38 protein-coding genes, 1 tRNA gene and 3 riboswitches are annotated in these 49,257 nt (G+C 68.3%); of the genes, 19 read left to right on the plus strand and 20 right to left on the minus strand.

All coding sequences use genetic code 11. From position 1 onward, the window contains the following. Positions 1-704 (minus strand): c-type cytochrome (locus CON77_RS03965; RefSeq protein WP_198552259.1); only part of this gene is annotated, 704 nt, incomplete at its 3' end. A gap of 149 nt (positions 705-853) precedes the next feature. On the opposite strand from CON77_RS03965, the gene katG reads away from it, so the two are divergent. Beyond that, positions 854-3,019, plus strand: a complete 2,166-nt coding sequence (gene katG, locus CON77_RS03970; RefSeq protein ID WP_101047847.1) for a catalase/peroxidase HPI — start codon at positions 854-856, stop codon at positions 3,017-3,019. Positions 3,020-3,079: 60 nt separating this feature from the next. Here the strand turns inward: katG and CON77_RS03975 are convergent, their stop codons facing one another. From CON77_RS03975 to CON77_RS03990, 4 genes are all read right to left on the minus strand, one after another. Continuing rightward, positions 3,080-3,850 carry an SDR family oxidoreductase gene (locus tag CON77_RS03975; protein WP_101047848.1) on the minus strand — a complete coding sequence of 257 codons (771 nt, stop codon included), beginning with the start codon at positions 3,848-3,850 and terminating at the stop codon, positions 3,080-3,082. Positions 3,851-4,067: 217 nt separating this feature from the next. Further along, a complete protein-coding gene (locus CON77_RS03980; RefSeq protein WP_101047849.1) occupies positions 4,068-4,472 on the minus strand; it encodes a hypothetical protein in 405 nt (134 codons plus the stop codon). A gap of 60 nt (positions 4,473-4,532) precedes the next feature. Continuing rightward, positions 4,533-4,609: transfer RNA gene (locus tag CON77_RS03985), tRNA-Met, on the minus strand. Between the two features lie 37 nt (positions 4,610-4,646). After that, a complete protein-coding gene (locus CON77_RS03990) occupies positions 4,647-5,429 on the minus strand; it encodes an enoyl-CoA hydratase (protein ID WP_101047850.1) in 783 nt (260 codons plus the stop codon). 182 nt (positions 5,430-5,611) lie between these two features. Here CON77_RS03990 and CON77_RS03995 point away from each other — a divergent pair, with 182 nt between their 5' ends. Further along, a complete protein-coding gene (locus CON77_RS03995) occupies positions 5,612-6,418 on the plus strand; it encodes an enoyl-CoA hydratase-related protein (RefSeq protein ID WP_101047851.1) in 807 nt (268 codons plus the stop codon). 18 nt (positions 6,419-6,436) lie between these two features. Here the strand turns inward: CON77_RS03995 and CON77_RS04000 are convergent, their stop codons facing one another. The 3 genes from CON77_RS04000 to CON77_RS04010 all read right to left on the minus strand — a co-directional run bounded on the left by CON77_RS04000 (position 6,437) and on the right by CON77_RS04010 (position 10,213). Then, complete coding sequence (locus tag CON77_RS04000) at positions 6,437-8,266, minus strand: M61 family metallopeptidase (RefSeq protein ID WP_101047852.1); 1,830 nt, start codon at positions 8,264-8,266, stop codon at positions 6,437-6,439. Then, a complete protein-coding gene (locus CON77_RS04005; protein WP_101047853.1) occupies positions 8,263-8,985 on the minus strand; it encodes a DsbC family protein in 723 nt (240 codons plus the stop codon). The genes CON77_RS04000 and CON77_RS04005 overlap by 4 nt, the downstream gene beginning before the upstream one ends. Before the next feature lie 82 nt (positions 8,986-9,067). Next, positions 9,068-10,213 (minus strand): FAD-dependent monooxygenase, encoded by a 1,146-nt coding sequence (locus tag CON77_RS04010; RefSeq protein WP_101047854.1) that lies wholly within the window; start codon positions 10,211-10,213, stop codon positions 9,068-9,070. Between the two features lie 66 nt (positions 10,214-10,279). Between CON77_RS04010 and CON77_RS04015 the strand changes: the two genes are divergently transcribed. Next, positions 10,280-11,191 carry an MOSC domain-containing protein gene (locus tag CON77_RS04015; protein WP_101047855.1) on the plus strand — a complete coding sequence of 304 codons (912 nt, stop codon included), beginning with the start codon at positions 10,280-10,282 and terminating at the stop codon, positions 11,189-11,191. Positions 11,192-11,215: 24 nt separating this feature from the next. Here the strand turns inward: CON77_RS04015 and CON77_RS04020 are convergent, their stop codons facing one another. Further along, complete coding sequence (locus CON77_RS04020; protein ID WP_101047856.1) at positions 11,216-12,208, minus strand: HD-GYP domain-containing protein; 993 nt, start codon at positions 12,206-12,208, stop codon at positions 11,216-11,218. Positions 12,209-12,440: 232 nt separating this feature from the next. Between CON77_RS04020 and lipP1 the strand changes: the two genes are divergently transcribed. The 3 genes from lipP1 (at position 12,441) to metH (ending at position 17,559) form a co-directional block, all read left to right on the plus strand. After that, positions 12,441-13,373, plus strand: coding sequence for a LipP1 family hormone-sensitive lipase (lipP1, locus tag CON77_RS04025; RefSeq protein ID WP_101047857.1), 933 nt, complete (start codon positions 12,441-12,443; stop codon positions 13,371-13,373). Positions 13,374-13,486: 113 nt separating this feature from the next. After that, positions 13,487-14,581 (plus strand): redox-regulated ATPase YchF, encoded by a 1,095-nt coding sequence (gene ychF / locus CON77_RS04030; protein ID WP_101047858.1) that lies wholly within the window; start codon positions 13,487-13,489, stop codon positions 14,579-14,581. 67 nt (positions 14,582-14,648) lie between these two features. Continuing rightward, a riboswitch (S-adenosyl-L-homocysteine riboswitch) is annotated at positions 14,649-14,744 on the plus strand. Between the two features lie 115 nt (positions 14,745-14,859). After that, on the plus strand, positions 14,860-17,559 hold the full coding sequence (gene metH / locus CON77_RS04035) for a methionine synthase (RefSeq protein ID WP_101047878.1): 2,700 nt from the start codon (positions 14,860-14,862) through the stop codon (positions 17,557-17,559). 43 nt (positions 17,560-17,602) lie between these two features. Here metH and CON77_RS04040 read toward each other — a convergent pair whose 3' ends face one another. Both CON77_RS04040 and upp read right to left on the minus strand, forming a co-directional pair. Further along, positions 17,603-20,401 (minus strand): GspE/PulE family protein, encoded by a 2,799-nt coding sequence (locus CON77_RS04040; protein WP_232788395.1) that lies wholly within the window; start codon positions 20,399-20,401, stop codon positions 17,603-17,605. A 75-nt stretch (positions 20,402-20,476) separates the two neighbouring features. Next, complete coding sequence (upp, locus tag CON77_RS04045) at positions 20,477-21,109, minus strand: uracil phosphoribosyltransferase (protein WP_101047859.1); 633 nt, start codon at positions 21,107-21,109, stop codon at positions 20,477-20,479. Positions 21,110-21,232: 123 nt separating this feature from the next. On the opposite strand from upp, the gene CON77_RS04050 reads away from it, so the two are divergent. Beyond that, positions 21,233-22,573 carry a glutamine synthetase family protein gene (locus CON77_RS04050; RefSeq protein WP_157826833.1) on the plus strand — a complete coding sequence of 447 codons (1,341 nt, stop codon included), beginning with the start codon at positions 21,233-21,235 and terminating at the stop codon, positions 22,571-22,573. Here the strand turns inward: CON77_RS04050 and CON77_RS04055 are convergent. The 5 genes from CON77_RS04055 to CON77_RS04075 form a co-directional block, all read right to left on the minus strand. Further along, on the minus strand, positions 22,555-23,454 hold the full coding sequence (locus tag CON77_RS04055; protein ID WP_439650518.1) for a formate dehydrogenase accessory sulfurtransferase FdhD: 900 nt from the start codon (positions 23,452-23,454) through the stop codon (positions 22,555-22,557). The genes CON77_RS04050 and CON77_RS04055 overlap by 19 nt on opposite strands. 15 nt (positions 23,455-23,469) lie before the next feature. After that, positions 23,470-24,747, minus strand: coding sequence for a benzoyl-CoA 2,3-epoxidase subunit BoxA (gene boxA, locus CON77_RS04060; RefSeq protein ID WP_101047861.1), 1,278 nt, complete (start codon positions 24,745-24,747; stop codon positions 23,470-23,472). Between the two features lie 140 nt (positions 24,748-24,887). After that, positions 24,888-26,315: a benzoyl-CoA 2,3-epoxidase subunit BoxB gene (gene boxB, locus CON77_RS04065; protein WP_101047862.1), complete on the minus strand. Its 1,428-nt coding sequence runs from the start codon at positions 26,313-26,315 to the stop codon at positions 24,888-24,890. Between the two features lie 90 nt (positions 26,316-26,405). Further along, positions 26,406-28,067 (minus strand): 2,3-epoxybenzoyl-CoA dihydrolase, encoded by a 1,662-nt coding sequence (gene boxC, locus CON77_RS04070; protein WP_101047863.1) that lies wholly within the window; start codon positions 28,065-28,067, stop codon positions 26,406-26,408. A gap of 127 nt (positions 28,068-28,194) precedes the next feature. After that, the gene (locus CON77_RS04075) at positions 28,195-29,166 is read right to left on the minus strand and encodes a helix-turn-helix transcriptional regulator (RefSeq protein ID WP_439650517.1); all 972 of its coding nucleotides are present in this window, start codon (positions 29,164-29,166) and stop codon (positions 28,195-28,197) included. Between the two features lie 166 nt (positions 29,167-29,332). Between CON77_RS04075 and CON77_RS04080 the strand changes: the two genes are divergently transcribed. Together CON77_RS04080 and CON77_RS04085 are read left to right on the plus strand one after the other, a co-directional pair. Then, positions 29,333-30,907, plus strand: coding sequence for a 3,4-dehydroadipyl-CoA semialdehyde dehydrogenase (locus tag CON77_RS04080; RefSeq protein WP_101047864.1), 1,575 nt, complete (start codon positions 29,333-29,335; stop codon positions 30,905-30,907). A 43-nt stretch (positions 30,908-30,950) separates the two neighbouring features. After that, positions 30,951-32,576, plus strand: coding sequence for a benzoate-CoA ligase family protein (locus tag CON77_RS04085; RefSeq protein WP_101047865.1), 1,626 nt, complete (start codon positions 30,951-30,953; stop codon positions 32,574-32,576). A gap of 59 nt (positions 32,577-32,635) precedes the next feature. On the opposite strand, the gene CON77_RS04090 is transcribed toward CON77_RS04085, so the two are convergent. Then, complete coding sequence (locus CON77_RS04090; RefSeq protein ID WP_157826834.1) at positions 32,636-33,118, minus strand: PACE efflux transporter; 483 nt, start codon at positions 33,116-33,118, stop codon at positions 32,636-32,638. Then, positions 33,118-34,209, minus strand: coding sequence for an iron-sulfur cluster carrier protein ApbC (gene apbC, locus CON77_RS04095; RefSeq protein WP_101047866.1), 1,092 nt, complete (start codon positions 34,207-34,209; stop codon positions 33,118-33,120). The genes CON77_RS04090 and apbC overlap by 1 nt, the downstream gene beginning before the upstream one ends. 109 nt (positions 34,210-34,318) lie before the next feature. Between apbC and metG the strand changes: the two genes are divergently transcribed. From metG to nadB, 8 genes are all read left to right on the plus strand, one after another. Beyond that, positions 34,319-36,412, plus strand: a complete 2,094-nt coding sequence (metG, locus tag CON77_RS04100; RefSeq protein ID WP_101047867.1) for a methionine--tRNA ligase — start codon at positions 34,319-34,321, stop codon at positions 36,410-36,412. A gap of 25 nt (positions 36,413-36,437) precedes the next feature. After that, positions 36,438-37,175 carry a YoaK family protein gene (locus tag CON77_RS04105; RefSeq protein ID WP_101047868.1) on the plus strand — a complete coding sequence of 246 codons (738 nt, stop codon included), beginning with the start codon at positions 36,438-36,440 and terminating at the stop codon, positions 37,173-37,175. A gap of 103 nt (positions 37,176-37,278) precedes the next feature. Continuing rightward, positions 37,279-38,922, plus strand: a complete 1,644-nt coding sequence (locus CON77_RS04110; protein WP_101047869.1) for a SulP family inorganic anion transporter — start codon at positions 37,279-37,281, stop codon at positions 38,920-38,922. Positions 38,923-39,068: 146 nt separating this feature from the next. Beyond that, positions 39,069-39,163, plus strand: a riboswitch (glycine riboswitch). A 161-nt stretch (positions 39,164-39,324) separates the two neighbouring features. After that, positions 39,325-40,593, plus strand: coding sequence for a D-amino acid dehydrogenase (locus tag CON77_RS04115; protein WP_101047870.1), 1,269 nt, complete (start codon positions 39,325-39,327; stop codon positions 40,591-40,593). Between the two features lie 112 nt (positions 40,594-40,705). Continuing rightward, the gene (locus CON77_RS04120) at positions 40,706-42,085 is read left to right on the plus strand and encodes an alanine/glycine:cation symporter family protein (protein WP_101047883.1); all 1,380 of its coding nucleotides are present in this window, start codon (positions 40,706-40,708) and stop codon (positions 42,083-42,085) included. 44 nt (positions 42,086-42,129) lie between these two features. Next, on the plus strand, positions 42,130-42,342 hold the full coding sequence (locus CON77_RS04125) for a DUF3460 family protein (protein ID WP_101047871.1): 213 nt from the start codon (positions 42,130-42,132) through the stop codon (positions 42,340-42,342). Positions 42,343-42,371: 29 nt separating this feature from the next. Then, positions 42,372-43,232 carry a segregation and condensation protein A gene (locus CON77_RS04130; RefSeq protein ID WP_101047872.1) on the plus strand — a complete coding sequence of 287 codons (861 nt, stop codon included), beginning with the start codon at positions 42,372-42,374 and terminating at the stop codon, positions 43,230-43,232. Between the two features lie 41 nt (positions 43,233-43,273). Beyond that, the gene (nadB, locus tag CON77_RS04135) at positions 43,274-44,905 is read left to right on the plus strand and encodes an L-aspartate oxidase (protein ID WP_101047873.1); all 1,632 of its coding nucleotides are present in this window, start codon (positions 43,274-43,276) and stop codon (positions 44,903-44,905) included. Between the two features lie 86 nt (positions 44,906-44,991). On the opposite strand, the gene CON77_RS04140 is transcribed toward nadB, so the two are convergent. Next, positions 44,992-45,606, minus strand: coding sequence for a YitT family protein (locus CON77_RS04140; protein ID WP_101047874.1), 615 nt, complete (start codon positions 45,604-45,606; stop codon positions 44,992-44,994). Between the two features lie 623 nt (positions 45,607-46,229). Further along, a riboswitch (TPP riboswitch) is annotated at positions 46,230-46,333 on the plus strand. Positions 46,334-46,431: 98 nt separating this feature from the next. Here CON77_RS04140 and thiC point away from each other — a divergent pair. Both thiC and panD read left to right on the plus strand, forming a co-directional pair. After that, positions 46,432-48,360, plus strand: coding sequence for a phosphomethylpyrimidine synthase ThiC (gene thiC / locus CON77_RS04145; RefSeq protein WP_101047875.1), 1,929 nt, complete (start codon positions 46,432-46,434; stop codon positions 48,358-48,360). A gap of 151 nt (positions 48,361-48,511) precedes the next feature. Continuing rightward, the gene (panD, locus tag CON77_RS04150) at positions 48,512-48,892 is read left to right on the plus strand and encodes an aspartate 1-decarboxylase (RefSeq protein ID WP_101047876.1); all 381 of its coding nucleotides are present in this window, start codon (positions 48,512-48,514) and stop codon (positions 48,890-48,892) included. Positions 48,893-48,901: 9 nt separating this feature from the next. Here the strand turns inward: panD and CON77_RS04155 are convergent. Beyond that, positions 48,902-49,257 (minus strand): aminotransferase class IV (locus tag CON77_RS04155; RefSeq protein WP_198552260.1); only part of this gene is annotated, 356 nt, incomplete at its 5' end.

Consider the following 49,257-nt stretch of genomic DNA (forward strand, 5'->3'; position numbering starts at 1 on the left):
GGCGTGGGCGCGGTGCTGGCCTGGGCCGGGCGGGTGTCGCTGGGCAAGGGCTGGCTGGCCAGCCAGCTGGCCACGGCGGACACGTCGTCGGCGTCCAACCGTTGGGCAATGGTGGCCATGCAATCGGGGGCGTGGGCGCGGCGCAGACCGGTCCGCCAGGCGCCCATCTGGGCGTTCAGGTAGTCGCGCGGCAGCCCGAGCAGGCCGGGGGTGGCCGGTTGCACGCCGGTCAGGCGTTCGCCGTGGCATTGCACGCAGGCGGGCACTTGGCGGCGGGCGTCGCCGTGCAGGGCCAGGGTTTCACCGCGTTGCAGGGCTTCGGGGCTGGTGCGCACCTGGCTGGGCGTGGGGTAGGGCAGGTCCAGGCCGGCAAAGTGCTCGGCCATGGTGCGCAGGTAGGCGTCGCTCAGGGGGCTCAGCATCTGGCCCATGGGGCGGTAGTGCCGCCGGCCGTCACGAAAGTTCAGCAGTTGGTGGTAAAGGTAACCGGCCGGCTTGCCGGCGATGCGCGGGTAGTAGCCGTCGGGGGCGGCGCGGCCCTGGGCGCCGTGGCAGGCGGTGCAGGCCAGCATGCGTTGGGCCATCGAGTCTTCGAAGGGGCTGGCGCTGTGCGCCAGGCCGGCGGCCCAGCACGCCATGGCCAGCGCCGCGGCGGTGCTCCAGCGCCGGGGGTGCGACGGGCGCGAAAAAAGCGGTGTGTGCATGTGGCGATGTTATGCCGAAGCAGATTTGGCTATCGCGGTGATTGGTAAAGATGACCCCGCCAGCGCCCGCCGCTCCGTACACTTGATTTCGGTCGCGGCGTTGAGCGCCGCAAGGTACAGCCACCCACCACCCAGGAATGGAGAGACACATGAACACCCCCCACACCACCGGCCAGTGCCCCGTGATGCACGGCGCCAATTCCAGCACCGGCCAGACGCCCATGGCCTGGTGGCCCAATGCGCTGAACCTGGACATCCTGCACCAGCACGACAGCAAGACCAATCCGCTGCCCGGCGTCAACTACCGCGAGGAAGTCAAAAAACTGGACGTGGCCGCCCTGAAGCAAGACCTGACCGCGTTGATGACGAGCAGCCAGCCCTGGTGGCCGGCCGACTGGGGCCACTACGGCGGCCTGATGATCCGCATGGCCTGGCACGCCGCCGGCTCTTACCGCGTGGCCGACGGCCGGGGCGGTGCCGGCACGGGCAACCAGCGCTTCGCGCCGCTCAACTCCTGGCCCGACAACGGCAACCTCGACAAAGCCCGCCGCCTGCTGTGGCCGATTAAGAAGAAGTACGGCAACCGCATCAGCTGGGCCGACCTGATCATCCTGGCCGGCAACGTGGCCTACGAATCGATGGGCTTCAAGACCTTCGGCTTCGCGTTCGGCCGCGAAGACATCTGGGCCCCCGAGAAAGACACCTACTGGGGCAGCGAGAAAGAATGGCTGGCCAAGAGCGGTGGCGAAGGCAGCCGCTACAGCGGTGAGCGCGACCTGGAAAACCCCCTGGCCGCGGTGATGATGGGCCTGATTTACGTCAACCCCGAAGGCGTGGACGGCCAGCCCGACCCGTTGAAAACTGCCCGCGACATGCGTGTGACCTTCGCCCGCATGGCCATGAACGACGAGGAAACCGTGGCCCTGACCGCCGGCGGCCACACCGTGGGCAAGGCCCACGGCAATGGCAGTGCCGCCCATCTGGGCCCCGCCCCGGAAGGCGCGGATGTGGAGGAACAGGGCCTGGGCTGGCAAAACCACACCAGCCGTGGCATGGGCCGCGACACCGTGACCAGCGGCATCGAAGGCGCCTGGACCACGAACCCCACGCGGTGGGACAACGGCTACTTCGCCATGCTGCTCCAGCACGACTGGGAGCTGACCCAGAGCCCGGCCGGCGCCCACCAGTACCGGCCCGTCAACATCAAGCCTGAAGACATGCCGGTGGACGTGGAAGACCCGTCCATCCGCTGCATGCCGGTGATGACCGACGCCGACATGGCGCTCAAGGTGGACCCGGAATACCGCAAGATTTCCGAGCGTTTCGCCGCCGACCAGGCCTATTTCGACGACGTGTTCGCCCGCGCCTGGTTCAAGCTGACGCACCGCGACATGGGGCCCAAGAGCCGCTACATCGGCCCCGAAGTGCCGGCCGAAGACTTGATCTGGCAAGACCCGATTCCCGCCGGCAGCACCGCCTACGACGTGGCGGCCGTGAAGGCCAAAATCGCGGCCGCCAGCCTGTCGGTCAGCGACATGGTGGCCACCGCCTGGGACAGCGCCCGCACCTACCGCGGCTCCGACCACAGGGGCGGTGCCAACGGCGCGCGCATCCGCCTGGCGCCGCAGAAAGACTGGGCCGGCAACGAGCCCGCCCGCCTGGCCCGAGTGTTGGCGGTGTACGAGAAGATCGCGGCCGAGACCGGCGCCAGCGTGGCCGACGTGATCGTGCTGGGCGGCAACCTGGGCATCGAGCAGGCCGCGCAAGCCGCTGGCGTGAACGTGACCGTGCCGTTTGCGCCGGGCCGTGGCGACGCCACCCAGGCGCAGACAGACGCCGAATCGTTCGAGGTGCTCGAGCCCGTGGCCGACGGCTTCCGCAACTGGCAAAAACAGCATTACACGGTCAAGCCCGAAGAGCTGTTGCTGGACCGTGCCCAGCTCATGGGCCTGACCGCTGCCGAAATGACAGTGCTGGTCGGTGGCCTGCGCGTGCTGGGCACCAACCACGGCGGCACGAAGCACGGCGTGTTCACCGACCGCCCCGGCGCGCTGACCAACGACTTCTTCGTGAACCTGACCGACATGGCCTACCGCTGGAAGCCCACCGGGCGCAACGGCTACGACATCGTGGACCGGGCGACCGGTGCCACGAATTGGACCGCGACCCGGGTGGACCTGGTGTTCGGCTCCAACTCGGTGCTGCGTGCCTACGCCGAGGTCTACGCCCAGGACGACAACCGCGAGAAGTTCGTGCGCGACTTCGTGGCCGCCTGGACCAAGGTCATGAACGCCGACCGCTACGACCTGGTCTGAGTCCGACCGCCCCGCCACCGCCTGCGGCGGTGCGGGGCTTGTGCGTGGGGACGGCAGGCCTCAGCGCGCCCAGGCGCAGCCGCCGTCCACCACCAGGGTGGAGCCCACCACGTAGTCGCCGGCGCGCGAGGCCAGGTAGATGGCCGCACCCGCGATGTCCTCGGGCGTGCCGATGCGGCCCAGGGGCACGCGGTTGGCCACGTCGTCGGCGTGGTCCCGGGCGTCCTTGTTCATCTCGGAGGCGAAGGGGCCGGGGGCGATGGCGCTGACCGCAATCCGCTGCGGCGCCAGGGTCAGCGCCATGCGTTTGGTCAGGTGGATCAGGCCGGCCTTGCTGGCCGCGTAGGAATAGGTTTCCCAGGGGTTCACCGTCACGCCGTCGATGGAGGCGATGTGGATGACCTTGGCCAGGTGCTCGGTGGCGGCGCGCTTGAGCATCGGCGTGAGGGCCTGCGTCAGAAAGAACGGCGACTTCATGTTCAGGTCCACCACCTTGTCCCAACCGCTTTCCGGGAAGGTGTCGTACGGGGCGCCCCAGGCCGCCCCGGCGTTGTTCACCAGGATGTCCAGCCGGTCTTCGTGCTGGGCGTAGGCCGCGACCAGGCCCTGGATGCCTTCCAGCGTGGACACGTCGGCCGGCAGCGACACGCAGTGCCCCAGCGCCGACAGTTCTTGTGCCGCCTGGTCGCAGGCGGCGGCCTTGCGCGCCGAAATGTAGACGCGCGCGCCCTGTGCGAGGAAGCCTTCGGCGATCATGCGGCCGATGCCGCGCGAGCCGCCGGTGATGAGGGCGCTGCGCCCTTGGAGGGAAAACAGGTTTTGGGTGTCCATGCGGTGTCTCCGGTGTGGCCTGTGCGGGCCGTTGCCGGAGGGAGCTTAGACAGTCTTGGGCGACGGGGCCGTCGCCAAGGCGCCAAGGCCGGGCGCCTTGCTGGCCACATGGCGGATGCCGCGCATGGCCGAACACCCCCGCGCCTGCCGCTGGAGATTTCGCGCGGCAACACCACTGTGCGGGTCGATGTGCTGCGCGACCAACGGCTGTCCAGGCTCACGGGACGCCGAACAGACCGTCCTCGTTGAGCAGTTCGTAGGCGATCTCGGGGCGCCGCTCCATGCTTTTCCTGATGGCGGTCGGGATGCTCTGACGCGTCTTGCGGCACAGACCGCGCTGTTCATGCACGAGGATGACGATGCCGCGCAAGGTGCGCACTTCGTGGGGACCGGGGGCAATGCTCAGACGCATGCCCAGTTGTTCTTGCATGCGCCCTTGCATGTGGCGCAGGTCAGACAGGCTGCTCAGGTTTTCCAGCCGTTCCAGCAGGCGCTTTTCCTCTTCCCGGGTCAGGCGCATCACTCGCAGGTCGGCATCGGGTTCGGCCAGCAGGGCATCCCGGTCGCACACGCAGGCGCCGGGCGGGCATTCGGTGCGGATCGGGTGGGGCAATGGTTTCATGTCCTGCGCCACGGGGCCGAAAAAAAACCCAACATCGGGGATGCTGGGTTTTTTCTTGTTTGGTGGCTCCTCCCTGATTCGAACAGGGGACCTGCGGATTATGATTCCGTCGCTCTAACCGGCTGAGCTAAGGAGCCTGAAGCCTTGAATTATAGCCACAAAAATGGGCTCGTATCAAGCGTGCTGGAAGACGGCCGGGCGTTTTTCCACAAAAGCGGCCATGCCTTCCTTTTGGTCGGCGGTGGCGAACAGGGCGTGGAACATGCGGCGCTCGAACATCATGCCGTCGGCCAGCGGGCCTTCGAAGGCGCGGTTCACGGTTTCCTTGGCGGCCATCACCGCCATTTGCGAGAAACCGGCGATCGTCAGCGCCGCGCCCAGGGCCTCGTCCATCAGCTTGTCCAGCGGCACCACGCGGCTGACCAGACCGGCGCGTTCGGCTTCGGTCGCGTCCATCATGCGGCCGGTCAGGCACAGGTCCATGGCCTTGGCCTTGCCCACGGCACGCGGCAGGCGCTGGGTGCCGCCGGCGCCGGGGATCACGCCCAGCTTGATTTCGGGCTGGCCGAACTTGGCGTTGTCGGCGGCGATGATGAAGTCGCACATCATGGCCAGTTCGCAGCCGCCGCCCAGAGCGAAGCCGCTGACGGCGGCGATGACCGGCTTGCGGATGCTGCGCAGCGTTTCCCAGTTGCGGGTGATGTAGTCGCCCTTGTACACGTCGGCAAAGGTGTACTGGGCCATGGCCCCGATGTCGGCGCCGGCGGCAAAGGCTTTTTCACTGCCGGTCACGATCATGCAGCCGATGTCGGCGTCGGCATCAAACGCCTTGAGCGCGGCGCCGAGTTCGTCCATCAACTGGTCGTTCAAGGCGTTGAGCTGCTTGGGGCGGTGCAGCGTGACGATGCCAACGCGGCCTTCGGTGCGGACCTGGATCATTTCGGGCGTGGTGCTCATGCGTGTCTCTCGGGGTGGTGGTTGCAGCCGCAAACTATAGCGGTTTGAGGGGAACGGCGGCTGTCGTCCAGGGAACAAATGCTGCCGCCTGCCGTGCGCCGGCCGTTTGGGCGACACCGCGGCCCGCACAATGCGTTAGATTGCTTGCTGACGCAACCACCACCCGCCGAGGAGACCACCCCATGACCCCGTCCACCGCAGACGACAGCATCCTGTACACCGAACACGGCGCCGTGGCCGTGGTCACGCTCAACCGGCCGCAGGCGCTCAACAGCTTCACCCGCGCCATGCACGTGGCCTTGCAGGCGGCTTTGCAGCGCGCCAGCGACAACCCCCAGGTGCGGGCCCTGGTGCTGACCGGTGCCGGCCGCGGGTTCTGCGCCGGCCTCGATCTGTCGGAGCTGGACTTCACCCCCGGCGAGGGCCTGCTGGAGCGCGCCAGCCCCGGGCCGGTGATCAACGACTATTTCAACCCCACCGCACGCGCCTTCATGAACCTGCGCATGCCCACGGTGGCGGCGGTCAACGGCGTGGCCGCGGGGGCCGGAGCTTCCCTGGCCATGGCCTGCGACATCGCCATTGCCGCACCCGGGGCCAGTTTTGTGCAGGCCTTCAGCAAGATCGGGCTGATTCCGGACGCCGGCGGCAGCTGGCTGCTGGTGGAGCGACTCGGGCTGGCCCGGGCCATGGCCCTGGCCATGACCGGCGACAAGCTGCCGGCCGCACAGGCCAAGGAATGGGGCCTGGTCTGGGACGTGGCCGAAGACCCCTTGGCCGCAGCACTGGCGCTGGCGGGAAAGCTGGCGGCCATGCCGACCCGCGCCCTGGTGGGCACCCGGGCCCTGCTGCGCGAGGCCGGCACCCGCAGCTTTGACCAGCACCTGGACGTGGAGCGCGACCTGCAAACCGCGCTCGGCCGCACCCACGACTACTTTGAAGGCGTCAACGCTTTTCTGGAGAAGCGCGCGCCCGTGTTCAAGGGCGAATGAGCGGTCGAGCGGCGCGGCTCACTCCTGCAGCCAGCGGCGGGCCGCGGGGCTGTCGGCCTCGATCGTGGATGCGGGGCGCGACAGGCGCACCACCGTTTCGGGGGCGGGCCAGTGCAGCGGGCAGCGCAGCAGGCGCCCGTCGCGGGCCACCAGGGCCACGCTGTCCGGGCTGCCGTGGGCGTACAGGGCCACGTCGTCGAGCCGGCGCACGCGCCAGGCCTGGGGCGGCGTGTCGGGCGTGGTGGCGGGGGTTTCCAGCCCCAGCCATTCGTCGCCCGCGGCCAGGCCGGCGGCTTCGGCGGCGGAGCCTCGCAACACGTTCTTCAGCACCAGGCCGCTGGTTTCACTGACGCGCACGCCCAGGCGCTGGGCCAGCGGGGCCGGGTCGGTGTGCCACTGCACGCCGTGCCGGGGCAGCAGGGTGGCCAGTGGCAGGTCGTCGGTGCCGTGCACCCAGGCGTCCAGTTCGGTGTCGAACGCGCGCTGGCCCAGGCGTTTCAGCACTTTGCGCAGGTCGCTTTCGCGCATCGGGCCGCCGTCGCAGCGCTCGTACAGGGCGCGCATCACGGCGTCGAGCGTGGTGTGGCCCTCGGCGCGCAGGGTCAGGTCCAGGCACAGGGCCACCAGCGCGCCTTTGGTGTAGTAGCTCACCGTGGCGTTGGGGGTGTTCTCCTGCACGCGGTAGTACTTGGTCCAGGCATCGAAGCTGGCCTGGGCCACGCTCTGCACTCGCCGGCCCGGGGTCTGCTGCACCTGGTTGATGGTTTTGGCCAGCAGCTGCAGGTAGGTGGCTTCGTCGATCAGGCCGGCGCGGTGCACCAGCAGGTCGTCGTAGTAGCTGGTGAAGCCTTCGAAAAACCATAGCAGTTCGGTGTGGTTTTCGCGGTCGTAGTCGTAGCGGGTGAACTCGCGCGGGCGCAGCCGTTTGACGTTCCAGGTGTGAAAGTACTCGTGGCTGATGAGGCCGAGCAGGGTGGTGTAGCCGTCGCCGGCCTTGAGCCGGGGGACGGTGGCGTCGGCGTGCTCGGGGCGCCGCGGCAGGTCGCTGCGCTGGCAGATGAGCGCGGTGGAGTTGCGGTGCTCCAGGCCGCCGTAGCCGTCGGCGGTGGCGTGCAGCATGAACAGGTAGCTGTCGAACGGGGGGCGGCCCTGGCCCTGCGGGCCGGCTGGGCCGTGCCACAGGGCCATTTCGGCTTCGCAGATGCGCTGGGTGTCGCGCAGCAGGCGCGCGCCGTCAAAGCCGGCCGGCGCGCCGCTGACGACGAAGCGGTGGGGCACGCCGCGCACCTCGAAGTCGCCGCGCCAGAAGGTGCCCATTTCCACGGGGCAGTCGGCCAACTCGTCGTAATCGGCGGCGCGGTAGTGGCCGAAGCCGTTGGCCTGCACCCGGTGGGGGCGCAGGCCGGTGGCCAGTTGCCAGCCGGCGGTGTGGGCGTTGTCGGCCACCTCCAGGGCCTGGGGCTCGTCGGTGCGGCCCTCGGCGCGCAGGCACAGGCTGGTGGGGTTGAAGAAGCCCCGGGTCTGGTCGAGGAAGGCGGTGCGGACCGAGGCGTCGAAGGCGTAGACCTGGTAGCCGAGCGTCAGGGTCCGGGTTTTGGCGGGGGGGCGCACCTCCCAGGTGTTCTTGCCGGTTTGTGTCAATGCCAGCGGCACGCCGTCGGCATGGGCCTGCAGGCCTTGCAGGTGTTGCGAGAATTCACGAACCAGGTAACTGCCGGGAATCCAGACCGGCAGGCTCAACCGCTGGCGCGGGGCCGGGCGGTCCACTTCCAGGCGGATGTCGAAAAGGTGGGTGTGCGGGTCGAGCACGCCGACCCGGTGGCGAACGGCGGCCGAGCGGGCGGTCATTTGACGTTGGACAGGGCTTGCTCGATCTTGTCGGCGCCGGCCGCCCCGGGGATGCGGGTGCCGTCCACCAGGAAGGTGGTCGGCGTGCCCGTGATGCGGGCTTTCTGACCGAAGGCCACGTTGCGGTCCAGGGCGGTGGTGTCGCAGCTGGCGCTGGGCGGGGTCACGTTGCGCAGCATCCAGTCTTCCCAGGCCTTGCCCTTGTCTTTGGCGCACCAGATGTTCTGCGATTTGGTGACCGAGTCCTGCCCCAGGATGGGGTAGAGGAAGACGTGGATGGTGACGTCGTTGATCTTGCCGATGTCTTTTTCGAAGCGTTTGCAGAAGCCGCAGTTCGGGTCTTCAAAAATCGCCAGCTTGCGCTTGCCGTTGCCGCGCACCAGGGTGAAGGAGTCCTTGAGGGGCAGGTCCTTGAAGGCGACGGCGGTGAGCTTGTCGACGCGCGCTTCGGTCAGGTTGAGGCGGGCCTTGGTGTCGATCAGGGCGCCCTGGATGAGGTAGTTGCCTTCGGCGTCGGTGTAGAGGATGTCGCTCTGGTTGACGCGGACCTCGAACAGGCCCTTCATGGGGGTGGGACGGACCTCGTCGATGGTGGGCAGGGTGGGCAGGCGTTCGGCCAGGTTTTTGCGGATGACGGCTTCATTGGCCGCGGCGCTCAGGGCGCAGGCGGTCAGGCACAGGGTGCCCAGGGGGCGGGCCAGGCGGGTCAGGAGGTTCATGCGTGTTCGGGTGTAAGAGAGGACCTCCGCGGCGCGGTGGTCTGGCCTGTTAGGGCGGGCAACTGGGGGTTTGGTTCCTGCGTCAGTGCGGGGCGGTGCCGGTCGGGCCCATGGCCTGTTGCACGGTCCAGTGCTTGAGGGCTTCGAGCCGGTCGAAGCCGCGCAGGCCCCAGCGGCGCAGGGCCTGGATGCGGCTGTCGCGGTGGCCGAACAGGCCGAGCAGGCCGTCTGTCACCCAGGACATGGCTGTGACATCGGCCTGGCGCGCGCGTTCGTAGCGGCGCAGCAGTTTCAGGTCGCCCAGGTCGCGCCAGTATTCGCGTTCGCGCAGCACGCGGGCCAGTTCGGCCACGTCGCCCAGGCCCACGTTCAGGCCTTGGCCGGCCAGGGGGTGCATGGCGTGGGCGGCGTCGCCGGCCAGGGCCAGGCCGGGCTGCACCCAGCGGCGTGCGCGCGACAGCTCCAGGGGCCAGCCGGCGGCCTGTCCCTGGGGCTGCATCGCGCCCAGGGCCTGGTCACAGGCGGCGGTGACTTCGGCGGCCAGGGCCTCGGGGGGCAGCGCCAGCAAATGGGCCGCGCGCTCGTGTGCCACCGACCAGACCAGGGCCACCGCCTGGCCGTGTTCGCCTTCCAGCGGCAGCAGGGCCAGCACCTCGCCCTGGTGGAACCACTGCCGCGCCACGCCGCCGTGCGGGCGTTCGGTGCGCAGGCGCGCGGCCACAGCGGTCTGCGGGTAGGGCTTGGCGTCGAATTCAAAACCGAAGGCGTCGCGGCTGGCGCTGCGCTTGCCTTCGCACACCACGGTCAGCGCGGCGGCGGGGCGCTCGGCCAGCACGTCGATGCCCGACTGGAAACCGACCGCCTGGGCCAGGGTGACCTCCAGGGCCGGCACGTCCACGATCCAGGACAGGGGGTGGCTGGGCGTGCCCTCGAAGCGCACCGAGGCCGGGGTGGCGGGGGCGTCTTCGGCCACCCACATGTGCTGCACCGGGGTGGCCATTTCGGTGCCGTCCGCTGCCACGCCGGGCCAGACCCGCAGGCCGTCCAGCAGCGCCTTGGAGCTGGCGTTCAGCGCGTACGCGCGGATGTCGGGCGGGGCGGTGGGGGCGGTCGGGGCCGGCTCCCGCCGCACCAGTGCCACCCGCAAGCGGTCGCGGGCCAGCAGCAAGGCCAGGGCCTGCCCCACCACGCCTGCCCCCAGGATGGCCACGTCGTACTTTTTGCTCATGCCGAAATTGTAGGAGCAAGGCCCAGAGGCGGGCACAATGGGCGCTCTGTTTGGAAGAGCCCCGCCATGCCCCACGCCGATGACGCCTTGCCCCTGACCCTGGAGCAGCTGTGGATTTACCCCGTGAAGAGCTGCGCCGGGCTGCGCCTGAGCAGCGCGGCCTTGCTCGACACCGGGCTGGAGTGGGACCGCACCTGGATGCTGGTGGACGCCTCGGGCGAGTTCGTCTCGCAACGCGAACTGCCGCGCATGGCCCTGATCCGGCCCCGCTTCCGCCAGGGCCACCTGGAGTTGCTGGCGCCGGGCATGCTGTCCCTGCGCCTGCCCTTGGACGCCGCCGAATCGCCGCGCCGCGTGCGCGTCTGGGACGACGAGGTCGACGCCTGGGACATGGGCGACCTGGCTGCCCAGTGGTTCACTGATTTTCTCGCGCCCGGCGCGCCGCAGGGGCTGGCGGCCGGCTTGCGCCTGGTGCGTTTCGACCCGGACGTGCGCCGCCTGTCGGCGGTGCACTGGACCCAGGGTGTGGAGGCGCCCAACCAATTCAGCGATGGCTTTCCGCTGCTGGTCTTGTCCAGCGCGTCCCTGGCCGAGCTGAACGGACGGCTCGCCCTGCTGGGCCAGACCCCGGTGGGGCCCGAGCGTTTTCGGCCCAACCTCGTGTTGGGCGGGATGGAGGCGCACGACGAGGACCGCCTGGCCGACATCCACCTGCGGGCCTTAGCGCCCGATGCCGCCGCGCCCGGGCCAGCGGTGTGGCTGCAGCCGGTCAAGCCCTGCGCGCGCTGCAGCATCCCGGATGTGGACCCGCAGACCGCCGAGCGTGGCACGGCCTTGAGCCCGGTGCTGCACAGCTACCGCCAGGACCGGCGGTTGATGGGAGCGGTGACTTTCGGCATGAACGCCATCGTCCGCCAGGGCGACGGGCAGATGCTGTACGAAGGCATGCTGGGCGCCGGCACCTGGGGTGTGTGGTGACGCGGCCCGGGGGGCACCGGCCGCTCAGAGGCGCTTGAGCACCCGGGCCTTGTCCAGCCGGATTTTCACGTCGTCCGAAGACAGGGGCGATTTCACGCTGTAGCCCGGCATTTGCGTGTCCCGTTTGCGCGGGGTCGACAGCGGCATGCCGTCCGGGTCGGCAATCGCCAGGGTCAGGGGGGTGTTGACCCGTTCGCCGCGGCGCACCACCACCGCGGTTTCCTCGCTTTTGAGGCGCACATAGCTGCCGGGCGGGTACATGCCCAGCTGTTTGGCAAAAATCGCTCCCAGCGGGCTCGATTGCGTCTTGGATTCGAGGTACAGGTTGCCCACCGCCACGTTGGGCATGAGGCCGCGCCGGCTCACCCGCGGGCTGATGCGGGCGATGAAGACGTCGGCCATGCGCAGCAGTTGCTGCACCGTGTCCGGTTGGCTGGACTTGCCTTGGGGGTAGCCGCTACCGTCTTGGGTTTCGTGGTGGTCCTGCACCAGGTCCAGCCAGAGCGGGTCGTCCACCCCCAGCCCGCGCAAGATGTCCACGCCCTGGCTCGGGTGCTGCCGGATGCGGTTTTTTTGCTCCTGGGTCGCGGGTTGCAATTGGATGGCCAGTTGGTCCTGCATGGCGGCCATGGCGATGTTCATGGTCAGCGCGGCCCGCACCAGGGCGTCCACGGCCGGCGGCTGGATCTGGGCCAATGGTCCGATCATCAGGCAGGTGACCGCGGCCGTCAGGGCGTGGGTGGCGCAATAGCCGTAGGAGCGGTCGGACAGCATCTGCACCAGCACGAACAGGCTGTCGTCTTCCTGGCCCTCCAGGGTCAGCTTCACCCCGGTTTCAATGAAGGCCAGGCGCTTGTGGAAGTCTTTGGCGTCAGCGCCCTCTTGCAGCAGCACCGCCAGGCGCCGACGCAGGGCCGGCCAGGCCTCGGCGGGCGCCGGATCGAGTTGGGCGCGCACCTCTTTGAGCACGGCGTCCGCCGAGGCGTCGGTCGGTGTCAGGGTGTCGGCGGTGCTCATGACCACACAGTTTAAGGGGCTGTTTGGCCGGTTTGTCACGCATTTAAAGATAAATATGAAAACTTGGGAAAGATTTTTTCAGGGCAGCCAAAAATCTGAGAATCAAAATAAGAAATATAAAAATCATTTTTTAAATATGAATTTTTGATCATTTTTGGGTGGCGTTCTGCGCGAGCGGGTCGGGCTTGCGCTATAAATCCTGTCACCCCTCTCTTCCGTGAAAGGCCGAACGATGTTGCACCCACAGGCGCGGGCATTGCTGGATGGAATCGAGGCGCGTGGGACCGTGCCCATGCACCGTTTGACCCCGACCGAGGCGCGGGCGGCCTACCGCGAGCGCTGCGCCGCGGCCCGGCCGGTGGCGCCCGAGATGGGGGCCACCCTCGACCTGCAGGCCCCAGGGCCGGCGGGTCCGATTCCTCTGCGGCTCTACCGTCCCCATCACGCGCCGGCCATGTCGCCGGTGCTGGTGTTTTTCCATGGCGGAGGCTTTGTCGTCGGTGGGCTGGACACCCACGACACCCTGTGCCGCGAACTGGCCCACCGGTCGGGGTGTGCCGTGGTGTCGGTGGACTACCGGCTCGCGCCCGAGCACCCTTGCCCCGCCGCCGTGGACGATGCATTGGCCGCGACCCGGTGGGTGGCGCAGCACGCTGTGGCCCTGGGGGTGGATGCCGCCTGTGTGGCCGTCGGCGGCGACAGCGCCGGCGCCAACTTGGCCACGCTGGTGGCCTGGCGGTCGCGCCAAGCCGGTGATCTGCCGCTGGTCTTCCAGCTCCTGATCTACCCTTGCCTCGACGCGCGCCGGGCCCTGGCCTCCCACGCCCGCAACGGCCAGGGCTATCTGTTGACCCGCGACACCCTGGCCTATTACTACGGCCATTACCTGCCCGACCCGGCCCAGGTGCACGACCCCATGGCCTCGCCCCTGCTCCTGCCAGATCTGAGTGGCCTGCCGCCCGCCCTGGTGCTGACCGCGGGCCACGACCCCTTGCGCGACGAAGGCTTGGCCTATGCCCAGCGCCTGTCCGAGGCGGGGGTGCCGACCTCGGTGGTCTGTTTCGAGCGCCAGATCCACGGCTTCATCCTCATGGGGCGGGTGCTGGACGAAGCGCACACGGCGGTGGACCTGTGCGCCGCGGCCCTGGCCCGGGCCTTGGCCTGAGGGGGCGGGTCTTACAATCGGCCCCCAGCATGGGGTGCGCGCGGCTGCGTGCCCCACCCCGGCGTCCCGAGGCCCCGAGCCCCGCCCGGCGACCGGTTTAACAAGGAAATTCCATGTCTCTCAAGTGCGGCATCGTCGGCCTGCCCAACGTCGGCAAATCCACCCTGTTCAACGCCCTGACCAAGGCGGGCATCGCGGCGGAGAACTACCCCTTCTGCACCATCGAGCCCAATGTGGGCGTGGTCGAGGTGCCCGATCCGCGTCTGGACGAGCTGGCCAAGATCATCAACCCCGAGCGCATCGTGCCGGCCATCGTCGAGTTTGTGGACATCGCCGGTCTGGTGGCCGGTGCCAGCCAGGGCGAAGGCCTGGGCAACCAGTTCCTGGCCCACATCCGCGAAACCGACGCCATCGTCAACGTGGTGCGCTGCTTTGAAGACGACAACGTCATCCACGTGGCCAACAAGGTGGACCCGATCGCGGACATCGAGGTGATCCAGACCGAACTCTGCCTGGCCGACCTAGGCACGGTGGAAAAGACCCTGCAGCGCAGCATCAAAGCCGCCAAAAGCGGCAACGACAAGGAAGCCGCTGCCCTGGTGGCGCTGCTGACCAAGGTGCAGGCGGTGCTGAACGAAGGCAAACCGGCGCGCACGCTGGAGCTGAGCGACCAGGAAAAAGTGCTGCTCAAACCCCTGTGCCTGATCACCGCCAAGCCGGCCATGTTCGTGGGCAACGTCAGCGAAGACGGGTTCGAGAACAACCCTTTCCTGGACCGCCTGCGCGAATACGCCGACCAACAAAATGCGCCGGTGGTGGCCATTTGCGCCAAGATCGAGGCCGAGCTGAGCGAAATGGACGACGCCGACCGCCTGGAGTTCCTGAAGGAGCTGGGCCAGGACGAGCCCGGTCTGAACCGCCTGATCCGCGCCGGCTTCAAGCTGCTGGGCCTGCAAACCTACTTCACCGCCGGCGTGAAGGAAGTGCGCGCCTGGACCATCCACATCGGCGACACCGCGCCCCAGGCGGCGGGCGTGATCCACGGCGATTTCGAGCGCGGCTTCATCCGCGCCCAGACCATCGCTTTCGACGACTTCATCGCCTACCAAGGCGAGCAGGGTGCCAAGGACGCCGGCAAGATGCGCGCCGAGGGCAAGGAATACATCGTCAAAGACGGCGATGTGATGAACTTCCTGTTCAACGTCTGAACCCGCGGAGGCGGTCGGCGCCGAGGCGGCAGGGCCTTGGGCGGGCCGCCGCGCCTTAAAATGCGGGACTTCCAAGGAGCGCTGCAGCGGCGTGCTCGGGGCCCAGGGCCCGGCGAGCGGTGCCGTCAGGCTTGGACCCTTTTGCCAACCGCGCTCGCCTGACAACGCCTTTGCAGGTGAGTGCCGTGCCCCCTACCGCCCCCAAGACCGTGAACCCTGACCACCCGGACCGCGCCGCCGTGCGCCCTGTCGTTGCGCCCGCCACCGCCGTGCCGCCCATGTTGCTCTCGGGCCTGGAACTGCTGGCCATCGACGACAACAGCCTGTTCGTCAACATCGGCGAGCGCACCAACGTCACCGGCTCCAAGGCGTTCGCGCGCATGATTTTGAACGGCCAGTACGAAGAGGCCCTGGCCGTGGCGCGCCAGCAGGTGGAGAACGGCGCGCAGATCGTGGACGTGAACATGGACGAGGCCATGCTCGACAGCCAGGCCGCCATGGTGCGCTTCCTCAACCTCATGGCGTCCGAGCCCGACATCGCGCGCGTGCCGGTGATGATCGATTCCTCCAAATGGAGCGTGATCGAGGCCGGGCTGAAGTGCGTGCAGGGCAAGAGCGTCGTCAACTCGATCAGCATGAAAGAGGGCGTGGACGAGTTCAAGCGCCAGGCCACATTGATCCGCCGCTACGGCGCGGCCACGGTGGTGATGGCCTTCGACGAGCAGGGCCAGGCCGACACCTACGAGCGCAAGATCGAGATTTGCCAGCGCGCTTACCGCATCCTGGTGGACGAGGTGGGCTTCCCGTGCGAAGACATCATCTTCGACCCCAACATCTTCGCCATCGCCACCGGCATCGAGGAACACAACAACTACGCGGTCGATTTCATCAACGCCACGCGCTGGATCAAGGCCAACCTGCCGGGCGCCAAGGTGAGCGGCGGCGTGTCCAACGTGTCGTTCAGCTTCCGCGGCAACGAGCCGGTGCGCGAGGCGATCCACACCGTGTTCCTGTACCACGCCATCCAGGCGGGCATGGACATGGGCATCGTCAACGCCGGCATGGTCGGTGTGTACGACGAACTGGACGCCGAACTGCGCGAGCGCGTGGAAGACGTGGTGCTGAACCGCCGCCCCGACGCCACCGAGCGCCTGCTGGACATTGCCGAGAGCGTGAAGGGCGCGGCCAAGGACGATTCGGCCAAGTACGCCTGGCGCGCGCTGCCGGTGCGCGAACGTCTGGTGCACGCGCTGGTGCACGGGCAAAACGAGTTCATCACCGAAGACACGGAAGAAATGTGGCAGGCTTTGCGCGCCGACGGTGGTCGCCCGCTGCACGTGATAGAAGGCCCGCTGATGGACGGCATGAACGTGGTCGGCGACCTGTTCGGCCAGGGCAAGATGTTCCTGCCCCAGGTGGTGAAATCGGCCCGGGTGATGAAGCAGGCCGTGGCGCACCTGGTGCCCTACATCGAAGAAGAAAAGCGCCAGTTGGAAGCCGCGGGCGGCGACGTGAAGAGCAAGGGCAAGATCGTCATCGCCACCGTCAAGGGCGACGTGCACGACATCGGCAAGAACATCGTCACCGTGGTCTTGCAGTGCAACAACTTCGAAGTCGTCAACATGGGCGTGATGGTGCCTTGCCACGAAATCCTGGCCAAAGCCAAGGAAGTGGGTGCCGACATCGTGGGCCTGAGCGGCCTGATCACGCCCAGCCTGGAAGAGATGCAGTACGTGGCCGCCGAGATGGAGAAGGACCCGCACTTCCGCGAACGGGGCATTCCGCTGCTGATCGGCGGCGCCACCTGCAGCCGCGTGCACACCGCGGTGAAGATCGCGCCGAACTACAGCGGCCCGGTGATCTACGTGCCCGACGCCTCGCGCAGCGTGGGCGTGGCACAAAGCCTGTTGGGCGAGGGCCGTGAAGGCTACCTGAGCGAGTTGCGCGCCGACTACGACCAGGTGCGCACCCAGCACGCCAACAAGAAGCAGACCCCGCTGTGGCCGCTGGCCAAGGCGCGCGCCAACAAGACCCCGCTGGACTGGGACGCCCACACCCCGGTGGCGCCCAAGTTCCTGGGCCGGCGCGTGTTCAAGAACTTCGACCTGGGCGAACTGGCCGCTTACATCGATTGGGGCCCCTTCTTCCAGACCTGGGACCTGGCCGGGGCTTACCCCGCCATCCTGAACGACGAGGTGGTGGGCGAGCAGGCCCGCAAGGTCTTCGCCGACGCGCAGGCCCTGCTGAAGAAGATCGTGGACGGCCGCTGGCTGACCGCCAACGCCGTGGTCGGCCTGTACCCCGCCAACGCGGTGAACGAGGACGACATCGCGCTCTACGCCGACGAGTCGCGCACCCAGCCGGTGCTGACCTGGCACGGCCTGCGCCAGCAGACCGAGAAGCAGGAGATCGACGGCGCGATGCGCCCCAGCCGCTGCTTGGCCGACTTCGTGGCGCCGCGCGCCAGCGACGTGGCCGACTACGTGGGCGCCTTTGCCGTGACCGCGGGCATCGGCGCCGAGCAGCGCGCCGCCGCCTTCGAGGCCGCACACGACGACTACAACGCCATCATGCTCAAGGCCCTGGCCGACCGCTTGGCCGAGGCCTTCGCCGAATGCCTGCACCAGCGCGTGCGCACCGACCTGTGGGGCTATGCCCCGCACGAGGCCCTGGACAACGACGAGCTGGTTGCCGAGCAGTACCAGGGCATCCGCCCCGCGCCCGGCTACCCGGCCTGCCCGGACCATTCGGTCAAACGCGCGCTGTTCGATTTGTTGCGCTGCGACGAGATCGGCATGGGCCTGACCGACAGCCTGGCCATGACGCCGGCCGCCAGCGTCAGCGGCTTCTACCTGGCCCACCCGGAGAGCACCTACTTCAACGTCGGCAAGATCGGTCGCGACCAGTTGGCCGACATGGCGCAGCGCCGCGGCGTGCCCGAAGCGGCGCTGGAGCGCGCCCTGGCGCCCAACCTCTGAGGCCGGGGGCTCTCACGGGCCCCGCGGACCAGGGGGCCTGCCTTCAGTGGCTGCAGTGGGCGCGCACTTCCTCGATGGTGGTCAGGCCCTGCAGCACCTTGAGGATGCCGTCCTGGCGCAGGGTGCGGAAGTGCCCGGTGGCCATGGCCGAATGCTGCAGCGCTTCGGACGTGGCGCGAGTCTGGATCAGGCGGCGCAGCGGGGCGTCCACCTGCAGCCATTCGTGCACCCCGGCGCGGCCCTTGAAGCCGGTCTGGTCGCAGGCCGGGCAGCCGGGGGCGTGGCGGTGCAGCAGGTGGCCGTCCTGGCCGTACTCGTTGCGCCAGCGCATGCGCAGGGCGTCCAGCGCGGGGCGCTGCTCGGCCGGGAAGCCGTGCAGGTAGTCCAGCAGCAGCTCCTCTTCCTGGGCGGCGTCTGCCGGCGCGGTCTGCACACAGGCGGGGCACAGCCGCCGCACCAGGCGTTGGGCCAGCACGCCGAGCAGCGAATCGGCGAAGTTGAAGGGGTCCATGCCCATGTCCAGCAGGCGCACCACGGTTTCGGCGGCGCTGTTGGTGTGCAGGGTGGACAGCATCAGGTGGCCGGTGAGCGAGGCCTCGATCGCCACCTGGGCGGTGTCCTGGTCGCGGATCTCGCCGACCATGATCACGTCCGGGTCGGCGCGCAGGAAGGCGCGCAGGGCCTTGTCGAAGGTCCAGTCGATCTTGGGGTTGACCTGCACCTGGCGCAGGTCGGGGTTGCTGATCTCGATCGGGTCTTCGGCCGTCCAGATCTTGCGGTCGGGCGTGTTGATGTGCTCCAGCACGGAGTGCAGCGTGGTCGTCTTGCCCGAACCGGTGGGGCCGACGCACAGCACCATGCCGTGGGGCCGCTCCACCGTGGCGCGCAGCTGGGCCAGGTTGTCCGGCGTCAGGCCCAGCTGTTCCAGCGGCAGCGGTTTGGCCGAGGACAGCAGGCGCATCACCACGTCTTCGGCGCCGTTGTGGGTGGGGACGGTGGCCACCCGCAGTTCCAGCCGGTGGTGGGGCGAGAACTTGGCGAAGTCGATCTTGCCGTCCTGCGGCTTGCGGCGCTCGGAGATGTCGAGCTCGCACATGATCTTGATGCGCCCGACCAGCGCCGCGCGGTAGGTGTGCGGCAGCTCCATGTAGGGCACCAGCCGGCCGTCCTTGCGCAGGCGGATGCGCACCTTGCGCTTGCTCGGGTGGGTTTCGATGTGGATGTCGGACGCGCCCTGGCTGTGCGCCTCGATGATGATGGTGTTGATCAGCCGCACCAGCGAGTTGTCGGACTGTTCGATCTGGCCGAGCGTGTCGTGGGCGTCGTCCGCGACCTCCAGCTCCAGCGATTCGAGCAGCTTGTCCGAGGACGTCGCGGGCGGCTCCTGCCCGGCTGGGGGGGCGCTGGCGAAGGCACCACTGTCCATGCCGAAGCGGGCGTAGGCTTCGGCGATGGTCTTGTGGTTCAGCGTGCCGCTGGCCAAGGCGGCCACCACCTTGGTTTGCAGGGTGAATTCCAGTTCGTCCACCATGCCGCGGCGCGACGGGTCTTCGGCCGCCACCACCAGCAGTCCGCTGCGCCACAGCAGCGGCACGATCTGGTGGCGCCGCGCCAGGTGTTGCGGCACGCGCCGCAGGGCTTCGGCGTCCAGCGGGAACTTGCCCAGGTCCACCACGGGGTAACCCATCTTGCGCGCCAGGGCCACGCGCAGGTCGGCGCGCGACAGCTGGCCGCTTTGCACCAGCAACTCGCCCAAGGGCACGCTGCGCTCGGTCTTTTGCTTGTCCAACGCTTCCTGCAGCTGCGCCTTGCTGACCAGGCCCAGGGCCGTCAGGGCCTCGCCGATGCGGACCATGGGCATGCGCGACTGTTCTTCCAGCGCCACCAGCAACTGCTCGGGTTTGACGATCTCCTGAATCACCAGGTAGTCGCCCAGCTTGCGGCTGCGCAGGTGCTCCTGTTCGCGCGCGGCCTGCTCCACCTGTTCGGGCGTGACCACCTGCTGCTCCACCAGCACCTGGCCGATCGCCTCGCCCACGTGCAGGTGGGTGTAGGCCTCGGTCGGGAAAAACACACGTTGCACCGCGTCTGCGTCGTTCAGGGGGGGGAACAGGAACAGGCCGTGCTCATTTTCGAGGTGGCCCATGGTGTCGCCGTGCAGGGTCTGGCCGTCCTTCAGGGTCAGGGCGTAGGGCAGACGGGTGCGGTAATCCAGCAGTTGGGAGTGGGCAAAATCGACTGGCTCGGTGGGCGTGGCCTCTGGCCGCAGCGCTTCGTCCAGGGTGATGCGGCGAAACATGTCGAAGCGCAGCGGCATCACCGCCCGCGACGGAGGCACCTGGATGTACGCGGTGTGCTCGGCCAGGTCCAGGGCCACGAGCAGGGGTTCGTCCACCCAGGCGCTGCCGGGCGCGGGCACGTCGGTGGTGGCCCGGTCGGGCTGGCCCGGGGCATCGGCCACGCGCAACTGGCCCCGCAGCGGGTAGCCGTCGGCCACGGCCTTCAAGGCCACCAGCCGGGCGTTACCGCCGTGGGCATCGTCGGCCCGACCCATGGTGGGAAAGCTCACGTGGGCGGTGGTCTGCAGGCCAAGCGCCCGGGCCTGTTCGGCGAACACCGGGGGCGTGGGCTGGTCGCTGCGCAGCACCGCGTCGCCACCGATGAGCTGGCGCGCGTCGCGGGCCAGGCCGGTCTGCAGGCGGTCGGCAAAAAAGCCCACGGCGGTGAGCGCGGCCACCGCCAGGGCGATGGCCAGCACCAGCACGCGCAGTTCGCCGGCGCGGGCGTCGCGCAACAGGGCGCGCCAGCCGATGGTCCAAAAGTGGGCGGTCACAGCGTTCATGGGCCCGAGGTTAGCGCAAACCCTGATCCGACGCCGGGGGCGGGGCATCCGGGCGTCGTGGCCCGGCAAGTGGCCTTACTTGGTGCCGAAAATGCGGTCGCCGGCGTCGCCCAGGCCGGGCACGATGTAGCCGTGCTCGTTCAGGCCCCGGTCCACCGCCGGGGTGTAGATCGGCACGTCCGGGTGGTGGCGGTGGAAGGTGGCGATGCCTTCGGGGCAGGTGACCAGGCAGACGAAGCGCAGCGAGCGCGGCCGGCAGGCCTTGAGCCGGTCCACCGCGGCCACCGCCGAATTGCCGGTGGCCAGCATGGGGTCGAGCACGATGACGTCGCGCTCGGCCATGTCCGACGGCATCTTGAAGTAGTACTCCACCGCCTGCAGCGTGTCGGGGTCGCGGAACAGGCCGATGTGGCCGACGCGGGCGCTGGGCACCACTTCGAGCATGCCGTCGAGGAAGCCGTTGCCGGCGCGCAGGATGGACGCCAGCACGATCTTCTTGCCGTCAATGACGCGGCCGGTGGTGCGCTCCAGCGGCGTTTCGATCTCGATCTCCTGCATCGGCATGTCGCGCGTGACCTCGTAGGCCAGCAGGGCGCTGAGTTCGTGCACCAGCTGGCGGAAGCCGCGGGTGCTGGTGTCCTTGCGGCGCATCAGTGTGAGTTTGTGCTGCACCAGGGGGTGGTCGATGAGGTGGACTTGGGGTGTCATGGCAAGCGGGGGCCGGCGGCCCCGAAGAAATGGAACGATGGCCGTATGCTACCGCCAGCCGGCCCCGGCGCGGGCACCGCCAGTGGCACCTGGGGCCGCCCGAGCGCGGGGCACAATGGCCGCATGACGCCCACGCCACACTCCCACCTGGAACAGCAGCTGCGCGGCAGCACCCACGCCCGCTTCTTCATCACCGACCTCGACGGCCTGTGCCGCGGTAAGACGCTGTCGGGCGAGCGCATGGCCGACATGCTGGTCGGTGGCGGCACCATCGCCAGCGCGGTGTTCGGCTGGGACGTGGCCGACGACCTCTACCTGCACGGTGTGGACTTCGCCGGCATGGGCACCGCGCTCGGTGAAATCGGCCTGCGCCTGGACCCGGCCACCGCGCGCCAGCTGCCCTGGGACGGCATGCGCTGGGTGCTGATCGGCGAACACCTGCAGCCCGACGGCACGCCGCTGCCGATCTGCCCGCGCCAGGTGCTCAAACGCGTGCTGGCCGAGGCCCAGGCCCTGGACCTGAGCGCCCAGGTGGGGGTGGAATTCGAGTGGTTCGTGCTGAGTGAAACCGAGCGCAGCGTGCGCGACAAGGGCTTTCGGCAACTGCGCACCGCCACCGAGGCGGTGAGCAACTACTCGCCCTTCCGGGTGGACGCGGTCAAACCCTTCGTCAACGAGCTGTTCGAATGGCTGCCGCAGGCCGACATCCACCTCGAAGCGCTGCACACCGAAGCCGGCCCCGGCAACCTGGAGGTGGCCCTGCGCCACGGCGAAGCCCTGGCTACGGCCGACCGGGCCGCGCTGTTCAAGCAGGCGGTGCGCGAGATCGGCCGCCCGCACGGGCTGCTCAGCACCTTCATGGCCAAGTGGTCCACCGCCTACGGCGGCTGCGGCCAGCACCTGCACCAGAGCCTGTGGCGCGACGGCCGCAACCTGTTCCACGACCCGGCCGCGCCCCAGGGCATGAGCGCCACGCTGCGCCAGTACATCGCCGGCCAGCTGCAGGCCCTGCCCGAGCTGTGCGCGCTCTACGCCCCCTTCGTCAACAGCTACAAGCGGCTGGTGCCGGGCATGCTGGCGCCGGTGCAGCCCAGCTGGGGCGTGGACGACCGCCACGCCGCCCTGCGGGTGGTGCCGGGCGGGCCGCGCTCGCTGCGGCTGGAAACCCGCACCCCTGGGGCCGACGCCAACCCCTACCTGGCCATGGCGGCGGCCATCGCCTCGGGGCTGCACGGCATCCGCCAGGGACTGGATCTGGACGAGGTGGTGCGGCAGAGCGCCCACGCCAGCCTGCCGCGCAGCCTGGAACAGGCCACCGAGCGGCTGGACCGCTCCACCCTGGCGCGCGAACTGCTGGGCGGGGCTTTTGTGCAGCACTTCGTGCAGACGCGGCGCTGGGAATGCGACCGCCACCAGCGCGCCGTGACCGACTGGGAACTGGCGCGTTACCTCGAAGTGGTCTGATCCACCGCGGGCGGCGGGACCACGTCGCGCAGCAGGCGCTGCGGGTGGGTGAAGCAGAGGAAATGCTGGTGGGTGGCCCGGCCCACGGCGCACAGGCCCACGCGCTCGGCCACGGCCCGTCCCATCTGGGTGGTGCCGCTGCGCGAGACCACCACCGGCACCCCCATCTGGGCCGACTTGATGACCATTTCACTGGTCAGACGACCGGTGGTGTAGAAAGCTTTGTCGGCGCCGTCCATCTCCTCCGGGTCTTGCAGCCACATCCAGCCGGCGATGGTATCGACCGCGTTGTGGCGGCCCACGTCTTCCACGAACAGCAGCGGCTCGGCACCGCGGAACAGGGCGCAGCCGTGCACAGAGCCGGCCGACTTGTAGACCGAATCGCGCTCGCGAATGGCCTTGAGCATGGCGTACAGGTCGGACTGGCGCAGCCGGGCCTTGGGCGGCAGGGCGATCTGATCGATCTCGTCCATCAGGCCGCCGAACACACTGCCCTGTCCGCAGCCGGTGGTGACCACGCGCCGGGCGGTGCGTTCCTCGATGGCTTCCACCCCGCCCCGGGTCTTGACCGAGGCGGCCCCCACCTCCCAGTCCACCGTGATCGATTCGATGTCGTGCACCGACGGCAGCAGCCGCTGGTTGCGCAGGTAGCCCAGCACCAGCCATTCGGGGTGCTGGCCCAGCGTCATCAGCGTGACCAGCTCGCGCTTGTCCACGTAGATGGTGAGGTCGCGTTCGGCCGGCAGGTTCACGCTGCGCGACCGGCCGGTTTCATCCACCACGGACACCGCACAGGTCAGCGGTGCCCGCGCCTGGGTGAGCCGGGGCAGGGCCGCCACCGGCGCCCGCTGCGGCACGGTGGCGGGGGACGAAGCCAACACCGTGGGCACGGTGCCTCAGTAGGTTTCGAGGTGCAGGCGGCCCTGCTGTTTCAGCTCGGCGCCCAGCGTGTCCCAGTCCAGGCCGGCGGCCTGGGCCGCGTCGCGCAGGGCCATCACCACGCCCTCTTCCATGCTCTTCAGGCCGCAAACGTAGAAGTAGGCGTTCGGGTCCTTCAGCAGCGCCACCAGGTCGGCGGCGCGCTCGCGCATCGCGTCCTGCACGTAGCGTTTGGGCTGCCCCGGCACGCGGCTGAAGGCGAAAGTGGTGTCGATGAAGTCCTTGGGCAGCTTCTGCAGCGGGCCGAAGTACGGCAACTCCTGCGGGGTGCGGGCGCCGAAGAACAGCATCAGCTTGCCGCCCTCGAACTTGCCGCTGGCGCGCAGGCGGCGCCGCCACTCGGTCATGGCGCGCATGGGGGCGCTGCCGGTGCCGGTGCAGATCATGACGATGCTGGACTTGGGGTGGTTCGGCATCAGGAAGCTGGCCCCGAACGGGCCGATCACCTGCACCGTGTCGCCCACCTGCAGGTCGCACATGTAGTTGGAGCCGACGCCGCGCACCGGCTTGCCGTCGTGGTCTTCCAGCACCCGCTTGATGGTCAGCGACAGGTTGTTGTAGCCCGGCCGTTCGCCGTTGCGCGGGCTGGCGATGGAGTACTGGCGCGCGTGGTGCGGCTTGCCGCGCTCGTCCAGGCCCGGCGGCACGATGCCGATGGACTGGCCTTCGAGCACCGGGAAGGGCATGGCGCCGAAGTCCAGCACGATGTGGTGGGTGTCGTAGTCGGTGCCGACTTCGGTCACGCGCACGTTGCCGGTGACGGTGGCCGTGACGGTTTTCTGCGCAGCCTTGGGGCCGTACAGGTTGGTGTAGGCGTGCGCGGCCGACCAGGGCGGCACCACCGCGCCGTAGGCGGCACTGTTGAAGGCCGGCGCACTGGCGCTGCCGACCGACGCCGCCTGGGCTTCCTGGGCCGCTGCTTCAACCTCGGCCGCGCTGCCACCCAAAGCGGCCAATTCCGCGTCGCTCAAGGCCGCGGGCAGCTCCATCCAGCCCAGCTGTTCTTCGATGGTGTAGGCCTTGACGCGCGGCATGGTGCGCCAGTTGTCGATGGAGCCCGTGGGACACGGCGGCACGCAGGCCATGCACAGGTTGCACTTCTCGGCGTCCACCACGTAGTTGTTCGAGTCGTGGGTGATGGCGTCCACCGGGCAGGTGGCCTCGCAGGTGTTGCAGCGGATGCAGATTTCCGGGTCGATCAGGTGCTGCTGGATCAGGGGGGATTCGGTGCTCATGGTCGGTCGGGTGGGGTGGGTGACAAACGGCGGCGTGGCCCAGCAGGGTAACGCATCTTCGGGACCAAAGAAAAGGGCCGGCCCTGCGCAATTTCAGGGCCGGCCCTCGGCCTGGGTGTCGGGCACCCAGTTCAGGCGCGTCAGTTGAAGCGCACGTAGTCGAAGTTCACCGGCTGGCGGTTGATGCCCATGACCGGCGGCGCGATCCAGTTGGCGAACTTGCCCGGCTCGACCACACGGCCCATCAGGCTGGCCACGTAGGCACGGTCCTGGTCGCTCGGCAGCCACTCGGCCTGCTTGGCATTCCACTCGGCGTCGCTCACCACACGGCCGTCCGGGTTGGCCTTGACGCCGGCCAGGGTGCCGATGTTGCGGTGGAAGGCCTTGTGCGGCACCTTCAGGCGGAAGTCGATGCCGGCCTTCTCGATGATGCGGTTCCAGCGCTCCACGCCGCCGACCGAGTCCTTGATGTAGTCGTCGCGCAGCACCTCGTTGAGGGCGTTGAGCATCGGCACTTCCTTCTCGACCAGGGCGCCGTTCTCGACCGCCAGGATCTTGTAGGTGTTGCCCTTGAGCACGTGGTCGTCGGTGCGCTTGCCTTCTTCGTAGCGGCCCTTGAGGCCCGAGCTGTAGAAGATGGCGGCGTTGGACGATTGGTCGGCGCCGAACAGGTCGATGGTGACGCTGAAGTGGAAGTTGATGTAGCGCTGGATGGTCGGCAGGTCGATCACGCCGGCTGCGCGCAGCTTGGCCACGTCGTCGGTCTTCAGCTCGTTCATCGCGTTGACGGTGCGCTGGATCACGCGGCCCACGCCAGACTCGCCCACGAACATGTGGTGCGCTTCTTCGGTCAGCATGAACTTGGTGGTGCGGGCCAGCGGGTCGAACGCGGACTCGGCCAGCGCGCAGAGCTGGAACTTGCCATCGCGGTCGGTGAAGTAGGTGAACATGAAGAAGCTCAGCCAGTCGGGCGTCTTCTCGTTGAAGGCCTCCAGGATGCGCGGGTTGTCGGCGTTGCCGCTGTTGCGCTCCAGCAGGGCTTCGGCTTCTTCGCGGCCGTCGCGGCCAAAGTACTTGTGCAGCAGGTAGACCATGGCCCAGAGGTGGCGGCCCTCTTCCACGTTCACCTGGAACAGGTTGCGCAGGTCGTACTGGCTGGGCGCGGTCAGGCCCAGGTGGCGCTGCTGCTCGACGGATGCCGGCTCGGTGTCGCCTTGCGTGACGATGATGCGGCGCAGGTTGGCGCGGTGCTCGCCAGGCACGTCCTGCCAGGCGGCTTCGCCCATGTGGTCACCGAAGTGGATCTTGCGGTCCTGCTCGGCCGGGTTCAGGAAGATGCCCCAGCGGTAGTCGGGCATTTTCACGTGGCCGAACTGGGCCCAGCCCTGCGGGTCCACGCTCACGGCGGTGCGCAGGTAGACGTCGAAGTTCTGCGAGCCGTCCGGGCCCATGTCCTGCCACCACTGCAGGTAGTTGGGCTGCCAGTGCTCCAGCGCGCGCTGCAGGGTGCGGTCTTCGCTCAGGTTGACGTTGTTGGGGATTTTTTCGCTGTAGTTGATGCCGGACATGAAAGTCTCCGAGGAACAAACGCGGTGGAAGTGGCATTCGGTTGCGGCGGGCTCCACCGGGAAACCCGCCGCACAACGATCCAAACAGGGTCAGACGCGGTTCATGTCGAACTGGGCCTTGTCGCCCTTGCCGTACACCTTCAGGGCGCCCTTGTCGCCGACGGCGTTGGGGCGCTGGAAGATCCAGTTCTGCCAGGCGGTCAGGCGGCCGAAGATGCGGGTCAGCATGTTTTCCTGCTGGGCAAAGCGCAGGTTGGCCTCCAGGCCGGTCAGGGCGTCGGGCGACATGGCGGCGCGCTGCTCCAGCTCCAGGCGGATCTCGTCGGCCCAGTCGATGTCGTCCAGCGCGGCGGTGACCAGGCCCAACTCGGCCGCGGTGTCGCCGTCCAGGGCGCGGCCGGCGGCGGCACGCACCGCTTCCATCGGGCCGGCTTCCTCGTAGAAGCGGCGCGCCAGGCGCGACTGGCCGTTGACCATCGGGTAGAAGCCGAAGTTGAAGTCGTTGAGCTGCAGCGCGGGCTGCTGCTCCGGGGTGTCGGGCAGCACCTGGATGTAGGTGCGGTCGGCGCAGAACGCCAGCTCGGCCAGGGTGCCGGCGAAGCAGGAACCGGCTTCGATCAGGGTGAACAGGCTGCGGCTGGACACGTCCAGGCGGGCCAGGGTGCGGCGCAGCATGCCGATGGTTTCGTTGACGAACCAGTGGTCTTTGTTGGCCAGCAGGATGGCGTCGCTGGCCAGCACGGCGGCGGCGTCGCCGGCGGTCTTGAGCACCCAGGTGCCGATGTCCAGCTCGTTGGTGCGCATGTGCAGGATGGCGTCGTCCAGGTCGCGGGCCATGGCCAGCGGGTACCACTGGGCGCCGGCGGCCACGATGGCGGCGGTGTCGGTCGGCTGGGCACCGGTGGGGGCCTTGACGGTGAAGGTGGCCAGGCGCTTGGCGCGGTCGATCTCGACCGTGACGTGGGTGTAGGTGAGCTTGTCGGCCTCGACGGTGCGCTGCAGCGGGGTCAGGGCCACGCCCTGGGCACCGGTGCCGGGGCGGGTGCTGCCGGCGGCCAGCTTCTCGGCGCGTTCGCGCACCACTTGCGGGAACTGTGCCGGCTTGGCGATCGCGTCCACCAGGCGCCAGTCCACGGCTTTCTGGCCGCGTGCGCCCTCCACGCTGGTGCAGAAGATGTCGGCCAGGTCGTGGCGCACGTGGCGCTTGTCGGTCACGCGGGTCAGGCCACCGGTGCCGGGCAGCACACCCAGCAGCGGCACCTCGGGCAGGCTGACGCTGGAGGAACGGTCGTCCACCAGCACGATGTCGTCACAGGCCAGGGCCAGCTCGTAACCGCCGCCGGCGCAGGCGCCGTTCAGGGCCGCCACGAACTTCAGACCGCTGTGCTGGGACGAGTCCTCGATGCCGTTGCGGGTTTCGTTGGTGAACTTGCAGAAGTTCACCTTCCAGCCGTGGCTGGACAGGCCCAGCATGAAGATGTTGGCGCCCGAGCAGAAGATGCGGTCGCGCAGGCTGGTGACGACCACCGACTTGACTTCCGGGTGCTCGAAGCGGATGCGCTGCAGCGCGTCGTGCAGTTCGATGTCCACACCCAGGTCGTAGCTGTTGAGCTTGAGCTTGTAGCCGGGGCGCAGGCCCGCGTCTTCGTTGATGTTCAGCGCCAGCGTGGCCACTTCACCGTCGAACGACAGGGTGATGTGGTGGTACTCGGCGGGGGTGGTCCGGTAATCGACGATCGGGTTCTGGCTCATGGGGACTCCTCAGGGGGTGGCGGGAAAGGCCACATGAAGGATGCTGCGGCCACGCATGAATAATACTGCATGCTCCGCGAAAAATCCAATGCATTTTAATGCATGCGATCGGTGTTTACCCTAGGTTTTACGCCGGCAGGTGCAGCAGCTGGCGCACCGCCTGGCGCAGCTGGGCAAAGGTCGGCTCCAGCGGCGCGGCGCTGGTGTCGAAGGTCAGGTCGGCCTTGGAATAGAAGGCCGAACGCCCTTCCAGGATGCGTTTGAGGTCTTCCATCGCCTCGCGGCTGGCGGCCATGGGGCGCATGTCGCCCTGGGCGGCCACGCGCTGCAGGTGGTCGGCCGGCTCGGCCTTGAGCCAGACGGTGGTGCAGTGCTGCAGCAGCAGGTTGAAATTGGCCGAGTCCGACACCAGCCCGCCGGGCGTGGCGATCACCACCTCGGGGTAGATCTGGATGGCTTCCTCGAGCGCGCGGCGTTCGTAGCGGCGGTAGGCGTTGGTGCCGTACAGGTTGTGGATTTCGCTGATGCTGCAGCCGGCGAACTGCTCGATCTCGCGGCTCAGTTCAATGAAGGGGTAGCCCAGGTCGGCCGCCAGCCGCTGCCCCAGGGTGGACTTGCCGGCTCCGCGCAACCCGATGAGCGCGACGCGGGCGCGGCTGCCCTGCACGTCCACGCCGCTGCCGCCGAACAGCTCCACCAGCTGCACCCGTGCGCGGCGCAACTCGGCCTCGTCACGGCCCTGCAGCAGTTCGCGGATCAGCAACCATTCCGGGGACGAAGTGGTCACGTCGCCCAGCAGTTCGGCCAGGGAACACTGCAGCGCCCGGGCCACCTGCAGCAGCACCAGAATGGAAGCGTTGCCGGCACCGTATTCCAGGTTGGCCAGGTGGCGTTCGGACACCTCGGCCGCCAGGGCCACGGCCTTGCGCGTCATGCCGCGGCGCGAGCGCAGGGTGCGCACCCGCTCGCCCAAAGCGACCAGGAACGGCGGGCGCTGCTCATCCACCCCGCCCACGGCATCGACCAGGCCCAGCGGGGCCGGCCCCACAGGCTCGGCCACGCCCGCCGGCCCTGTTTTGTCAGCCCACATCTGCGTCATATCATCACCATTGCCTGGGTGCAGCGCACACACAGGGGAAAACCCTTAAGAGCGCGCCACCGCAAAACATGCACTTTACTGCATACTACCGGGGACGCAAGATAGTGCATTTATAACGCCTTTGCCCCGCACTGACCAGTTCCTACCTGCATCTTTTTTCCACCCCATGACCACTCCCCTGCTCCCCAATTTCCTCGCTGGCCGCTGGCAAACCGGCACCGGCGCCGGCCTGCCGCTGTTCGACCCGGTATTGGGCACCGAACTGGTCCGCGTCTCCAGCGCCGGCCTGGATCTGGCCGAAGGCTTTGCCTTTGCCCGCGAACAGGGCGGCGCCGCGCTGCGCGCCCTGAGCTACGGCCAACGCGCCGCGCTGCTGGGCCAGATCGTTGAGGTGCTGCAGAAAAACCGCGACGCCTATTACGAGATCGCCACCGCCAACTGCGGCACCGTGACCAAGGACTCGGCGGTGGACATCGACGGCGGTATCTTCACCCTGGGCTACTACGCCAAACAGGGCGCGGCCCTGGGCGATGCGCAGTTTCTGCTGGACAGCGCACGCATCCGCATGGCCAAGGACCCGCTGTTCCAGACCCAGCACATCCTCACCCCCACGCGCGGCGTGGCGCTGTTCATCAACGCCTTCAACTTCCCGAGCTGGGGCCTGTGGGAAAAAGCCGCGCCGGCCCTGCTGTCGGGCGTGCCCGTCATCGTCAAGCCCGCCACCAGCACCGCCTGGCTCACCCAGCGCATGGTCCAGGACGTGGTCGACGCGGGCATCCTGCCCGCCGGCGCCCTGTCCATCGTCTGCGGCTCGTCGGCCGGGCTGATGGACCAGCTACAGCCCTTCGATGTGGTGTCCTTCACCGGCTCGGCCGACACCGGGCGCATCATCCGCTCCCACCCTGCGGTGGCCCAGCGCTCGGTGCGCTGCAACATCGAGGCCGACAGCGTCAACTCCGCCCTGCTGGACCCCGCCGCCACCGCCGACAGCGAAGCGTTCAATCTGCTGGTGAGCGAGGTGGTGCGGGAAATGACCGTCAAAAGCGGCCAGAAGTGCACCGCCATCCGCCGCGTGTTCGTGCCGCGCGCCCTGTACGACGCCGCCGCGCAGGCCATCGCCGCCAAGCTGGCCAAAACCACGGTGGGCAACCCACGCAGCGAAGGCGTGCGCATGGGCGCGCTGGTGAGCCGCGAGCAGTTCGACACGGTGCAGGCCGGCATCGCCCACCTGAAAACCGAGGCCGAGGTGCTGTTCGACGGCAGCCAGGCCGCCCTGGTGGACGCCGACCCCGCCGTGGCCGCCTGCGTCGCCCCCACCCTGCTGGGCAGCCGCCAGCCGGCCGACGCCGAGGTGCTGCACGCCGTGGAAGTGTTCGGCCCGGTGGCCACGCTCATGGCCTACGACGGCATCGAACAGGCCTACGAGCTGATCCGCCGCGGCGAAGGCTCGCTGGTCATGTCGGTTTTCAGCGCCGATCCGGCCTTCATCGCCCACACCGCGGCCGAACTCGGTTCCAGCCACGGCCGGGTGCACGCCATTTCGCCCGACATCGCCACGCTGCACAGCGGCCACGGCAACGTGATGCCGATGTCGCTGCACGGCGGCCCGGGCCGCGCCGGCGGCGGCGAGGAACTGGGCGGCCTGCGCGCCCTGAACTTCTACCACCGCCGCACCGCGGTGCAGGCCAGCACCGCCGCGCTCGACCAATGGGGTGCGACGGCTGTGGCCTACCAGCCCTGAAGCCGCCCTGCCCATCGACAACAACACCAGACCGGAGACGCCCATGAACGCCAGCCTGCCCGCCGCCCCGCCCGCCGAGTTCAACTTCGCCCAGCACCTGATCCGGCTGAACGCCGGGCGCAGCGGCAAAACCGCCCTGATCGACGACCGCGGCCAGCTGAGCTACGGCGAACTGGCCGAGCAGGTGCGGCGCATGGCCAACGGCCTGCAGTCGCTGGGCCTGCGGCGCGAGGAACGGGTGCTGCTGCTGATGCAGGACAGCAACGACTGGATCGTGGCCTTCCTGGGCGCGCTCTACGCCGGCATCGTGCCGGTGTGCCTGAACACCCTGCTCACGGCGGAGGACTACGCCTTCATGCTGAACAACAGCCGGGCGCAGGCGGCACTGGTGTCCGAAGCCCTGCTGCCCACGCTGGAGGCCGCGCTGGAGCAGGGCCCGCACGAGGTGCGGCACCTGGTGGTCTCGCGCGCCAGCCTGCCGTTGCCGGCAGGCCCGGGCTACACCGCGGTGGCGCTGGATGCACTGCTCGCCAGCGCGGCGCCCCAAGCCTCGCCCGCCACCACCCTGGCCGACGAGGCCGCGTTCTGGCTCTACTCCTCCGGCTCCACCGGCCGCCCCAAGGGCACGGTGCACACCCAGGGCAACCTGTACTGGACCGCCGAACTCTACGCCGAACCGGTGCTGGGCCTGACCGAAGCCGACACCGTCTTCTCGGCCGCCAAGCTGTTCTTCGCCTACGGCCTGGGCAACGGCCTGAGCTTCCCGCTCAGCGTGGGCGCCACCGTGGTGCTGATGGCCGAGCGACCCACGCCGCAAGCGGTGTTCCAGCGCCTGACCGGCAACACCCCGGCACTGGCGGGGCGCCAACCCACCGTGTTCTACGGCGCCCCCACCGGCTACGGCGGCATGCTGGCCCAGCCCGACCTGCCCGCCCGGGCCGACGTGGCGCTGCGGCTCTGTTCGTCTGCGGGAGAGGCGCTGCCGCGCGACATCGGCGAACGCTGGACCGCCCATTTCGGCGCCGAAATCATCGACGGCATCGGCTCCACCGAGATGCTGCACATCTTCCTGTCCAACCGCCCGGGCGACGTGCGCTACGGCACCACGGGCAAACCGGTGCCCGGCTACGAGGTGGAACTGCGCGGCGAGGACGGCCTGCCCCTGGCACCCAACGCCGACGGCAGCATCGACATCGGCGACCTGTATGTGAAGGGCCCGAGCGCGGCGCTGATGTACTGGCACAACCGCGAAAAATCGCGCGACACCTTCCAGGGCGCCTGGACCAAGAGCGGCGACAAGTACAGCCGCGACGCCGAGGGCTACTACACCTACGCCGGCCGCAACGACGACATGCTCAAGGTCAGCGGCATCTACGTCAGCCCGTTCGAGGTGGAGGCCACGCTGGTGCAGCACCCGGCCATCCTGGAGGCGGCGGTGATCGGCACCACCGGCGCCGACGGCTTGACCAAGACCAAGGCCTTCATCGTGCTCAAGGCCGGGCAGGCGCTGGACGAAGACGGCGTGAAGGCCTTCTGCAAGGAGCACCTGGCGCCGTACAAATACCCGCGCCAGATCGAATTCGTGGACGAACTGCCCAAGACCGCCACGGGCAAGATCCAGCGCTTCAAGCTGCGCGACCTGGAAGCGCAGCGCGCCAGCGGCCACTGAACGCACCCGCCGGCCCCTCGGCACCGGCCAGAGCGGGGGGGCCGGCGCGCCCCGGACGCTCAGTCCGGGGATGACAGGGCCGACTGCGGCAAGCCGAACACCTGGTCGAAACACCAGGTGAACACCACGGTGTAAACGAGAAAGAACAGCAGCAGGCCCAGGTCGGCGAGGAAGGCCAGCCACAGCGTGGTGTCCAGCCACCAGGCCATCACCGGCACCAGAAACACGGTCAGCCCGCCCTCGAACCCGAGGCCATGGGCCACGCGCCGCTGCCAGGACCGGCCCTTGACCGGCTGGCGCCGCTCCCAGCGCTCGAACAGGGTGTTGAAGGCGTAGTTCCAGGTCACCGCGATGCCCGAGGTGAGCACCGACAGACCCACCGCCGACGGCCCTGGCTCGTTGAAGACCAGGGCCAACGCCAGGGCCACGACCACGATGGCGATGGCCTCGTACAGCGCCACCTGCACCACGCGCCGGGTGCGGGGCCCCAGGCGGCGCCAGACAGGCGCCGGCCGGGCGGGCAGCGCGGGCGTCTGCACCATCAGGTGTCTTGGGAAATCTTGATGCTGGGGAACTTGGACGAAAAATCCTTGGCCTTGGCCGCCACCGTCAGCGCCACCTGGCGTGCCACGGCCTTGTAGATACCAGCGATTTCACCGTCCGGGTCGGCCACCACGGTGGGCGTGCCGCTGTCGGCCTGCACGCGGATCTGCATGTTCAGCGGCAGCGCGCCCAGGTAGTCCATGCCGTACTCGGCGGCCATGCGCTTGCCGCCGTCGGCGCCAAAGATGTGCTCGGTGTGGCCGCAGTTGGGACAGCAGTACACCGCCATGTTCTCCACCAGGCCCAGGATGGGCACGCCCACCTTCTCGAACATCTTGATGCCCTTGCGCGCGTCCAGCAGGGCGATGTCCTGCGGCGTGGTCACGATCACCGCACCGGTCATGGGCACGCGCTGGCTGAGCGTGAGCTGGATGTCGCCGGTGCCCGGGGGCATGTCCACCAGCAGGTAGTCCAGGTCCTTCCAGTTGGTCTGGCGCAGCAGCTGGTCCAGCGCCTGGGTGGCCATGGGGCCGCGCCAGATCATGGCCTCGTCCTTGTCCACGAGGAAGCCGATGGAGATGACCTGCACGCCGTGGTTCACCAGCGGCTCCATGGTCTGGCCGTCGGTGCTTTCCGGGCGGCCTTCCAGGCCCATCATCATGGGCTGGCTGGGGCCGTAGATGTCGGCGTCCAGGATGCCGACCTGGGCGCCCTCGGCCGCCAGGGCCAGCGCCAGGTTGACGGTGGTGGTGCTCTTGCCCACGCCACCCTTGCCCGAGGCCACGGCGATGATGTTCTTCACCTTCGGCAGCAGCTGCACGCCGCGCTGCACCGCGTGCGCGACCACCTTGGTCTGCAAATGGACCGAGACGTTCTCGACGCCCGGCACGCCTTTGGCCGCGGCGATCAGCGCCTTGCGCAGCGCCGGGTGCTGGCTCTGGCAGGGGTAGCCCAGCTCCACGTCGAAGGACACGTCGCCCTCCTGCACCTGCAGGTTTTTCAGGGCCCGGGTGGACACAAAATCTTTGCCCGTGTTCGGGTCTTGCACGGTTTGCAGCGCCTGCAGCAGCGCCTGTTGTTCGACGGCCATGAAAAAGGGTCTCCGCAATGAATCGATCGGTGGGCGCAAGTCTACCGCCTGGCTGCGCAGGGCCGAGAGCCCTCAGTAAAATCGAGGGCTTGCCCACAAGGACATCCACATGAGTCAGCGTCGTTTCTTCGTCACCACCGCCCTGCCCTACGCCAACGGCAACTTCCACATCGGCCACATCATGGAGTACATCCAGGCCGACATCTGGGTGCGGATGCAGCGCATGCACGGGCACGCGGTGCACTTTGTGGGTGCGGACGACGCGCACGGCGCGCCGATCATGATCGCGGCCGAGAAAGCCGGCATCACCCCGCAAGCTTTCGTGGCCAACATCGCCGCCGGCCGCGCCCAGTACCTCGAAGGCTTCCACGTGAAGTTCGACAACTGGCACAGCACCGACGGCCCGGAAAACCACGAACTGGCGCAACAGATTTACCGCGACCTCAAGGCCAACGGCCTGATCAGCACCAAAACCATCGAGCAGTTCTTCGACCCCGAAAAGGCCATGTTCCTACCCGACCGCTTCATCAAGGGCGAATGCCCCAAGTGCGGCGCCAAGGACCAGTACGGCGACTCCTGCGAGAGCTGTGGCGCCGTGTACGCCCCCACCGAACTGAAGAACCCGTATTCGGCGCTGTCCGGCGCCACGCCGGTACTGCGCACCTCCGAGCATTACTTCTTTAAGCTGTCCGACCCGCGCTGCATCGAATTCCTGGAAAACTGGACCGGCGAGGCCGGCCGCCTGCAGCCCGAGGTGCTGAACAAGATCAAGGAATGGTTCCAGAAGGACGAAGACGGCAACGGCGGCCTGGGCGACTGGGACATCAGCCGCGACGCGCCCTACTTCGGCATCGAAATCCCCGACGCGCCGGGCAAGTACTTCTACGTCTGGCTGGACGCCCCCATCGGCTACCTGGCCAGCCTGAAGAACCACTTCGCCAAAGGCCAGGCCGCGAACCACTGGCACGCGGCCTCGCGCACGGCCGAAAGCTACGAGCAGTTCGTGGCCGACCCGGCAGTGGAGCAGGTGCACTTCATCGGCAAGGACATCACCTACTTCCACACCCTGTTCTGGCCAGCCATGCTGCACTTCAGCGGCCGCAAGACGCCGACGCAAGTCAACGTGCACGGTTTCATCACCGTCAACGGCGGCGAAAAAATGAGCAAGAGCCGCGGCACCGGCCTGGACCCGCTGAAGTACCTGGGGCTGGGCATGAACCCCGAGTGGCTGCGCTACTACCTGGCCGCCAAACTGAGCAGCCGGGTGGAAGATGTGGACTTCAACCCCGACGACTTCGTGGCCCGCGTCAACTCCGACCTGGTGGGCAAATACATCAACATCGCCAGCCGCGCCGCGGGCTTCATCGCCAAGCGCTTTGGTGGTCAGTTGGGCGCCATCTCCGCCGACGGCGAGGCGCTGCTGGACCACCTGCAGCAAGCCGTGCCGGGCGTGGCCGAACTGCTGGCCGAGCGCGAGTACGGCAAAGCCATCCGCGAAACCATGGCCCTGGCCGACCGGGTGAACGAGTACGTGGACGCCAACAAGCCGTGGGAGCTTGCCAAGCAGGTCGGCATGGACGCCCGCCTGCAGGACGTGTGTACCGTCTGCATCGAAGCCTTCCGGGTGCTGACCGCGCTGCTCAAGCCCGTGCTGCCGGGGCTGGCCGCGCAGGTGGAAGCCTTCCTGCAATGCGAGCCGCTGACCTACGCCAACGCCACCACCCCGCTGGGCGCGGGCCACGCCATTGGGGCCTACCAGCACCTGATGCAGCGGGTGGACATCCAACTGCTGGAAGCGCTGTTCGAGCCGCCCGCCGCACCCGAACCGGAAAAAGTGGTGCCCGGCGGTGAGGAGATCGCCCCCACCATTTCCATCGACGACTTTGCCAAGGTGGACCTGCGCATCGCCCGCATCGACAACTGCGAGCCGGTGGAAGGCTCCACCAAGTTGCTGCGACTGACGCTGGACGTGGGCGAAGGCCGCACCCGCAACGTGTTCAGTGGCATCGCCAGCATGTACAAACCGGAAGACCTGATCGGCAAACTGACGGTGGTGGTGGCCAACCTGGCCCCGCGCAAGATGAAGTTTGGCGTGAGCGAAGGCATGGTACTGGCCGCCAGCCACGCCGACGAGAAGGCCCAGCCCGGCATCCACGTGCTGCACCCCTGGCCGGGGGCGCAGCCGGGCATGCGCATCCACTGAGCCCCCGACAGGCACCCGACCCACCATGCACCCCGAACTGCGCGGCTGGGTCGACGTGCAACGCACGCACCAGGCCAATGTGCGCCTGGGCCTGACGCTGGCGTTCGTCGCCGGCGCCATCAACGCTGGCGGCTTTCTGGCGGTGGGGCAATACACCTCGCACATGACGGGGGTGGTGTCCTCGGTGGCCGACCAGATGGTGCTGGGGCACTGGGACCTGGTGCCCGCCGGCCTGGCGGCGCTGCTGGCCTTTGTGCTGGGCGCCATGACCACGGCGTGGATGGTGAACTGGGGGCTGCGCCGCGGGCTGCACAGCGCCTTCGGCCTGCCCCTGCTGATCGAAGCCCTGGCCTTGCTGCTGTTCGGCCTGTTCGGCGCGGTCATCGACCTGATGGACACCTGGTTCCTGCCGCTGACGGTGGTGCTGCTGTGCTTCATCATGGGGCTGCAGAACGCGGTCATCACCAAAATTTCGCGCGCCGAAATCCGCACCACCCACCTCACCGGCCTGGTCACCGACTTGGGGCTGGAGCTGGGCAAGCTGCTTTACGTCAACCGCCACCCCGAACACACACCGGTGCGCGCCAACCGCGACAAACTGCGCCTGCAAAGCCGGCTGGTGGGCGGCTTTTTCATCGGGGCGCTGGCGGGGGCCTGGGGCTTCAAGCACCTGGGCTACGTCAGCACCCTGCCCCTGACCGGCCTGCTCCTGCTGCTGGTGTGGCGGCCACTCTGGGCCGACCTGCGCCGCCGCCAAGCCTGAACCCACGGCGCTGGCGCCCACCGATCGGCGATCGGTACAAACCCCAGGCCTCAACGCCCCCTGCCGTCAGGCCACATCAAGCCCGCCGGCGCTAACATGCGGCATGTTCGACCGACTGCCGCCCCTGGCCCCGTTTCGCCCCCGCCTCTTGCAGGAACTGCGCCACTACAACGGCGACCGTCTGGTGCGCGACGTGGGCGCCGGAGCCACCGTCGGCATCGTCGCCCTGCCCCTGGCCATGGCCTTCGCCATCGCCTCCGGCCTCAACCCCGAAGCCGGCCTGTGGACCGCCATCATCGCCGGCTTCCTCATCGCCGCACTGGGCGGCTCGCCGGTGCAAATCGGCGGGCCGGCCGGCGCCTTCATCGTCATCGTCTACGGCATCGTGGAACGCTACGGCCTGGCCAACCTGCTGATCGCCACCTGCAGCGCCGGGGTGCTGCTGTTCCTGCTCGGTTGGTTCAAGCTCGGGGCGCTGGTGCGCTACGTGCCGGTCAGCGTGGTCATCGGCTTCACCAACGGCATCGCGGTGCTCATTGGCCTGTCGCAGCTGCGCGATGCGCTGGGCCTGTCCGTGGACAAGATGCCGGCCGACTTCTTCAGCCAGATCCGCACCCTGGCCACGCACCTGGACGGCACCAACCCCTGGGCCCTGGGCCTGGCCACGGCCTGCGTGGCCGGGCTGTTCGTCTGGCCCCGGCTCTGGGCCAGCGAATCGGCCTTCCGCCAGAAGCTCGACCGCCTCGACGCCGTCAGCGCGCTGCGGGCCACCTCGCGGGTGCCGGCGCCGGTGGTGGCGCTGGTCACGCTCACCCTGCTGGCCTGGGCGCTGGACATGCCGGTGGAGACCATCGGCACCCGCTTCGGCGGCATCCCACAAAGCCTGCCGGCCTTCGATCTGCCCGATTTTTCCTGGGCCACGGTGAAGCTGCTGGTGGTGCCCACCTTCACCCTGGCGCTGCTCGGTGCGATCGAATCGCTGCTGTGCGCGCGCGTGGCCGACCAGTTGCACGACGGCCGCAAACACGACCCCAACCAGGAGCTGATGGCGCAGGGCGTGGCCAATGCCGTGGTGCCCTTTTTCGGGGGCATGCCGGCCACCGGCACCATCGCCCGCACCGTCACCAACATCCGCGCCGGGGCCACCTCGCCCGTGGCGGGCATCGTGCACGCGGCCACGCTGGCGCTGGTGGTGCTGGCCGCCGCGCCGCTGGCCCAGCACATCCCGCTGGCGGTGCTGGCCGGGGTGCTGCTGTTCGTGGCCTGGAACATGGGCGAGTGGCGCGAATTCGGCCGGCTCAAACAGTTCAGCAACCACTACCGGCTGATGCTGCTGTCCACCTTCTTCGTCACCGTGGTGTTCGACCTGACGGTGGCGGTGGAACTGGGCCTGGTGCTGGCGGTGGTGCTGTTCGTGCGGCGCCAGAGCGACATCTTCCGCGCCGACGCCACTGGCGGCACCGACACCGAACTGCACTACAGGCTCTACGGCTCGCTGTTTTTCGGGGCGGTGGCCAAGATCGACCCCATCGTGGCCGCGGTGGAACAGGCCCCGCAGCCGATGCACGTGGTGCTGGACGCGAGCCAGCTGGTCTCGCTCGACACCACGGGTCTGGACGCGCTGGAACAGTTGCACAAGGCCCTGCACAAACGCGGCGCCCACCTGAGCATGACCGGCCTGAACCCGCAACCGCGTTCGCTGATCGAGCGCGCCGGCTTTGCCCAGGCCCTGCACCCCCGGGAGTGAGCCCGCACCGCACCGGGGCGCCCCCGGCCGCCAGGCCCGCACCAGGCGCGGGCGGCGGCCCCGCGTAAACCCCGATGTCCAGGCCACACCCGCCGTGGCACGATGCTTGCTGATGTTTTTGCATCATGGATTCATGGCCTTGGGCCATCACCCGATCGGGAGAGACCGCTGGCCCCAGGCCAACGGCGCCGAAGGAGCAACCGCCCCGGAAACTCTCAGGCAAAAGGACCGGTCGGGCCGTTGAACTCTGAAGAGCGGCCGGAAGTCGTCACCCGGCCCACCGCAGGAGCAAGCGCCCCACCCCGCGTGGCGGCGTGAATCTCTCAGGTACCAAACAGAGGGGGCGTGTCTTGCACAAGGTGTGCAGGGCACCCCATTCCTCGACGTTTGGAGCCTGTTCTCATGAAATCGATCGCAGTCATCGGCGGTGGCATCACCGGCGTCACCACCGCTTACGCCCTGGCCCAACGCGGCTTTGCCGTCACCCTGTTCGAGAAACACCGCTACGCGGCCATGGAAACCTCGTTCGCCAACGGCGGCCAGCTGTCGGCGTCCAACGCCGAGGTCTGGACCCACTGGTCCACCCTCCTCAAAGGCCTGAAGTGGATGCTCAAGAGCGACGCACCGCTGCTGGTCAACCCCAAGCCCAGCTGGCACAAGCTGTCGTGGTTCGCCGAGTTCATCGCCAACATCCCGCACTACCAGCGCAACACCGTCGAAACCGCCCGCCTGGCCGTGGCCGCGCGCGAGCACCTGTTCGCCTGGGCCCAGGCAGAGGGCGTGGACTTCGACCTGATAAAAGCCGGCATCCTGCACATCTACCGCGACAAGGCCGGTTTCGACCACGCGGGCCGGGTGTCACAGCTGCTGGCGCAGGGCGGCCTGCCGCGCCGCGCCGTCACGCCCACCGAGATGCGCGCCATCGAACCCACGCTGGCCGGCAGCTACTACGGCGGCTACTACACCGAGAGCGACGCCACCGGCGACATCCACAAGTTCACCCAGGGCCTGGCCGCGGCCTGCGAGCGCCTGGGCGTGCGCACCCTCTACGGCCAGGACGTGCAGGCCCTGCGCAGCGACGGCCAGACCGCCACCGTGGTGGTGGGCCAGGGCGCCGACGCCCAGACCCACCGCTTCGACGGCCTGGTGGTGTGCGCCGGCGTGGCCAGCCGGGCGTTTGCCGCGCAACTGGGCGACCGGGTCAACATCTACCCGGTCAAGGGCTACTCCATCACCGTCAACCTGCTCGACGCCGCCAGCCAACACGCCGCGCCCACCGTCAGCCTGCTGGACGACGCCACCAAACTCGTCACCAGCCGCCTGGGGGTGGACCGTTTTCGCGTCGCTGGCACAGCCGAATTCAACGGCGCCAACAAAGACATCCGCGCCGACCGCATCCGCCCGCTGATCGACTGGGTCAACCAGTGCTTCCCGGGTGTGAGCACCCGCCAGGTCGTGCCCTGGGCCGGCCTGCGCCCCATGATGCCGAATATGATGCCGCGCGTGGGCCGTGGCCAGCGCGCCAACGTGTTCTACAACACCGGCCACGGCCACCTGGGCTGGACGCTGTCGGCCATCACCGCGCACACGCTGGGCGAAGTGGTGCAGCACGCCCACGGCACCGCCGTGCGGGTGCCCGGCGCGCCCACGGTGGCCCTGGCCCGGAGCTGAGTCCGCCCCCGCCCTGCCCGTTCCCGCTGCCCACGCCCCACCCGGCGTGGGCGGTCTGTCCCGCCGGCCCAACCGCCGGCGACCTTTCACGTCCTCACCCACAGGAATGTCCATGCAAGCGCTACACGCATTTTTCAACTGGCTCAACGGCATCGTCTGGGGCGTGCCCATGATCGTGCTGATCCTGGGCACCGGCTTCTACCTCCAGTTCCGGCTGGGCTTCATGCCCCTGCGCAAGATCGGCCATGGCCTGCGACTGATCGTGAAAAGCCGGGACCGGGGCGATGCCCGGGACGGTGAAATTTCGCCCTTCGCCGCGCTGATGACCGCCTTGTCGGCCACCGTGGGCACGGGCAACATCGCCGGTGTGGCGGCGGCGCTGGCCGTGGGCGGCCCTGGCGCGCTGTTCTGGATGTGGATGACCGCCTTCGTCGGCATGGCCACCAAGTACGCCGAGGTGGTGCTGGCGGTGAAATACCGCGAGGTGGACGACCGCGGCGAACACGTGGGCGGCCCCATGTACGCCATCAAGAACGGGCTGGGCCGGCACTGGCGCTGGCTGGGCACCGCTTTCGCCGTCTTCGGTGGGCTGGCCGGCTTCGGCATCGGCAACATGGTGCAGGCCAACGGCATTGCCAGCGCCATGCACAACGCCTTCGGGCTGGACACCTGGATCACCGGCGCGGTGCTGGTCGCGCTGACCGGCGCCGTGGTGCTGGGCGGCATCAAGCGCATCGGTGCGGTGGCCGAAAAGCTGGTGCCGGCCATGTGCGTCGGCTACATCCTGTGCGTGGGGGTGGTCCTGGTGATGTTCGCCGACCGCATCCCCGATGCCCTGGCGCTGGTCTTCCACCACGCCTTCAACCCCACGGCGGCAACCGGCGGTTTTGTGGGTGCCAGCGTGATGCTGGCCCTGCAAAAAGGCGTGGCGCGCGGCATTTTCTCGAACGAAGCGGGCCTGGGCACCGCCGGCATCGCCCAGGCGGCAGGCGCCACGCGCGACCCGGTCTTTTCCGGCCTCATCGGCATGATGGGCACCTTCATCGACACCCTCATCGTCTGCACCTGCACCGGCCTGGCCATCCTGGTCACGGGCGTGTGGGATTCGGGCCAGACCGGTGCCGTGCTCAGTGCCTCGGCGTTCGAAGCGGCCATGCCCGGCGTGGGCAAGTACCTGCTGGCGGTGTCGCTGGCGGTGTTCGCCTTCACCACCATCCTGGGCTGGGCCTACTACAGCGAAAAATGCTGGGGCTTCCTGGTGGGCACGGTCTGCGAAAAACCGTTCCGCCTGCTCTGGACCCTGGCCGTCTTCCCCGGTGCCGTGCTCAGTCTGGACTTCGCCTGGCTGGTGGCCGACACGCTCAACGCCCTGATGGCCATCCCCAACCTGATCGCCCTGGTGCTGCTGACCCCGGTGATCGTGCAACTGACGCGGGACCATTTTGAGCGCACGGCCCCCCTCGGCGTGACCCCCAGCGCGCAACGCGGCTGAACCCGGTCGGCCAGGGGCGGCGGGGCTGGGTAAAATCGGGTGCCATGAACCTCTTTGCCCGCCCCCACTACGTCTCTGACGCCACGCAGTTCATCGACTCGCTCAAGGCGGCCAAGCCCACGCTGGAAGCCGAGCAACGCCAGGGCCGCGCCTTGCTGTGGGACCGTCCGGTGGACCGCGGCTTCAACGCTGGGGCCAACGCCGCCCGCGTGGACCAGAAGCCCTACGTCTACCAGACCGAACCCAGCCTGCGCTGAACGCCCGCGTCTCGGCCGTCTCGGGCAGCATGACCACCGCCACCGCGCCGGACGCCGAGCTGCCCCCGGCCCCGGCCGACCTTCCCGACACCCTGCCCGAGGTGGTGGACCAGGTGGCGCGCGCCCGCCTCTACGGCGAGCCGCTGTTCGCGCTGCCGCAGGACCTCTACATCCCGCCCGATGCGCTGGAAGTCTTCCTGGAGGCCTTCGAGGGCCCGCTGGACCTGCTGCTCTACCTGATCCGCAAGCAGAACTTCAACATCCTCGACATCCCCATGGCCGATGTCACGCGCCAGTACCTGGGCTATGTGGACCAGGTGCGTGCGCGCAACCTGGAACTGGCCGGCGAGTACCTGCTGATGGCGGCCATGCTGATCGAGATCAAGTCGCGCATGCTGTTGCCGCCCAAAAAGGTGGCCGAGGGCGAAGAGGCCGAAGACCCGCGCGCCGAACTGGTGCGCCGCCTGCTGGAATACGAGCAGATGAAGCGCGCCGCCCTGCAACTGAACGAACTGCCCCAGTTGGGCCGCGACTTTTTGCGCGCCCAGGTACACGTGGAACAGTCGCTGGCGCCGCGCTTCCCCAACGTGGACCCGATCGACCTGCAGACCGCCTGGCGCGACATCCTGCGCCGCGCCCAACTGGTCCAGCACCACCGCATCAGCCGCGAAGAACTCAGCGTGCGCGAACACATGAGCCTGGTGTTGCGCCGGCTGCAAGGCCGCAAGTTCGTGGAATTCGGCGACCTGTTCGACCTGCGCAAAGGCGTGCCGGTGCTGGTGGTCACCTTCATCGCCATGCTGGAACTGGCCAAGGAAACGCTGATCGAGCTGACCCAGGCCGAAGCCTTTGCCCCGATTTACGTGCGACTGGCCTACACCCCCACCTGAGGCCCGCCCCTTTGGCCGCCCAGGCCGCCCCGGAATTGCCCATGACCGCCCCGACCCCACCGAACGCCCCGAGCACCGCCACCACCCGCCAGTTTGACGTGGTCATCGTCGGCAGCGGCCTGGCCGGCCTGAGCAGCGCCCTGCTGCTGCCCGGCCACCTGCGCGTGGCGGTGCTGACCAAGCGCACCATCGAAGACGGCTCCAGCGGCTGGGCCCAGGGCGGCATTGCCGCCGTGCTGGCCGACGACGACAGCTTCGATGCGCACGTGGAAGACACCTTCGTGGCCGGCGCCGGCCTGTGCGACCCGGCGGCCACCCGCTTCACCGTGGAACACGCGCCCGAGGCCATCGCCTGGCTGCGCGACCTGGGCACCCAGTTCACCCTGCACGACGGCGAACTGCACCTGACCCGCGAAGGCGGCCACAGCCACCGGCGCATCGTGCATGCCGCCGACGCCACCGGCGCCGCCGTGCAGCACACCCTGATCGACCGGGTGCACCAGGCGCCCAACGTGCAGGTGTTCGAGACCCACAACCTGGTCGATCTGATTGTGAGCGACAAGCACGGCGGCCAGACCCACGCGCCGCGCCGCTGCCTGGGCGCCTACGCCCTGAACGAAGAAACCGACCAAGTCGAGGCCTTTGTGGCGCCGCACACCGTGCTCTGCACCGGCGGCGCCGGCAAGGTCTACCTCTACACCAGCAACCCCGACACCGCCACCGGCGATGGCATTGCCGCCGCCTGGCGCGCCGGCTGCCGGGTGGCGAACATGGAATTCATCCAGTTCCACCCGACTTGCCTGTACCACCCCAAGGCCAAGAGCTTCCTCATCACCGAGGCGGTGCGCGGCGAAGGCGGCCTGCTGAAATTGCCGGCCCACCTGGGCGGCCACCGCTTCATGCTCGACCACGACCCGCGCGCCGAACTGGCCCCGCGCGACGTGGTCGCCCGCGCCATCGACTTCGAGATGAAAAAGCACGGGCTGGACTGCGTCTACCTCGACATCTCGCACCAGCCGCCCGAGTTTCTGCGCGAGCACTTCCCCAACATCCTGGCGCGCTGCGCCGAGCTGGGCATCGACATCACCAAAGAGCCGATCCCCGTGGTGCCCGCCGCCCACTACACCTGCGGCGGGGTGGTGACCGACCTGAACGCCCGCACCGACCTGCCCGGCCTGTACGTGGTGGGCGAGGCCAGTTGCACCGGCCTGCACGGCGCCAACCGGCTGGCCAGCAATTCGCTGCTGGAGTGCATGGTGTTTGCGCGCGCGGCGGTGCGCGACATGGCGGCCCAGCCCACAGCGGCCATCCCCGCCATCCGGCCGTGGGACGACAGCCGTGTCATCGACGCCGACGAGCACGTCGTCATCTCGCACAACTGGGACGAGCTGCGCCGCTTCATGTGGGACTACGTGGGCATTGTGCGCACCGACAAGCGGCTGGAGCGCGCCGCCCACCGCATCGCGCTGCTCAAGGCCGAAATCCAGGAGTTCTACAAGAGCTTCCACGTCACGCGCGACCTGCTGGAGCTGCGCAACCTGGTGGAGGTGGCCGACCTGATCGTGCGCTGCGCCCAGGCGCGCAAGGAAAGCCGCGGCCTGCACTTCAGCCGCGATTACCCGGACCTGCTGCCCGAGGCCCTGCCCACGGTGCTGGACCCGAACGCGGGCTGAAGGCCGCCGGGACGGCTGGGGCCTTGCGCCCCTGAGCCCCGTGGCGCCGGGAACGGGGCGCCCAGGCAGACCGTCTGCTGCGGCGCTTAAAGGACGGCGTAGCGCCCCGGCTTGTGGTTGATGGCGATGAACAGGTTCATCACCACCGCCGCCAGCACCGACCAGGCCACCCGCTCGGGCTCCACCACCGTGAGCGCCAGCAGCACGATGGTGCAATCGATGCCCATTTGCACCTTGCCTGCGCGCCAGCCCTTGGCCCGCTGCAGGTACAGGCTGATGATGGTGGCTCCACCCAAACTGGCGTGGTGACGCGCCAGGAACAAACAACCCGAACCCAGCAGCAAACCACCCAGCACGGCGGCGTAGGCCGGGTGCAACCGCTCGATGGCGAACAGCTGCGGCGACCACTGCGTCAACGCCGACAGCAAGGTGATGGCCAGGAAGGTCTTGAGCGTGAACTCGCGCCCCATGCGGCGCCAGGCGAACCAGTAAAACGGCAGGTTGATGAGAAAAAACCACTGCCCCAGCCCCCAACCGGTGGCGTAGTGCAGCACGAAGGCCGCGCCGGCCGTGCCGCCGGTCAGCAAACCGGATTGCGCAAACAGGATCAGCGCCAGCGACACGAACAGCGTGCCGGTGAAGATGGCCTGGGCGTCTTCAAAAACGGTGTGGGTGTGAATGGGTGGGACGGAGCTGGTCATGGCGCGGGGTAGATGCAGGCATCATGCCATGCGGTGCTGGGGCTACCACCCATCAGGCGCCACCTACCAAACGCCCACCGTATTGGGTGCCAGGCATCCATCTTCGCTCACCGTTCAGCTCAATCTGCACCGGGTGCGCTGCACAAAATCCCACTTTCACCGACTGGCCGAGGTGGTTTTGGAGCCGTTGCACAAAATGGTCATAAGCGATGGAACACTGGTGTGCCCCACGACCACTGCACCGCCGCTGCAAAGTGCTCCATCGACCGTCGGACAGGATCAGGAAGTAATGAGAACCCGTCGCACGCAGAACACCGGTCCGCCACTCCAATGCACCCCGGTTTTTTTCAAGGCACGCCAACCGGTCACGTCTTCTCTCATTGGAGTTCGAAGTGGAAATCAGCATGAAGGCCAAGAGGACTGCAAAAATAGGCCCTACCCCAATCAGCAGATACCACCGGAGTCCGTCATCGTTTGGATTTTTTGGGATTGACACGGGGTGAGTTGAATGGAAATGGGGTGACCTCGCCTGCAACACATTAAACCGCAGACGGAATGGATACATCCAGGCGATGTCCTTCCAGAGCGGATTCAGAACATCGACAGGAACGAGACATACAATCCGCACTGCTCCGGGGTGTCCACATGGTGTGGGCTGAGATGGCGATGCCGAACCCGCGAACTTGATCCGGTTCAGACCGGCGGAAGAAGAGCTGTCACATCCCGCGTTGCGTGGACACCCTTGCAGGCCCCTCGGCCCGCGTGGGGCCGCACACCGGGGCGACCTTCGGAGCACCCATCCTGCCACCGAAAGAGACACGCCCCGTGAACGCCCCCGCCGACAAATTCCTCGCCACCACCGCCCAGGTGGACTCGGCCGCCGTTGCCCCCCTGCCCAACTCGCGCAAGGTGTACGTTGAAGGCTCGCGCCCCGACATCCGGGTGCCGATGCGCGAAATCACCCAGTCCGACACCCCGGCCAGCTTCGGCGCCGAACCCAACCCGCCCATCTTCGTGTACGACTGCTCGGGCCCCTATACCGACCCAGCGGCGACCATCGACATCCGCGCCGGCCTGCCCGCCCTGCGTCAACGCTGGATCGAAGAGCGCAACGACACCGAGATGCTGCCCGGCCTGAGCAGCGCCTTCGGGCGCGAGCGCGCCGCCGACCCCAAGCTCGACGCACTGCGCTTCCCCGGCCTGCACCGCCAGCCGCGCCGCGCCCTGCCCGGCGCCAACGTGACGCAGATGCACTACGCCCGCCAAGGCATCGTCACCCCCGAGATGGAGTACATCGCCATCCGCGAGAACCTGCGCCGCCGCGAGTACCTGGAATCCCTGAAAACCGCTGGCCCCACCGGCCAGAAAATGGCCGCCATGATCGGCCGCCAGCACCCGGGCCAGCATTTCGGCGCCAACATTCCCGCCGAAATCACGCCCGAGTTCGTGCGCGACGAGGTGGCCCGCGGCCGCGCCATCATCCCCAACAACATCAACCACCCCGAGTCCGAGCCGATGGTCATCGGCCGCAACTTCCTGGTCAAGATCAACGCCAACATCGGCAACTCCGCCCTGGGCTCGTCCATCAACGAGGAAGTGGACAAGATGACCTGGGCCATCCGCTGGGGCGGCGACACGGTGATGGACCTGTCCACCGGGAAGAACATCCACGAAACGCGCGAGTGGATCGTGCGCAACTCGCCCGTGCCCATCGGCACCGTGCCCATTTACCAGGCGCTGGAAAAGGTCAACGGCAAGGCCGAAGACCTGACCTGGGAGATTTTCAAAGACACGCTGATCGAGCAGGCCGAACAGGGCGTGGACTACTTCACCATCCACGCCGGCGTGCTGCTGCGCTACGTGCCGCTCACCGCCCACCGCATGACGGGCATCGTCTCGCGCGGTGGCTCCATCATGGCCAAGTGGTGCCTGGCCCACCACCGGGAGAACTTCCTCTACACCCACTTCGAGGACATCTGCGACATCATGAAGGCCTACGACGTGGCCTTCAGCCTGGGCGACGGCCTGCGCCCCGGCTCCATTTACGACGCCAACGACGAAGCCCAGCTGGGCGAACTCAAGACCCTGGGCGAACTCACGCAGATCGCCTGGAAGCACGATGTGCAGGTGATGATCGAAGGCCCCGGCCATGTGCCCATGCACCTGATCAAGGAGAACATGGACCTGCAGTTGGAACAGTGCCACGAGGCGCCCTTCTACACCCTGGGGCCGCTGACCACCGACATCGCCCCGGGCTACGACCACATCACCAGCGGCATTGGCGCGGCCACCATCGGCTGGTACGGCACCGCCATGCTGTGCTACGTGACGCCCAAGGAGCACCTGGGCCTGCCCAACAAGCAGGACGTGAAGGAAGGCATCATCACCTACAAGCTGGCCGCCCACGCCGCCGACCTGGCCAAGGGCCACCCGGGCGCGCAGATCCGCGACAACGCGCTGAGCAAGGCACGCTTCGAGTTCCGTTGGGAAGACCAGTTCAACCTGGGCCTGGACCCCGACAAGGCGCGCGAATTCCATGACGAGACCCTGCCCAAGGACTCGGCCAAGGTGGCGCATTTCTGCTCCATGTGCGGGCCGCACTTCTGCAGCATGAAGATCACTCAGGACGTGCGCGATTACGCCGCGCAACAGGGCATCGACGAAACCCAGGCCCTGGCGCAAGGCATGCAGGCCCAGTCGGAGGCCTTCCGCCAGGCCGGCGGCGAGGTCTACATCCCGATCCACCAGGCCTGAGCCGCCAGCACACGCCCCCCAGACAGCGTCCGCCCCTTGCGGCCGGAGGCGCTGGGGGGCATGCTCCGTTCCATTCCCGATGGGGCCGCGGTTTGTATGCAATGGCAGGCCCGGCCTCTGTCACAATGCGCGCCGTTCCCAGGAGACCCCCATGTTCCGCACCCTGCTCAAATCCAAGATCCACCGCGTCGCCGCCACCCACGCCGAACTGCACTACGAAGGTTCCTGCGCCATCGACGAAGACCTGATGGACGCAGCCAACCTCTGCGAAAACGAACAGATCCACATCTGGAACATCAACAACGGCGAGCGCTTCGTCACCTACGTCATCAAGGGCCAGCGCGGCTCCGGCATGATCTCGGTCAACGGCTCGGCGGCGCGCCGCGCCCAGGTGGGCGACCTGCTCATCATCGCTGCCTTCGCGCAGGTGCACGAGGACCACGTGGCCCAGCACAGGCCGAAACTGGTGTTCGTCAACGACCGCAACCAGCAGGTGGAGCTGCGCGACAAGGTGGCCACGCAGCCGATGTGACGGCCGGGCTCAGTCCAGCGTGGCGGGAATCCAGCCGCGCAGGCTGTTGAGGAAGGCCCAGCCGGTGGCCCGGGGCAGGTCGTCGAGCCGCACCACCGCTTCCTGCAGCCGGCCTTCGGCCAGGGCCACGGCGCGGCCCACACCGTCGAGCAGGCCGCAGGCCAGCGGCGGCGTGACCCAGCGGCCGTCCAGCTGCACGGCCAGGTTGCCGCGCGAGCACTCGGTCAACTCGCCGGCTTCGTTCCACAACACGGTGTCGAACACCCCGGGTGCCGCGGGCGCCGCGGCGTCGTAGTGCGCCCGCCGCGTGGTCTTGAAGCGCACGAACTCGCCGTGCGCCTCGCGCAGGGGCTGCGCGGCCAGAG

This window comes from Macromonas nakdongensis, assembly GCF_002837145.1.
GTDB classification, from domain to species: Bacteria; Pseudomonadota; Gammaproteobacteria; order Burkholderiales; family Burkholderiaceae_C; genus Macromonas_B; species Macromonas_B nakdongensis.

Excerpts from the sequence above, each read along its gene's own strand:
- upp (WP_101047859.1), bottom strand. The coding sequence starts at position 21,109 with ATGACACCCCAAGTCCACCTCATCGACCACCCCCTGGTGCAGCACAAA.
- CON77_RS04050 (WP_157826833.1), top strand. The coding sequence starts at position 21,233 with ATGACGCCCACGCCACACTCCCACCTGGAACAGCAGCTGCGCGGCAGC.
- CON77_RS04075 (WP_439650517.1), bottom strand. The coding sequence starts at position 29,166 with ATGACGCAGATGTGGGCTGACAAAACAGGGCCGGCGGGCGTGGCCGAG.
- boxB (WP_101047862.1), bottom strand. The coding sequence starts at position 26,315 with ATGTCCGGCATCAACTACAGCGAAAAAATCCCCAACAACGTCAACCTG.
- CON77_RS04085 (WP_101047865.1), top strand. The coding sequence starts at position 30,951 with ATGAACGCCAGCCTGCCCGCCGCCCCGCCCGCCGAGTTCAACTTCGCC.
- panD (WP_101047876.1), top strand. The coding sequence starts at position 48,512 with ATGTTCCGCACCCTGCTCAAATCCAAGATCCACCGCGTCGCCGCCACC.
- CON77_RS03990 (WP_101047850.1), bottom strand. The coding sequence starts at position 5,429 with ATGAGCACCACGCCCGAAATGATCCAGGTCCGCACCGAAGGCCGCGTT.
- metG (WP_101047867.1), top strand. The coding sequence starts at position 34,319 with ATGAGTCAGCGTCGTTTCTTCGTCACCACCGCCCTGCCCTACGCCAAC.
- apbC (WP_101047866.1), bottom strand. The coding sequence starts at position 34,209 with ATGGCCGTCGAACAACAGGCGCTGCTGCAGGCGCTGCAAACCGTGCAA.
- CON77_RS03975 (WP_101047848.1), bottom strand. The coding sequence starts at position 3,850 with ATGGACACCCAAAACCTGTTTTCCCTCCAAGGGCGCAGCGCCCTCATC.
- boxA (WP_101047861.1), bottom strand. The coding sequence starts at position 24,747 with ATGAGCACCGAATCCCCCCTGATCCAGCAGCACCTGATCGACCCGGAA.
- CON77_RS04140 (WP_101047874.1), bottom strand. The coding sequence starts at position 45,606 with ATGACCAGCTCCGTCCCACCCATTCACACCCACACCGTTTTTGAAGAC.
- CON77_RS04110 (WP_101047869.1), top strand. The coding sequence starts at position 37,279 with ATGTTCGACCGACTGCCGCCCCTGGCCCCGTTTCGCCCCCGCCTCTTG.
- CON77_RS04040 (WP_232788395.1), bottom strand. The coding sequence starts at position 20,401 with ATGAACGCTGTGACCGCCCACTTTTGGACCATCGGCTGGCGCGCCCTG.
- metH (WP_101047878.1), top strand. The coding sequence starts at position 14,860 with ATGTTGCTCTCGGGCCTGGAACTGCTGGCCATCGACGACAACAGCCTG.
- nadB (WP_101047873.1), top strand. The coding sequence starts at position 43,274 with ATGACCGCCCCGACCCCACCGAACGCCCCGAGCACCGCCACCACCCGC.
- ychF (WP_101047858.1), top strand. The coding sequence starts at position 13,487 with ATGTCTCTCAAGTGCGGCATCGTCGGCCTGCCCAACGTCGGCAAATCC.
- katG (WP_101047847.1), top strand. The coding sequence starts at position 854 with ATGAACACCCCCCACACCACCGGCCAGTGCCCCGTGATGCACGGCGCC.
- CON77_RS04080 (WP_101047864.1), top strand. The coding sequence starts at position 29,333 with ATGACCACTCCCCTGCTCCCCAATTTCCTCGCTGGCCGCTGGCAAACC.
- CON77_RS04125 (WP_101047871.1), top strand. The coding sequence starts at position 42,130 with ATGAACCTCTTTGCCCGCCCCCACTACGTCTCTGACGCCACGCAGTTC.
- CON77_RS03980 (WP_101047849.1), bottom strand. The coding sequence starts at position 4,472 with ATGAAACCATTGCCCCACCCGATCCGCACCGAATGCCCGCCCGGCGCC.
- CON77_RS04105 (WP_101047868.1), top strand. The coding sequence starts at position 36,438 with ATGCACCCCGAACTGCGCGGCTGGGTCGACGTGCAACGCACGCACCAG.
- boxC (WP_101047863.1), bottom strand. The coding sequence starts at position 28,067 with ATGAGCCAGAACCCGATCGTCGATTACCGGACCACCCCCGCCGAGTAC.
- CON77_RS04020 (WP_101047856.1), bottom strand. The coding sequence starts at position 12,208 with ATGAGCACCGCCGACACCCTGACACCGACCGACGCCTCGGCGGACGCC.
- CON77_RS03995 (WP_101047851.1), top strand. The coding sequence starts at position 5,612 with ATGACCCCGTCCACCGCAGACGACAGCATCCTGTACACCGAACACGGC.
- CON77_RS04120 (WP_101047883.1), top strand. The coding sequence starts at position 40,706 with ATGCAAGCGCTACACGCATTTTTCAACTGGCTCAACGGCATCGTCTGG.
- CON77_RS04130 (WP_101047872.1), top strand. The coding sequence starts at position 42,372 with ATGACCACCGCCACCGCGCCGGACGCCGAGCTGCCCCCGGCCCCGGCC.
- CON77_RS04090 (WP_157826834.1), bottom strand. The coding sequence starts at position 33,118 with ATGGTGCAGACGCCCGCGCTGCCCGCCCGGCCGGCGCCTGTCTGGCGC.
- CON77_RS04015 (WP_101047855.1), top strand. The coding sequence starts at position 10,280 with ATGCCCCACGCCGATGACGCCTTGCCCCTGACCCTGGAGCAGCTGTGG.
- lipP1 (WP_101047857.1), top strand. The coding sequence starts at position 12,441 with ATGTTGCACCCACAGGCGCGGGCATTGCTGGATGGAATCGAGGCGCGT.
- CON77_RS04010 (WP_101047854.1), bottom strand. The coding sequence starts at position 10,213 with ATGAGCAAAAAGTACGACGTGGCCATCCTGGGGGCAGGCGTGGTGGGG.
- CON77_RS04005 (WP_101047853.1), bottom strand. The coding sequence starts at position 8,985 with ATGAACCTCCTGACCCGCCTGGCCCGCCCCCTGGGCACCCTGTGCCTG.
- CON77_RS04115 (WP_101047870.1), top strand. The coding sequence starts at position 39,325 with ATGAAATCGATCGCAGTCATCGGCGGTGGCATCACCGGCGTCACCACC.
- CON77_RS04000 (WP_101047852.1), bottom strand. The coding sequence starts at position 8,266 with ATGACCGCCCGCTCGGCCGCCGTTCGCCACCGGGTCGGCGTGCTCGAC.